Annotated in this window: 34 protein-coding genes (1 of these 34 running past the window's edge); 17 read left to right on the top strand and 17 right to left on the bottom strand. The window is 65.8% G+C overall.

The features are described from left to right. Positions 1-1,109: the 5' portion of a flagellar hook-basal body complex protein gene (locus PXJ20_RS23955; protein WP_421031879.1), read on the bottom strand. The gene continues 391 nt to the left of window position 1, outside the view; 1,109 of the gene's 1,500 nt are visible here — the first part of the coding sequence; it begins with the start codon at positions 1,107-1,109; the stop codon falls past the left edge of the window. Between the two features lie 282 nt (positions 1,110-1,391). Here PXJ20_RS23955 and fliD point away from each other — a divergent pair, with 282 nt between their 5' ends. Further along, positions 1,392-2,807, top strand: a complete 1,416-nt coding sequence (gene fliD, locus PXJ20_RS23950) for a flagellar filament capping protein FliD (RefSeq protein WP_421031880.1) — start codon at positions 1,392-1,394, stop codon at positions 2,805-2,807. A 96-nt stretch (positions 2,808-2,903) separates the two neighbouring features. Here fliD and PXJ20_RS23945 read toward each other — a convergent pair whose 3' ends face one another. Further along, positions 2,904-3,722 carry a flagellin domain-containing protein gene (locus PXJ20_RS23945; RefSeq protein WP_017775057.1) on the bottom strand — a complete coding sequence of 273 codons (819 nt, stop codon included), beginning with the start codon at positions 3,720-3,722 and terminating at the stop codon, positions 2,904-2,906. A gap of 569 nt (positions 3,723-4,291) precedes the next feature. On the opposite strand from PXJ20_RS23945, the gene PXJ20_RS23940 reads away from it, so the two are divergent. From PXJ20_RS23940 to PXJ20_RS23925, 4 genes are read left to right on the top strand one after another with little or no spacing between them, the layout of a single operon-like run. Continuing rightward, positions 4,292-5,551, top strand: a complete 1,260-nt coding sequence (locus PXJ20_RS23940) for an efflux RND transporter periplasmic adaptor subunit (protein ID WP_421032640.1) — start codon at positions 4,292-4,294, stop codon at positions 5,549-5,551. Positions 5,552-5,558: 7 nt separating this feature from the next. Next, complete coding sequence (locus tag PXJ20_RS23935; RefSeq protein ID WP_421031881.1) at positions 5,559-8,708, top strand: efflux RND transporter permease subunit; 3,150 nt, start codon at positions 5,559-5,561, stop codon at positions 8,706-8,708. Continuing rightward, entirely contained in the window at positions 8,705-10,276 is a 1,572-nt protein-coding gene (locus PXJ20_RS23930) for an efflux transporter outer membrane subunit (RefSeq protein WP_421031882.1), read from the top strand. The genes PXJ20_RS23935 and PXJ20_RS23930 overlap by 4 nt, the downstream gene beginning before the upstream one ends. A 22-nt stretch (positions 10,277-10,298) precedes the next feature. Then, complete coding sequence (locus PXJ20_RS23925; RefSeq protein ID WP_421031883.1) at positions 10,299-11,255, top strand: DUF535 family protein; 957 nt, start codon at positions 10,299-10,301, stop codon at positions 11,253-11,255. A 74-nt stretch (positions 11,256-11,329) separates the two neighbouring features. On the opposite strand, the gene PXJ20_RS23920 is transcribed toward PXJ20_RS23925, so the two are convergent. The 7 genes from PXJ20_RS23920 to PXJ20_RS23890 form a co-directional block, all read right to left on the bottom strand. Next, entirely contained in the window at positions 11,330-12,331 is a 1,002-nt protein-coding gene (locus PXJ20_RS23920; RefSeq protein ID WP_421031884.1) for a WD40/YVTN/BNR-like repeat-containing protein, read from the bottom strand. An 8-nt stretch (positions 12,332-12,339) separates the two neighbouring features. Further along, a complete protein-coding gene (locus PXJ20_RS23915; RefSeq protein ID WP_199540873.1) occupies positions 12,340-14,727 on the bottom strand; it encodes an efflux RND transporter permease subunit in 2,388 nt (795 codons plus the stop codon). A 38-nt stretch (positions 14,728-14,765) separates the two neighbouring features. After that, positions 14,766-16,394, bottom strand: a complete 1,629-nt coding sequence (locus PXJ20_RS23910) for a DUF1302 domain-containing protein (RefSeq protein ID WP_421032641.1) — start codon at positions 16,392-16,394, stop codon at positions 14,766-14,768. A gap of 80 nt (positions 16,395-16,474) precedes the next feature. Then, entirely contained in the window at positions 16,475-17,890 is a 1,416-nt protein-coding gene (locus PXJ20_RS23905) for a DUF1329 domain-containing protein (RefSeq protein ID WP_126877023.1), read from the bottom strand. 204 nt (positions 17,891-18,094) lie between these two features. Next, positions 18,095-18,769 carry a cytochrome b gene (locus PXJ20_RS23900; protein ID WP_017775066.1) on the bottom strand — a complete coding sequence of 225 codons (675 nt, stop codon included), beginning with the start codon at positions 18,767-18,769 and terminating at the stop codon, positions 18,095-18,097. A gap of 32 nt (positions 18,770-18,801) precedes the next feature. Further along, on the bottom strand, positions 18,802-20,256 hold the full coding sequence (locus PXJ20_RS23895) for an aldehyde dehydrogenase family protein (RefSeq protein ID WP_421031885.1): 1,455 nt from the start codon (positions 20,254-20,256) through the stop codon (positions 18,802-18,804). A gap of 38 nt (positions 20,257-20,294) precedes the next feature. Then, positions 20,295-21,638, bottom strand: coding sequence for an aspartate aminotransferase family protein (locus PXJ20_RS23890; protein WP_017775068.1), 1,344 nt, complete (start codon positions 21,636-21,638; stop codon positions 20,295-20,297). A 426-nt stretch (positions 21,639-22,064) separates the two neighbouring features. Here PXJ20_RS23890 and PXJ20_RS23885 point away from each other — a divergent pair, with 426 nt between their 5' ends. The 5 genes from PXJ20_RS23885 to PXJ20_RS23865 all read left to right on the top strand — a co-directional run bounded on the left by PXJ20_RS23885 (position 22,065) and on the right by PXJ20_RS23865 (position 26,394). Next, entirely contained in the window at positions 22,065-23,057 is a 993-nt protein-coding gene (locus tag PXJ20_RS23885) for a helix-turn-helix domain-containing protein (RefSeq protein ID WP_017775069.1), read from the top strand. A gap of 280 nt (positions 23,058-23,337) precedes the next feature. Continuing rightward, complete coding sequence (locus PXJ20_RS23880) at positions 23,338-23,658, top strand: DUF4148 domain-containing protein (protein WP_421031886.1); 321 nt, start codon at positions 23,338-23,340, stop codon at positions 23,656-23,658. A gap of 290 nt (positions 23,659-23,948) precedes the next feature. Further along, positions 23,949-24,992: an alpha/beta fold hydrolase gene (locus PXJ20_RS23875; protein ID WP_421031887.1), complete on the top strand. Its 1,044-nt coding sequence runs from the start codon at positions 23,949-23,951 to the stop codon at positions 24,990-24,992. A 14-nt stretch (positions 24,993-25,006) separates the two neighbouring features. After that, positions 25,007-25,531: a cytochrome P460 family protein gene (locus PXJ20_RS23870; RefSeq protein WP_421031888.1), complete on the top strand. Its 525-nt coding sequence runs from the start codon at positions 25,007-25,009 to the stop codon at positions 25,529-25,531. 116 nt (positions 25,532-25,647) lie between these two features. Then, positions 25,648-26,394: an alpha/beta fold hydrolase gene (locus PXJ20_RS23865; protein ID WP_421032642.1), complete on the top strand. Its 747-nt coding sequence runs from the start codon at positions 25,648-25,650 to the stop codon at positions 26,392-26,394. 140 nt (positions 26,395-26,534) lie between these two features. Here the strand turns inward: PXJ20_RS23865 and PXJ20_RS23860 are convergent, their stop codons facing one another. From PXJ20_RS23860 to PXJ20_RS23830, 7 genes are read right to left on the bottom strand one after another with little or no spacing between them, the layout of a single operon-like run. After that, entirely contained in the window at positions 26,535-27,581 is a 1,047-nt protein-coding gene (locus PXJ20_RS23860; RefSeq protein WP_421031889.1) for an ABC transporter substrate-binding protein, read from the bottom strand. 12 nt (positions 27,582-27,593) lie between these two features. After that, positions 27,594-28,730, bottom strand: coding sequence for an NAD(P)/FAD-dependent oxidoreductase (locus PXJ20_RS23855; protein WP_421031890.1), 1,137 nt, complete (start codon positions 28,728-28,730; stop codon positions 27,594-27,596). Then, complete coding sequence (locus PXJ20_RS23850) at positions 28,723-30,153, bottom strand: FAD-dependent oxidoreductase (RefSeq protein WP_421031891.1); 1,431 nt, start codon at positions 30,151-30,153, stop codon at positions 28,723-28,725. The genes PXJ20_RS23855 and PXJ20_RS23850 overlap by 8 nt, the downstream gene beginning before the upstream one ends. Then, the gene (locus PXJ20_RS23845; RefSeq protein WP_421031892.1) at positions 30,150-30,551 is read right to left on the bottom strand and encodes a (2Fe-2S)-binding protein; all 402 of its coding nucleotides are present in this window, start codon (positions 30,549-30,551) and stop codon (positions 30,150-30,152) included. The genes PXJ20_RS23850 and PXJ20_RS23845 overlap by 4 nt, the downstream gene beginning before the upstream one ends. 50 nt (positions 30,552-30,601) lie before the next feature. Beyond that, complete coding sequence (locus PXJ20_RS23840) at positions 30,602-31,396, bottom strand: ABC transporter permease (protein ID WP_017775078.1); 795 nt, start codon at positions 31,394-31,396, stop codon at positions 30,602-30,604. A gap of 26 nt (positions 31,397-31,422) precedes the next feature. Beyond that, complete coding sequence (locus PXJ20_RS23835; protein WP_421031893.1) at positions 31,423-32,352, bottom strand: ABC transporter permease; 930 nt, start codon at positions 32,350-32,352, stop codon at positions 31,423-31,425. Next, the gene (locus PXJ20_RS23830; RefSeq protein WP_421031894.1) at positions 32,345-33,436 is read right to left on the bottom strand and encodes an ABC transporter ATP-binding protein; all 1,092 of its coding nucleotides are present in this window, start codon (positions 33,434-33,436) and stop codon (positions 32,345-32,347) included. Before PXJ20_RS23830 ends, PXJ20_RS23835 begins: the two co-directional genes overlap by 8 nt. 352 nt (positions 33,437-33,788) lie before the next feature. On the opposite strand from PXJ20_RS23830, the gene PXJ20_RS23825 reads away from it, so the two are divergent. The 7 genes from PXJ20_RS23825 (at position 33,789) to PXJ20_RS23795 (ending at position 55,990) form a co-directional block, all read left to right on the top strand. Next, positions 33,789-34,625 carry an IclR family transcriptional regulator gene (locus PXJ20_RS23825; protein WP_413215316.1) on the top strand — a complete coding sequence of 279 codons (837 nt, stop codon included), beginning with the start codon at positions 33,789-33,791 and terminating at the stop codon, positions 34,623-34,625. A 262-nt stretch (positions 34,626-34,887) separates the two neighbouring features. Continuing rightward, positions 34,888-35,289: a type II secretion system minor pseudopilin GspI gene (gene gspI / locus PXJ20_RS23820; RefSeq protein ID WP_421031895.1), complete on the top strand. Its 402-nt coding sequence runs from the start codon at positions 34,888-34,890 to the stop codon at positions 35,287-35,289. Between the two features lie 10 nt (positions 35,290-35,299). Next, positions 35,300-35,989 (top strand): PulJ/GspJ family protein, encoded by a 690-nt coding sequence (locus PXJ20_RS23815; protein ID WP_421031896.1) that lies wholly within the window; start codon positions 35,300-35,302, stop codon positions 35,987-35,989. A gap of 255 nt (positions 35,990-36,244) precedes the next feature. After that, positions 36,245-38,524: a tetratricopeptide repeat protein gene (locus PXJ20_RS23810; protein ID WP_413215314.1), complete on the top strand. Its 2,280-nt coding sequence runs from the start codon at positions 36,245-36,247 to the stop codon at positions 38,522-38,524. An 85-nt stretch (positions 38,525-38,609) separates the two neighbouring features. After that, positions 38,610-40,856, top strand: coding sequence for a tetratricopeptide repeat protein (locus PXJ20_RS23805; protein ID WP_421031897.1), 2,247 nt, complete (start codon positions 38,610-38,612; stop codon positions 40,854-40,856). Continuing rightward, entirely contained in the window at positions 40,853-43,150 is a 2,298-nt protein-coding gene (locus PXJ20_RS23800) for a tetratricopeptide repeat protein (RefSeq protein ID WP_421031898.1), read from the top strand. The genes PXJ20_RS23805 and PXJ20_RS23800 overlap by 4 nt, the downstream gene beginning before the upstream one ends. 243 nt (positions 43,151-43,393) lie before the next feature. Then, the gene (locus PXJ20_RS23795; RefSeq protein WP_421031899.1) at positions 43,394-55,990 is read left to right on the top strand and encodes a filamentous haemagglutinin family protein; all 12,597 of its coding nucleotides are present in this window, start codon (positions 43,394-43,396) and stop codon (positions 55,988-55,990) included. A gap of 148 nt (positions 55,991-56,138) precedes the next feature. On the opposite strand, the gene PXJ20_RS23790 is transcribed toward PXJ20_RS23795, so the two are convergent. Next, complete coding sequence (locus tag PXJ20_RS23790; protein WP_421031900.1) at positions 56,139-57,455, bottom strand: substrate-binding domain-containing protein; 1,317 nt, start codon at positions 57,453-57,455, stop codon at positions 56,139-56,141. Positions 57,456-57,671 lie beyond the last annotated feature (216 nt).

The raw sequence follows: 57,671 nt of genomic DNA, 5'->3' as shown, positions 1-57,671 counted from the left end.
TTGCTGCCGAACTGCGTTGTGCCGCCAAGCTTCAGCAGCAACGGTTGCGGCGTGGCGGAACCGTTGCCGTTCGTCACGGAGAAGTTGAACGCAAGCGCCGTGGTGGTCGGTTTTCCAGAAGCGTCTACCGTACCGGTCAGATTGCCCGACGTATCGAACTTCGCGCTGCCGATGGGCGTGCTGGGCACGTTGCCCGGCTGGCCTGCGTACACGTCCCACATGCCGGCGCTTTTCCTCACGAAATACATCGACACCTGTTGCTGGCCGCCGAGCGAGTCGTATACGGGCACCGATGTCGAGAAGTTGTACGTGGTGCTGTCCGCGGCGTTGAAGGCAATCGGGTTGGGCGTCACGGTGACCTTGTCGCCCGCTGCCGCGACGCCGGTGAGCGTGACGGTTTCACCCATGCCGAGTTTGATCGGCGCATTGGCGGCGTAGCTCAGTCCCGTTTGCGATGCGCCGGCGCTGGAGGTCAGGTTATAGGTGGTGGGGCTCGTGAACGTCAGGGTCCACGTGTCCGCGTTGGTGCCTTGCGTGCCGTCCGTGATCGTTGCGCCTTTGCTCGCGAGCGCGCCCGAGGCGGTGACGGTGGGCGTGCCGAGCTTGAGCGCATCGTGCGCGTTCAGGTTGAGGCTCGCCGTGATGGTGCTCGTGGCGGTGGGCGCAATGTTCGTCGTCGGCACCTTCAGCGCAACCGTGTTCGCGGTTTCCACGATGCCGTTCGCGTTGGCCGCATAACCCATCAGCTTCAGGCCGTCCGCGTTCGTGACGAAGCCGTTGCGGTCGAGTTGGAACACGCCGTCGCGCGAGTAGGTGAGCGCGCCGTTGTTCGACATCTGGAAGAAGCCGTTACCGTTGATGGCAACGTGCAGCGCGACGTTGTCCGTGGTGATGGTGCCTTGCGAGAAATTCTGTTCGACGCCGGCGAGCCGCGAACCGAGTCCGATCTGGTTGTGCACCGCCGTGGCAACCGAGTTTGCATAGATGTCGGCGAACTGCGCCTGGCCGTGCTTGAAGCCGGTTGTGTGCGCGTTCGCAATGTTGTGGCCGATCACGTCGAGGTCTTTCGATGCACCTGCCAGTCCGCTCAGTCCTTGCTGGTAACCCATGATGGTCTCCGTTTCCAGTTGAAGCCGCCCGCGTTGGGATGATGCTGGCGACCATCGAAGGCCGGCCGCCCGGCTGCGAACATGCTGAGGTGGAACGCAGCGGCGCACAACGGCGTTCATGGAATCTCGACGGTATCTCGACGCGCAGGCGTCGCGCGTTGCATGAGAGGCGGGTCAGAAGGCGAAATTCATCAGATATCCATAGAAACTCGACGGAGCCTCAACTGAAGCATGCGTCACTAGCGGGAGCAGGAACACACACCGCCTGACAGGAGCATGCGCATGACGACGACCGCCCCTTCCTCGAGCGATACCGGCGCATTGATCCGGCAAGCAACGCAGTCTGTGATCAGCGGCGCGACCCGCTCGTCCATCGACGTCGATACGCTGGTGGCCGCGCTCGTCACCGCGAAGACCGCGGGCCAAGCGGGCATGCTCAGCCGGAAGCAGACCGCGGACAACGTGGAGCTTTCGGCAGTGGGGAAGCTTCAGGCTGCGCTTGCCTCGCTGCAATCCGCGTTGCGCGGCTTCACAGACGGCACGGCGCTCAACGCGCTCACGGTGGCCGTGAGCGGAAGCGGTCTGAAGGCGACGGTCAAGACGGGCGCGGCGACCGGCACATACAGCGTGGCGGTGACCAACATTGCAACCGCCAACAAGATTTCGTCGCAGGCGTTCGCGCGCGATGCGAGCCCTGGCAGCGGCACGCTGACGGTCGGCGTGGGCAGCCGCACGATGCAGATCAACGTTGCCACGGGCAGTTCGCTCGCGAGCGTCGCGAAAGCGATCAATGCGGCCGCAGACAACCCGGGTGTTTCGGCTGCTATCGTCACCGCGACGGACGGCCAGCATCTCGTGCTCACGGCAAGGCAGACCGGCGCTGCAAGCACGATTTCGATATCGGCGGGCAGCGGTCTCAGCGCGAAGCTCAATACGTCGGCCTTTACGCAAATCACTGCGGGAAAAGACGCGAAATTTTCCATCGACGGCAATACCGTAACCAGCGCAAGCAACACCGTCGAGGGAGCGCTGACCGGCATCACGCTCGCACTGACCGCAGAGGCCGTGGGCACCACGCAAACCGTTTCGGTCGAGCGGGATACGACAGCGTCAACGAAGGCCATTACCGATTTCGTCGCCGCCTACAACCACTACATTGCAACGGAGAAGAGCCTGACCTGGGATGCGTCGCAGCCTTTGGCTTCGCGCGCGGGGCCGCTGCTGGGCGATGCGATGACCAACGCCATCACCAATCGGTTTGGCAGCCTGATCAGCGGCGGTGTCGCCGTTGGAGGGCGAACGTACAGCCTCTCGTCCATCGGCATCGACCTGCAACATGACGGTACGCTTGCCGTGAACGCCACAACGCTGCAAAAGGCGCTGGCGGGCGCGGGCTCCGCGGTGTCGGCGTTGTTCAACTCGACGAACGGCATCGGGGTGAAGCTGAATACGTTCATCGATACGTACACGAGGCCGAGCGGCACGTTCGATCAACGCACGCGCACATTGAACGCCGACCTGGGCAAGCTGACGGACCATATGACGCAGCTCAAGCGCTACCAGGACACGCTGAAAGCGCAGTACAACGCGCAGTTTCAGGCGCTCAACGTGCTCATGACCACCATGCAGAACAACACCCGCTATCTGAACCAGCTGTTCGGCGGGGCCGGCATGCCGGGGACGCTGCATCGCCGGTAAGGCGATGCGGGTTCAATAGAAGCGGAGCAAGAAAAAAACGACGCTCGCAGCACGTGGGCGGCGCGCGGTGTCCCCGCGTGCCGCCGTTTTTTGTGCTTACTGCAAGAGCTTCAACACCTGCTGCGGCAGCGAGTTCGCTTGCGCAAGCACCGAGATACCGGCTTGCTGAAGCACTTGCGCCTTCGAGAGGTTCGCCGTTTCCGAAGCAAAGTCCGCGTCCACAATTTGCGCCCGCGCGGAGTTCAGGTTGGTCGATTGCGTCTGCGTGTTGCTGATGGCCGACTGGAACGTGTTCTGCGTTGCGCCCAGCGTTGCCTGGAAGTTGTTGACTTGCGAGAGCGCTGCGTCGATTGCAGTAATGGCGTTCTGCGCGCCCGAGGTGGTCGAGATATCGACACCTGAGACACCGAGGCCTGCCGCGTTCCACGTGGTCGAGCCGAAACTGGCGGTGATCGTCTGGTTCGCCGATGCGCCGATCTGGAAGTTCACGCTGCCCAGACCGCCGAGCACGGCCTGACCGTTGAACGTGGTCTGCGTCTGCACCCGGTTGATTTCCGTGAGACGCGTGGCCACTTCGGTTTGCAGGTTCGCTTGCGCTGCCGAGCCGAGCGAGCCGTCGCCCGATTCCACGGCCAGCTGGCGAATGCGCTGCAGGTTGGCCACGGTCGACGAGATGGCACCGGAGGCCGTTTGCACCATCGAGATGCCGTTGTTCGCGTTCATCACGCCTTGATTCAGTGCGTTGATGGCAGCGGTCTGGCTGGTGGCGATGGCGAGACCGGCGGCGTCGTCCGCGGCGGTGTTCACACGCTTGCCCGACGACAGGCGGTTGATCGCTTGCGACAGGGCGCTTTGTGAACCGGAGAGGTTTGTCTGCGTCGTCAGCGACAGGATGTTGGTATTGATATTGAGCATCGGTGACCTCTTGAAAGTAAGAGATGGATAACGTGCGGTCAGGGTTGCCGGCGATGGAAATTGCATCGTTATCGGGCAACCTTTCTCCGTTATCGGCCGATGGTTGTTTTTATTTAGGACCGTTAACCAAAAAATGCCGAAAAAAATACCGGCCTGTGGCCGGTGAAAAAAAGAGCTGTTGCTCTTGAGGAAGCGGGCCAATTATTTCAGCCGATTATGGACGTTTAATCGAGATTCGATGGATGGCATTTGAATACGAAAAATCCGTGCAACGGCCCTGTCTCCATTGAATCTCAACAGTATCTCAACACGATATGGGCGCTGCGCTCCGATGATCTAGCCGTTCCTCGCGCATATGCGGCATCGCATCGAGATTGCGGATTTTGTGAAAGCACAGATGCAAACCCACATGCGAGCGCGAGAAATGAATTGAACGCTGTTTGCACAAGGCTCCGGCCAGACCCTCGGAGTGCCAGGAGCCATTTGGCCGACCGCTTTCCGGGTCGGCTTTTTTTCACGCGGATGAAGCGCCTGAAAACCTGTGAAGTACTGGAGAGAACGTGTTCTACATGAAAGGCAAGCACATCGCGAAGGGCGTGGCCGCTGCGGTGGTGCTGATGTCCCTCGCTGCATGCAAGGATCCCGGTGGCGCCGCGAATAGAGGCGCCGCACAGGAAAGTCCGCGCGCGCAGGTCAGTGTGGTGATGCTGCGTGCGCAGGCGGTGCCGCTTACCACCGAACTGTCGGGACGTGTGGTGGCCTCGCTCGAGGCCGAGGTTCGTCCGCAGGTCACGGGCATCATCCAGAAGCGTCTTTTCCGCGAAGGCGGCGAGGTGAAGGCCGGCGAGGCGCTGTACCAGATCGACCCGGCGACCTATCAGGCTGCGTACGACAGCGCACGTGCAGCGCTCGTGAAAGCCGAGGCCGCGGTGCCCGGCGCGCTGGCGAAGGCCGACCGCTATAGCGACCTCGTCAGGCGCAACGCCGTCAGCAAGCAGGAATACGAAGACGCGGCGGACGTGCTCGCGCAGGCCCGCGCCAACGTAGCCGTTGCCAAAGCCGCCGTGGAGACGGCGAGAATCGCGCTCGACTACACCACCATCCGCGCGCCGATCTCGGGCCGCATCGACCGGTCTTCGCTCACGCCAGGCGCGCTCGTCACGGCGGGTCAGGCCGTAGCGTTGACCACCATCCGCCAGATCGATCCGATCAACGTGGACCTCACGCAGTCCAGCGCGAGTCTGCTCGCGCTGCGCGAGGCAATCGAATCGGGACGTCTTCAGTCGGCGGGTTCCGGCGTGGGCGTGAGGCTGAAACTCGAGAACGGCACGCTTTATCCGTACGCCGGCAAACTCGAATTCGCCGAATCGAGCGTGAACCAGGCGACGGGCACTTACGTCCTGCGAGCCGTGCTGCGCAATCCCGCGCGTCTGCTGCTGCCCGGCATGTACGTGCGGGCATGGGTCGACGAGGGCACTGCGCCCCACGCGTTTCTGATCCCGCAGCGCGCAGTGAGCCGGGGCCTGCGCGGCGAGGCCACGGCGCTCTTCGTGCGCAACGGCAAGGTGGTGGAGCAGACCTTGACCGGTGCGCGGCAGGTCGGCAACGACTGGCTCGTGCGGACTGGCGTGGCCGATGGCGACCAGGTGATCGTGGAAGGCAGCCAGCTCGTAAGAGAAGGCGACGCCGTGACGGCGGTGCATGTCGAACTCGACAAGGCGACGGGCGCGGTTGGTCCCACGCGTGCCGTAGCTCGCGCGGATAACGCCGATTCGCCGGGCGCCCCACGCCCGGCGCTGATCCGCGACCGGCAGGCAAGCCGAAGCTGAGGGCGCGATGTCGGAGTTCTTCATCAGGCGCCCCGTATTCGCGTGGGTCATCGCCATTGCCGTCATGCTGGGCGGGCTGCTCGCATTGCGAACGCTGCCTGTCGCGCAGTATCCCGAGATTGCGCCCACCACCATATCGATCAGCGCGTCTTACCCCGGCGCCGATGCGCAGACGGTGGAGAACTCCGTCACACGCGTGATCGAGCAGGGCATGACGGGTCTCGACCATCTTCTGTACATGTCGGCCACCTCCAGCGCCACGGGCGAGGTGGAGATCCGGCTCACGTTCACGCAGGACGCCAACGCCGACGTGGCGCAGATGCAGGTGCAAAACAAGCTGCAACTCGTCGTCTCGCAGTTGCCGCAGATCGTTCAGAGCACAGGGCTTTCCGTGACGAAATCGTCGGCGGCCTTTCTGATGGTGATCGGCTTCGCGTCCGTGGGCGGCAAATTGTCGTCCGCCGATCTGGACGACTACGTGAGCAGCACGCTCAACGAGACCATCAAGCGCGTGCCCGGCGTCGGCAACACGCAGTTGTTCGGCTCGGGCTACGCGATGCGGATCTGGCTCGACGCCGACAAGCTGGCGCGCTATGCGCTGATCCCGAGCGACATCGAGACTGCACTTAGAGCGCAGAACACGCAGGTATCGGCGGGGCAGCTCGGCGCCCAGCCGGCGCGCGCCGGGCAGCAGCTCAACGCCACCGTCACGGCGCGCAGCCGCCTGCAAACGCCGGCGGAATTCGGCGACGTCATCGTGAAGAGCGCGGCAGACGGTGCGATCGTGCGCCTGCGAGACGTGGCGCGCGTCGAGATCGGCGCGGAGAACTACACCTATGTCTCGCGCTACAACGGCATGCCGGCGTCGGGCCTTGGCATCAACCTCGCCACGGGCGCCAATGCCGTCGATACCGCGAGAGCGGTCAAGGCTGCCATCCACGCGCTTTCCGGCACGCTGCCCGCAGGCGTCAAGGTGTTCTATCCGTACGACACCACGCCGTTCGTGACGCGCTCCATCGACGAAGTGCTGAAGACCCTGGCCGAAGCCGTGGTGCTCGTGTTCATCGTCATGCTCGTGTTCCTGCAGAACGTGCGCGCCACGCTGATCCCGGCGCTCGCCATTCCCGTGGTGCTGCTCGGCACGCTCGGCGTGCTCGCCGTCTCCGGCTATTCGATCAACACGCTGACGATGTTCGCGATGGTGCTCGCCATCGGCCTGCTGGTGGACGACGCCATCGTCGTGGTGGAGAACGTGGAGCGCGTGATGGCGGAGCAGGGGCTTTCCGCACGCGAGGCCACGCGCAAGTCGATGGGCGAGATTACGGGCGCGCTGATCGGCATTGCCACGGTGCTCTCCGCCGTGTTCGTGCCGATGGCGTTTTTCTCCGGCGCAACCGGCGTGATCTATCGCCAGTTCTCTATCACCATCGTCACGGCCATGCTGCTTTCCGTGCTCGTGGCGCTCGTGTTCACGCCGGCGTTGTGCGCAACCCTGCTCAAACGCCGCGATGCAAACCACAAGGGCAATCACAACGGACGCGGCTTTGGCGCCTGGTTCATGCGTACCTTCGAACACGGCTCGCTCAAGTATCGCGAGGGCGTGCGGGGCGTCATGGCGCGCGGCACCCGGTTCCTGCTTCTGTTCGTGGCGCTTCTCGTTGCGCTCGCGTGGCTCTTCACGCGGCTGCCCGGGTCGTTTCTGCCCGTGGAAGACCAGGGCATGGTGATGACGTCCGTCCAGTTGCCGGTGGGTGCCATGAGCGACCGCACCGCCCGCGTGCTCGACGAGGTCACGCACTACTACCTGCACAACGAGCGCGACGCAGTGGAAGGCGTCATGACGATCGAGGGCTTCGGCTTTGGCGGCTCGGGGCAGAACGTGGGGCTCGCCTTCGTGCGGCTCAAGGACTTCGACCAGCGGGGCTCGAAGCGGCTTTCGGCCGAGGCTGTCGTGCAGCGTGCCACCGAAGCGTTCGCGCGTATCAAGGACGCGCAGGTGTATGCGCTGCTGCCGCCCACCATCGAAGGCATGGGTACCTCGAACGGGTTCGATCTCTATCTGGAAGACAGCAACGGCGCCGGGCGCGACCGCTTGATGGGCGTGCGCGACCAGTTGTTGAGCGCGGCGGCCCGCAGCCCGCTGCTCGCGAATACGCGCCCGGCCGGCCAGGAGAACGCCCCGCAATTCGCCGTGGACATCGACGAGGAACAGGCGAGCGCGCTGGGCGTGAACCTGCACGACATCAACACGACGCTCTCCATCGCGTGGGGTAGCGACTACGTGAACGACTTCATCGACCGGGGCCGGGTCAAGAAGGTCTATCTGCAGGCCGACGCCGATTTCCGCATGCAGCCGTCCGACCTCGGCAGCTGGTTCGTGCGCAACGCGAGTGGCGCGATGGTGCCGTTCTCGTCGTTCGCGAGCGGCCGGTGGACGTCCGGTCCCCTGCAACTGGAGCGCTACAACGGCAGCGCCGCCGTGGAAATTCAGGGCGAAGCGGCGCCGGGCGTCAGTTCCGGCACGGCGATGAAGGAGATGGACCGCATTGCCGCGCAACTGCCCTCAGGCTACCGCCACGAGTGGACCGGGCTGTCCTGGCAGGAGCGCCTCTCGCGCAATCAGGCGGCCGCGCTTTACGCGATGTCGGTGCTCGTGGTGTTCCTCTGCCTCGCCGCGCTCTATGAAAGCTGGACCATTCCGCTTGCCGTCATGCTGGCCGCGCCCATCGGCATTGCGGGGGCCGTGGTGGCCGCGCTCGCCTTCGGTCAGACCAACGACGTCTATTTCAAGGTGGGGCTCTTGACCACCATCGGGCTTGCGGCGAAGAACGCCATTTTGATCGTGGAGTTCGCGCTGGATCGCGAGGCCCGCGGCGCCAGCGCCGCTCATGCCGTGCTCGAAGCGGCCACGCAACGGCTGCGGCCCATTCTGATGACCTCGTTCGCCTTCATTCTTGGCGTCGCGCCGCTCGCGTTTGCCACAGGCGCAGGCTCCGGCGCGCAGAACGCGATCGGCGTGGGCGTGATGGGCGGCATGGTTGCCTCCACGGTGTTGGGCGCGTTCTTCGTACCGCTGCTGTTCGTGGCGGTGCGCATGGCGTTCCCGGCCGCGCGAATGGACGACAACAAGGAAGACGACAGGGATGGTCCGCGATGAACGCCATCACATCGATCGTCATGAGCGTGACCGCGACATGCCATGCGCGCACGGCGGTGACGCTTGCAAGCGGTCTCATGCTCGCCGGGTGCGCCGTGGGCCCCGACTATCGGCAACCCGAGATGGCTGTGCCCGATAAATGGGCCAGCGTCGGCGCCATGACGCCCGCCAGCCGGCCCGAACTCGCGCAGTGGTGGACGCGGCTCAACGATCCTTTGCTCGATGCGCTGATCGACGAAGCGGTTGCCGGCAATCTCGACGTGGCCACGGCGCGGGCGAAGGTGCGCGAAGCGCGTGCGCTCTATCGGCAGGCGGCGGGCACTGCGTGGCCGTCTTTGCGGGCAAGCGTTTCCGGAACGCGCTCCGGGGGACCGGGCCGCATGTCGCCGGGCGCTTCTTCCACCACTTCTTCCACCACTTCGTCCACCACTTCTTCCACCACCAACATCAACTCAGGCACGGGTAACGCAGGCGACCTGTTCCAGGCAGGCTTCGACGCAAGCTGGGAACTCGACCTGTTCGGTGCGAACCGGCGGGCCCAGGAGGCCGCGAAGTACGGCGTCGACGCGGCGCAGTGGGGGCTCAGTGCAGCGCTCCTCACGCTGATCGGCGATGTGACGTCGTCGTATGTGCAGGCCCGCGGTTATCAGGCGCGGCTCGCATTGGCGCGCGACACGGCTGCATCGCAGGAGGAAACAGCGCGCATCACGCGCCTCAAGTTCGAGGCAGGGGCTTCCTCGGGGCTCGATGCAGCCAACGCGGCGGGGCAGGCGCAAAGCACGCGGGCCGCCATTCCTGCCTTCGAGGCCGCTTATGCGCAGACCGTGCATGGCCTTTCCGTACTGACAGGCCAGCCGCCGGAGGCGTTGCTCGACCGCATGGAACAGCCGGAGCCGCTGCCCACGCCGACGCTGCCCGTCTCGCTCGGCGTGCCCGCAGACGTGCTGCTTGCGCGTCCCGATGTGCGTCTTGCGGAGCGTCGGTACGCGCAGTCCACGGCCAAAGTGGGGCAAGCCGAGGCCGCGCGTTACCCGAGCGTGAGCCTCACGGGAAGTCTCATAACCTCGGCCACGCGGCCGGGCGACCTGGGCCAGCGCTCCTCGATCGGCTGGGCGTTCGGACCGTCTCTTACGGTGCCGCTCTTCAACGGCGGGCGGCTCAAGGCCGGTGTCGAAGTGGCGCAGGCCGAGCGGGACCAATCCTTCATCGCGTGGCGCGCGGCCGTGTTGAACGCACTGAAGGACGTGGAAGGCGCGAGCGTCGCGCTGTACCAGGAGAACGAACGCATCGCGGCGCTGCGCGCCTCCGCTGCCTCGTACCGCACCGCCGCGGATCTGGCTCGCCTGCTGTATCGCGCCGGCTCCACGAGCTTTCTCGACGTGCTCACGGCAGAGCGCTCGCTCTATCTGGCCGAGGACGCGCTGATCCAGAGCCGGGTGCTCTTCGCGACGCACTACGTCGCGTTGAACAAGGCGCTGGGCGGCGGCTGGAACGGACACATCGATACGTCGACGCCGGAAGTCGTCGACGCCCACACCGGCCCGCATCTCGACACGACGCGGGACTGACCTCACTACGCGAGACACCAACATGCTCGTCGCACACGCATTGCGTTTTCTCCCCGAGTTCGTTCCAGGCAGCGATCTGAAATCGCGGTTCAGAAGAGTGCGCATCTGGATGTATGCGGCGCTTCACCCGCGCGCTGCCTGTTGCTGGTTCAACGCGCTCGCGGAGCACCGGGTGCTTGCCGATATCGCGCGGCACGACCGGCGCTTTGCGGAGCGGCCGTTTCATGGGCTCGCGCAGTTGCACCTGGGCGCGCTTGAGCGTGTAGCGATGATTCGGGACCACCACGTTCTGATGGAACGCCTGCTGGGCGACGCGCTCACGCGGCGTATCTATCTGATGGGCGAGCACGTCGTGCTGGCCGCGTGTCCGCCGTTCTTGATCGTGCTGAAGAGCGTGACGCGCTGCCGGCGCGAGGGACTGTTGACCGTCGCATGCACCGACGCCGAAACCGGCGTCGATCTCGCATGGGCCACGCTCACGCTCGAAATGCGATATGACACGCGCACGCCGGGGCTCTTCATCGGTGGCCTGCAGGGGCCGGGCGGTGAGCACCGCGAGCGCGTGCGCATCGCCACGCGGGCGAGCCATGGGCTGCGCCCGAAGGCGGCGGTCATGGAGGCGATCGGCGCGTTGTGCGAGCTACTGGATATCCGCTCGCTCACAGCGGTGGCGCGCTCGGCCCATGTATCGAGTGCAGGCGCCGACGCGTTTCGTTCCGACTACGACGCGTTCTGGCAAGAGTTGGGCGGAACGCGAGCGGGGGACCGTTTCGCGTTGCCGCTGGTGCCGCCGCATCGCTCGATCGACCAGGTGCCGTCGAACAAGCGGGCGGCGTTCCGGCGCCGGCAGACATTGATCGCGCAGATGAAGGAACAGCTTCGGTACTGCGTGGAGCGCGTGAGGCACGAGAGCTCGCCGCGCAGCGATCCGCCCGCACGGAAGGAGACGGCGCCGACACTGGCGTATGCGGTGCAGTGAGCGACGCGAAAGCGCTGTCTGCGCGACGTAGGCGCAGGCGCTTCTTTCGCTTCCGCCGTTGCGCCTGATGTGCCTTATTTTGCGCGTGCCTGGATGGGTGCGTCGGCCACTACACCTTCTCGCGAATACAGCACGGCATGACAGGACGCATCGAAGGCCACGGCCGTCAACGGCAAGCGGTCCTGGCGCACGTTGGAGGCAAACGACGCTCCGCCATCGTCGCTGTGCACGACGAGACCATCCAGACCCACGCCGACGATAGTCGAGCCGCACAGCACGAGCGAGGTGATGGACGACTTGCTCTGCGTTTCCACGCGTTGCCACGTTTCGCCGTGATCGGCGCTCTTGTACAGCGAGCCGCGCAGGCCGCCGACAAACAGCGTGCCGTCGGCAGCGGCTGCGCCGGTCCAGAACGATCCCTTGTAGCCGGTGCTGAGGTAGCGCCAGTGCGCGCCGCGATCGTCGGAACGCAGCACCATGCCGCGTTCGGCCGGCGCGTAGAGCCGGTTCTGTGCATCCACGAAGAGGCCTTGCAGATTCAGGTCCGCGCGTTGCCCCTCGCCGGGGGAGGGCAACGTGACTGCTCGCCAGTGCGCTCCGCCATCCGACGTTTCCAGCGTCAGCGACCACAGGCCGACGGCCACACCGTGATCCGCGTCGAAGAAGTGGACCGCGAACAGCGGACGGTCGGTCTTCGTGTCGCTGCGTTGCAGTTGCCAGGTTTCGCCGCCGTCCGTGGTGCGTAGCACGACGCCCCAGTGGCCCACGGCCCAGCCCTGCCGCGCATCGACGAACGAGACGGAGGTCAACGTGACGTCCACCGGCACGCGTTTCGCCTGCCGGTGGGTCTTGCCGCCGTCATCGGAGAGCAGGACGACACCATGGTCGCCCACCGCGACGATGCGCGAGCCGGCTGTGGCAGTGCCCAGCATCGTGGCCGAAGCCGCATACGGCACGGAGACGGCCGGTGCGGCCAACGGTGCAGGTGGCGCGTTGTCCGTCGTCACGGCGGCCAGGGCGACGAGCGGCAAAGACAGAAGCGCCGCGCAGGCGAGAGCAGAGAGGCGAGAAGTCATGGCGGCGTTCAATGATGTTGGAGTCCGGTTGCGTGCACGGGGCGGCGGCGCGGGAAGAGCTTTTCGAGCCAGACGACCATGGCGGGCAGCGCGGTCATCGCCATCACCATGTTCACCATGAACATGAAGGCGAGCAGCTTGCCCATGTCGGCCTGAAATTTCAGCTGCGAGAACGACCACGTCGCCACGCCGATGGCGAGCGTGATGGCCGTGAAAATGGTGGCCGTGCCCACTTCGAGAATTGCGTGCTCGATGGCCTTCACGGTGGGCTGGCCGTTGGCCACGTGCAGCAACAGGCGGTTGTAGATATAGAACGCGTAGTCCACGCCGATGCCCACCGCGAGCACCATCACAGGCAGCGTGGCTACCGTGAGGCCGATCTGTAGTTCCTTCATGAACCAGTAGCCCACGAAGGTGCCCACCGTCAGCGGCAGACAGCACGCGATAACAGCGCGCAGATCGCGATAGACCAGGAACACCAGAATCACGATGGCCGCGTACACGTAAAGCATCATCGGCAGTTCGCTTCTGGCCACTTCGTCGTTGATGGCGGCCAGCACGCCGGCATTGCCCGAGGCGAGCCGCATGCTCACGCCCGGCGGCGCGCTGGTGGTGCGGAACGCTTTCACCGCGTCGATGACGCGCTGGATCGTGGTGGCCTTGTGGTCGGTGAGGAAGAGGTTCACGGCGGTCATGCTGCAGTCTTTGCGCATCGTGCCGCGCACGCGGGCAATTTCCGTGGAGAGCGCGGCGTAATTGGCAGGGTCGATGGGCACCACGCTCATCTTCGGATTGCCTTCGTTATAGCCTTCGTTGTAGAGCCTCAATTGTGCGGAGTAAGACGCTGCGGAAAGCACGCCGTCCACGTGCTGCATGGCCCACGTAAAGCGGTCCTGGTAGAGGCCGATGTTGACGTTGTTGCAACTCTCCGGCGGCGCTTCGAAGATCACCGTCAGCCAGTCGAGGCCCGTATCGAAGTTGCTGGAGATAGCTACGGCGTCGCGGTTAAAACGTGCATCGGCGCGTAGTTCGGGAGCGCCTGGCTGCAACGTGCCCACCACGCGATCGCGGCCTTGCCATACCGCCACCGCGAAAACGCAGGCGGTGAGCGCCAGCACGACGAGCGCATTGCGCGGTTCCGCCACGCGAGCCACCACGCGCAGCCAGGACGCCTGGTGTTCGCGGCGAACCAGCGCCTTGTCCGCGTAGGCTTTGCTCACGTTGAAGAAGGAGGCCGCCACGGGCAGCATCACGAGGTTCGTGACGATCTTGTACGCCACGCCGAGCGAAGCCGCGATGGCCAGCTCCCGCACCATCGGAATGGGGATCAAGAGCAGCGTGATGAACGAGACGAACGCCGTGACGAGCGCGAGCGTGCCGGGAATCAGCAGTCCGCTGAAGCTGTCGCGGCACGCGTCGAAGTTGGAATGCCCATGCGAAATGCCGCGCACGATGTAGTTGATCTGCTGCACGCCATGCGACACGCCGATGGCGAACACAAGAAACGGCACGAGCACCGCGAGCGGATCGAGCCCGAAGCCGAGCAGGCGCAGCGTGCCGAACTGCCAGACCAGCGACGTGAGCGAACACAGAACGGGGAGCAGGGTAAAGCGCAGCGAGCGGCAGTACCAGTACACGGCGGCGGCCGTGAGCAGCAACGCAATGGCGCAGAACTTGAGCACGGAACGCGCGCCGTCGGCGATGTCGCCTATCTGCTTGGCGAAACCGATGATCTGGATTTCGAAGTCGCCGTCTTCGAACTTCGAACGAATGCGCTGTTCGAGCAGATGGTTGTAATCCACGTAGTCGAGCTTGGCGCCGTGGGCGTCGTATTCGAGCAGCTCGGCGGTGATCATCGCGCTCGTTTCGTCGCGCGAGACCAGCGTGCCGACGAAGCCCCCTTGTCTTGCCGCGCGCCGGATATTGCCGATGGTTTCGCTATCGAGTTGCGCGGGCGTGATCGTGCTGTCGATCAGCGGGTCCGCGCGAAAGCCGTCCTCGGTAATTTCATTCACGAAGCTGTTGGGCGTCCACAGCGACTGCACGCCCAGTCGTTCGATGTTGGGCAGGAAGATGACCGCCTGCGTCACGTCGTAAAGCCGCTTGAGCGCCGCGGCATTCCAGATGTTGCCGTGGCGTGCTTTGACGACGATGTTCAGGCGGTTCGCTCCCAAGGTGTCGTTGCGATATTTCTCGAACGTCTGGATGTACTCGTGCCCGACGGGCATCTGCTTGTCGAAGCCCGCATCCATGCGCAACTGCGTGGCGAACCACGCCATGACGAGCGTGAACACGGCGAGGGCGGCAAGAATGAGGCGCCGGTGAGAAAAGACGAATGCTTCGAAGCGGAGCACGGCGCGTTGCAGCGCCGTGGTGGTGTCGGGCGGAGTGGGCATGGCGCGGGAACGGTTTGCTTGAGAGGGGACGGCTTCGGTCAGAAGTTGCGCGACAGCGTGAGGCCGACGAAATTGCGGTCGCGATATGGCTGGTCGAATACGCTCTTGCCGCCGAAGAATGCGGAGTAGTTGATGGCGGCCTGCCAGTTCGCCGGGTTCTGGATGAACGTCACGACGAGATTGACCGACTTCGCGCCTTCCATGAACTGGCCCACGGCATTCGGCGTTCTACCGCTCACGGCCTGGAAGTAATAGACCTCGGGAATCACCTGCCAGCCCGGAATCAGTTTGCCGTCGTACACCCAGCTGAAGTCCAGGTTATAGCCCCACGACGTTTTCGTGCCCACGGGCCTGGGCGTGCCGTTGGCGCTGTACTCCTGGCCCCATCCCCATGCGCCTGCGGAAATCGGGTCGTTGCCGTAGTACTGCTTGAGGCCCGGGTAGCTCACCACCACGGCTTCGGCCATGAGCGTGGCGGTGTCCGCCCCCAGCAGATTCAGGATGGTGTGGGCGTTGCTGGGCGTGAGGCTCAGCATGCCCGTAAGGTGCCACTGAAACTTCTTTTCGTTGGCCCAGCAGTTGCCGTTGTTCGACGCGCAGCCGCTCACGGCCGGGTTGAGCGCGACGGCATCGCGCGGGCGATACGACAGTTCGGTGCCGATGGCCCAGTCGCCTATCGGCATGTTCGCGCTGATGCCGAAGAGGCGCCGGTCTTCGGCATACGCCCAGCCCGAATGGCCCGTGCCGCCCGCGTTCGTGCTGAAATTCGGCGACTTGTCGTTGTAGCTCATCACGTAGAAGCCGAGATTCACCGGCGTGCCCGCGGGCTGCCAGCGCAGCGCGGTGCCCCATTGCCCGCCATTCTTCGGCTTGACCTCGATGAGCCCGTAGGCGTCGTGGCCCCGGCCCATGCCGTTGGCGAACGACCAATAGCTGCCCGAAGGCGGCAGGTAGTTGCCGTTCCAGTTGCTCTGGATATAGGTCTCCAGATTGAGCCCGTGGCCGAGGCCCGTTGCGAAGCTCGCGATAGGTGCGGGAAGCACCGCTTCTTTCAGCTGCGTGCCCGGCTGCGAGAGGCGCATCACGTCGATGGCATTGGTGGCGTTGATGCCGCCCGGCAGGAACAGGCTTTCGCCCCAGCTGATGACCTGATTACCCACGCGCACGCGCGCCGTTTCGCCGAACAGCTGAAACGACTTGCTGACCCAGAGGTCGAGCAGGCGAGCCTTGAAACGCAGGTCCGAACTCGCATCGGACGCCTGGCCGCTCGTGAGATACGACGGTGTGGCCGGGCTCAGGTAGCCGGTGGTGTGCGTGGCGGTGAAGTCGCGTATCCAGTTCACGCGGCCGAGGAAGGTGAAGTCGTCCGGCATCTTGAGCAGCAGTTCGTGACTGCCTTTCAGGTACGTCGTGAACGCATCGCCTTTGGCGTAGTTCAGGTTGCCCTGATCGCCCATGGAAGACGTGGGCGCGAGGCAGCCGGCCGGGGCGCCTGCTCCGGTCGCGCCCGCCGTAATGAGATCGCAGGCGGGCGACTTGGCGCGTATGCCGGTACCTACCGAGATGGTCGAATCGAAACTGCCTCTTACGTCGCTGAACTCGAAGTCGGCGGCTTGCGCGCCGACTGCTGAAAGCAGACCGCAGACGGATGCGGCGGCCGTGCGCATGCGAATCCCCTGGACACCGGACATGGTTGATCTCCTTGGCTTGTCTGTTTGTTGTGGGCGCTGGAACGATTTGGAACGACTCAGCGCTCGCTGATGGCGCGCAGGTTTTCAGCGGTGTAGAAGTCGGCGCGCATGCGCGGCCCCGTGGGTTCCGTGAAATAGCGGACGTCCTTGCCGACGCCGGCCGCATGCGTATCGAACACGTAGCGGCCTTCGGCCAGGTTGTTCTGCACCATGGCCATCACGTCGCAGGTGCCGGTTTCGTAGACGGGAATGAGGAAGCCTTCGCGCATCTTGGCAAGCTTGTCCTGACCGTCGAAGTCGTCCATCAGCACGGGGGCCCAGCTGTCTTCGTCCAGGTACACCACGCGCCGCGGGGCCGAGTGCCGCATGCCGGCCTTCACCGTGGCTTCGACCACCCACACGCGATGCAACTCGTAGCGGCGATGGCTCGGCGCGATGAAGTTGTTCTGGGCGATGTCTTCGAACTTCGACTGGAAGTCGAAGGCGCCGAAGTCGTTGTAGGGCACGTAGATTTCCTTCTTGCCCACGAGCTTCCAGTTGAAGCGGTCCAGCGCGCCGTTGAACACGTTCGGTTCGTCCAGCGTGTACTGGTTTTCCATGCCGATCTGCGGCGCGTCATGCGAGTAGGCCGGCATGCGGCGCACGCGGCGCTGGCCCGGGAAGTAATAGAACGTCTCGTTTTCCGGCTGGTTCAGATACTGCGTGATGGCGAGTGCCTGGCCCGCGAGCGCCGTGGGCGAGAGATAGGCGAAGTACACATAGAACTCGACGGGCGGGTAGGACGAGAGCGCGTGCGATCCTTTCTCGCCCCACGGAATGAAGAGCGTCTGCTCGGACTCGGCACGAATCCATTCGCTGCCGCCGCGGCGTGGCGACACGGCGGTGATGGTCTTCTTGTAGTCGATGCCTACGCCGCGATAGCGCAGCTTCGCGTTCCACATGGCTTCCACGCCGGTGGATGGAATGGGGAACGGGTAGCCCGGTACGGTGGCGTCCTTGATGCTCCAGCCGTCGTCGTTGAGTTTGGCCGTGCCCACGTTCTTGCGCGTGTTGGCCGCAACGAAGTCGGGCACGCCGCAGGTGCGGTGCGAAGGGTAGACGTCCATGCGATAGCCCTTCGTTTGCCGGATCATGGCGGCCTCGCCGGCGGAAAGGTGGTCCGCGTATTTATCGACGTTCGAGGCATCGATGGAAAAGAGCGGCTTTTCGTCCTTGTGCTTCCAGTACGCGAGGCGCAGCTTGCCCCATTCCCAGCCGGGCAACGGCGCTTCGGCGCCCTGCCACGCGGGAATGGTGCCGTCCTTGTTGGCTTCTTTTTCCGCGCCCGATGGCGTGAGCCGGTCCAGTGCAGCCGGGTCCGCGCCCACGGCCATGCCGGTGCCGAAAAGGAGGCTGGCGGCGAGCGTGGCGCTCAGTGTGGTTTTCAGGGTGGTGCTTGCACAGGCGGTGCGCCGGAATCGTTTTGTCTTCATGTCGTTTCCTCGAGTGAGTTGAATCGCTTTCAATGCTTGCGGATGGAGTGGGCGCGATCTGCACATGCGTGGGAACGACCGGCATTTCGCGGACGAACGCATCCCTCACGAAGCCGGCCTCAAGGCGGAGAGACTCCAGCCTTGAGCGCGGTGCTTCGTGATTTCGGGATCGCTTCGGAAGTACGGGAACGGCTTGCGGCGGGACTAACGGTGGTTGGGCTGAGTGGCGGCAGTGGGCGCCCCGGTGGCGGGTTCGTCGTGCTGCGCGAGCGGCAGCATGCGTTTGAGCACCGCGTCTTTACGCACGAAGTGATGCACGAGCGCCGCGCCCGCATGAATCACGACGAGCGGCCAGGCCACCCATTGGCCGATGAAGCTGTGCACGGCCCACATCACGTCTTCCAGACCCGTTACGGAGAGACCGAAGATCGACCGGATCCACGCCGCGAACGCCGTGTTCCGGCATGCGGGAATGACGAAGAAGCCGAAGTTCGTGGGGTCGTAGGTGGTCATGTAGCCTGAAACGGGCATCAGAATCAGCAGGGCGTAGAGCGCCCAGTGCGCCACGTCTGCTGCGCGGTTCTCGATGCGCGAATGCGAAAGGTGACGCGGCACGATGCCGAAGATCCGCCATAGCAGGCGGGGCAGCGTGAGAAACGCGATCGTGATGCCCAGAATCCAGTGGATGTTGAGAATGGGCACCACGCGCGCTGCGTTCGGCGTGGTGCCGAAGAGGGCGGGCTTGATGCTCGTCTCCGGGTCGACGAACCAGATGACGTAGTAGACGACCACATACGCGGTAATGAACGCCGCGGCGGTCAGCCAGTGGAACAGCATCGAGACATTGCCGTAGGACTCCAGCGTGTTTCTCCAGCGCATGGCGGTCTCCTTTGTCGAGGGTGGCGAAAAGCTCAGGAGGGCAGTAGAACCGTGATCACTTTCTCTTCGGTGTAGGCGAGCGCGCCGGTGATGCCGCCTTCGCGGCCTATGCCGCTGCTTTTGAGGCCGCCCCACGGAAGATTCGCATCCAGCGGGCTCCAGCAGTTCACGCCGACCGCGCCCACCTTCACCTGATGCGCGACGCGGTGCGCGCGCGTGAGATCGTTGGTCCAGAGCGTGGCCGCCAGTCCGTAGTCCGAATCGTTGGCGATGGCCACGGCTTCTTCTTCGGTATCGAACGCGATGATCGTGCCGACCGGGCCGAAGATTTCCTCTCGTGCGATGGTCATGCCGTTGTTCGCGCCGGCGAAGACAGTCGGTTTCACGAACCATCCCTTCTCAGGCTGGGAGACGCCGCCCACGAGCAGCTCAGCCCCTTCGTCGAGGCCGGCCTGAATGTAGCGGTTCACGCGTTCGAATTGCTGCTGCTTCGCGAGCGGTCCCATCTGCACGCCGGGCTCGCGCGGGTCGCCCACCTTGATGGTGGCCGCGGCTTCGGCCATCGCTGCGGCGAAGCGCTGGACGAGGCTGCGCTGCACGAGAATGCGCGAGCCCGCGGCGCAGACCTGCCCCTGGTTCACGAAGATGCCGAGGGCGCAGCCGCGCACGGCTTCGTCGAACGGCGCGTCTTCGAATACGATCTGCGGGCTCTTGCCGCCCAGCTCCAGCGTCACGCGTTTGAACTGCGCGCCGGCAATGCGCTGAATGGTGCGGCCGGCTTCGGGGCTGCCCGTGAAGCTGATCTTCGCGACGTCCGGGTGCTCGCATAGCGCCCGACCCACTACGTCGCCGCGCCCCGTGACCACGTTCACGACGCCATCGGGAAAGCCGGCTTCCTTGCACAGCGCGGCGAGATGCAGCGCGGACTGCGGCGTTTCTTCTGCCGGCTTGATGACCACCGTGCAGCCCGCGGCGAGCAAGGCCGCAAGCTTCCAGGTGGTAATCATGAGCGGCGCGTTCCACGGCACGATGGCGCCCACCACGCCGACGGGCTCGCGCACGGTGTACGAAAGCGTCCTGTTTCCCATGTAGCCCGCGGTGGGAATGGTCCGGCCTTCCAGCTGGTTTGCCCAACCCGCCGCGGCACGCAGGTTGGCGACAGCGTTCGGCACGTCCATCATGCGCGGCTCGATGGGCGAGCGGCCAATCGCGCGGGCGTCCATGTCGGCGAGCAGCGTCGTGTCGCGTTCGACCAGATCGGCGAGCCGGATCAGCAGACGCGCGCGCTGTGCGCCGTCCAGCGTGCGCCATGCACCACCGGACAATTGCGCGCTGGCCGCGGCGACGGCGCGTTGCACGTCTTCGGCGGTGCCTTCTGCGGCGCTCGCGTATTCGCGTTCGTCAACCGGATTCAGGAGGCGCATGCGGCCGCCGTCGGAGGCATCGGCCGGTGCGCCGTTAATGAAGTGCTTCAGGTTCTGGCTCATGCTCATGAATTCATTGGGCGTAGAGAACGTTGGCCGCTTTAGCGGACGAACGGCACTTCCTTGAAGGCGGCATCGAGCGCGGACACGATGCGGTCGATCTCGGGCCGCTGGATCACGAGCGGCGGCGACAGGATGATCTTCGTGCCCACCGGACGCACGATCGCGCCGTTGCGGCGCGCCACTTCCGCGACGTTGTAGGCGTAGCCCGACATCGGGCTGATGGGCTCGTGCGTGGCCTTGTCGTTGACGAGGTCGATGGCGAGCATGAGACCTTTGCCGCGCACTTCGCCAATGGCTTCGAAGCGATCGGCGAACGGCTGCAATGCTTCGAGCAGATAGGCGCCCTGCTTGCCGGCGTTGCCGGGCAGATCTTCGCCCACCACGATGTCGAGGCTCGCGAGTGCGGCGGCGCAACCCACGGGATGGCCCGCGTACGTGTAGCCGTGCATGAGTTGCCCGGAGAAGTCCTGATTGGTTTCGAAGGCCTGCGCCACGCGGTCGTTGAATACCGTGGCGCCCAGCGGCACGTATCCGGAAGACAGACCCTTGGCGAAGCACATGAAGTCCGGCTTGACGCCCCAGCCGCGCACGCCAAAGAGGCTGCCGGAACGTCCGAATCCCGTGACCACTTCGTCGGCGATCAGCAGGACGCCGTACTTGTCGCATACGGCGCGCACTTTGGGCCAGAAGCTTGCGGGCGGCACGATCACGCCGCCCGCGCCCTGAACCGGCTCGGCGATGAAGGCGGCGACGGTGTCCGGGCCCTGGAACTGGATCTCGCGGTCCAGCAGATCTGCACACAACGTCGACAGTTCTTCCGGGTCGCTCGTGAACGGATTGCGATACACCCAGGGGTTCTGCACCTGGAAGCAGCCGGGGATGAGCGGCTCGTAGTTGCGGCGGAAAACGGCGTTGCCATTGACCGATGCGCTCAGGAAGTGACTGCCGTGGTAGCCCTCTTTGAGCGAGATGAATTTCGTGCGGTCTTTCTGACCCAGGATTTTCCAGTACTGGCGCGCCAGCTTCAGCGCGGTTTCGGTGGAGTCCGAACCGTTGGAGCTGAACACCACGCGCTTCATTTCTTCGGGCGCGAGCACTTCCATCAGACGTGCGGAAAGCGCTTCGGCGGGCGGGTTCGACACGCCGTCGAACAGCTGGAAATACTCGAGCTGATCGAGCTGCTTCACGATGGCCGCCTTGACCTCGGGGCGGTTGTGCCCCACGTTGACGTTCCACAGTCCGCCCACGCCGTCGACGAAGCGGTTGCCGGATTCGTCGAAGACGTAGCAGCCGTCGCCGCGAACAATGCGCAAAGGCTTGCGTTCCTTCATCGCAGCGGGGTGCATCATGGGGTGCCAGAAGCGGGCGTTTTCGTAAGTCATCGTGTCTCCGTGCAGTGCATTGAAGCGCCACGAGGCGCAACGGGTGTGCTCGAGCGGGCGTGAGGCGGGTGCTATGCCCGACGCTCGCCGTGTGAACGAAGTTTCATTGCGAACACCGGCACGGCGGTATCCCAAATGAGCAAGTTCGAAGGTCGCTTCGTGTGTCGAGGTCGCCTCAACGGCTGCGAAGTGAAGTGCCGTTGTCACCGCGCTGGTGCCTGTGCACTCTTTTGCGCCAAGGTGGCCCGGCGTGCACGCGCGCAAGGCGTGCAGCGCGACGGGTTATCCCTGGTAGAACGTCGCGAATGCAGGTGGGCACAATCACGGCATCCCCGATGTTGGCTGGCACGGTCTGTGCATCGACGTTTAGGAATGCGTCGGAGTGATTCTTTGGGAACCCGTTCATACAACAGGTAATTCAACGTCATGAATCAAAGCATCAACCGATTCCAGGACGTGCATATGCATGCCTGTGCCGTGCGGGACTGGAATCAGACTTATAGCCAGATATCGGCGGGGCCGCTGGAAAGCTCGTTGATGCAACTGAAAAGCACGCGCACTCATGTGTTTCGCGAGCGGATCAGCCAGCGTGTCGTGCAGCACGGTGAAGCGCCGAAGGGCAAGATGTGTTTCGCGATTCCTACAGCCGTGTCGGGCGCAATCCGCATGCAGGGCCGCGAGGCTGACGAGAACAGCATCTTCGTGCTGCGTGGCGGTGAAGAATTCATGTTCCATATGCCGATGGGTATGGACATGCTCTCCATCACGTTCGACGGCGAACTGTTCGAAAGCGCGCTGGAAGCTACGCCTTCGCCGGGCGACATCCGCACGCTGTTACGGCAGCCTGTCATCAAGGTGCCGTCAAAACGGCTCGCACAATGCCGTGACCAACTGCTGGCGCTCTTTTTGAGCGCGCTCGCGATGGACCCGTTGGAGTCATCGGGCGCATCAGGCGCATCAGGCGCAGCGGATTCATCGAACGACGGGCCGGACCTCGAACGAAGTCTCGAGCAGGAGATGCTCGACGGTCTGCTCCAACTGTTGACGGACCCGACATGTGACCGCAACCAGCGCCCGGGGAGTTCGACGCAAAGCTTCATCGTGGATAAGTGCCATCGGTTGACCGTATCGGACGCCGCGAACGCACCGAGCGTGATCGAACTGTGTCAGCGGTTGCAGATCAGCAGGCGCACCGTGCAGAACAGTTTTCGCACCGTGGCGGAAACGACGCCGGTGAAGTATCTGCGCTCTGTGCGGCTCAACGGCGTGCGCCGCGAGTTGATGGCAACGCGCGCCAGTGACCTCGCCATTGGCGACGCCGCCGCCAACTGGGGCTTCTTCCATATGAGCCATTTCGCCGCCGACTATCAGGAACTGTTCGGCGAATTGCCTTCGCAGACGAGACGGGGCGGCCGCTAGTCGTAGCCGTTTGTCTGTCGCGCGCCAGGCCGCGCAACCCTTTCCTCACATCCCGATGCACGGCGCCGCCCGGCGCCGCTTTGTATCGTTGTGTATCCGCGGCAAAAAAAGACAAGAACGCATACATAAACGCCGCTTCGCGGAAACAAGCCGGATACGTCGAGCGATTCAAATACACCCATGCCAGTTGGCGATGCCGCAAAGCGGCCCTCACGCCAACCGGATACCGGGCGCCACGCGGGTGTGGCGTGAATCAACTCGATACTCACAGGTGAAAACCATGAAGCTCGTCCAGTCGCTGATCGTTGCCGCTGTTGTCGCCGTTCCCGCCGTTTCGTTTGCTCAATCCAGCCAGCCGATCACGCGTGCGCAGGTTCGGGCGGAACTCGTTCAACTCGAGAAGGCCGGCTACAACCCGGCGGATGACTACACCCAGTACCCCGCGAACATCCAGGCCGCCGAAGCGCGCGTGAGTGCCCAGAACCGCGACGCGGCCTCGGCTTATGGTCCCGTTATCACCGGTTCCTCGTCGTCGGGCTCGCGTGCGACCTCTGCGCAAGACACGATTCCGGGATTCGAGCCGATCTACGCGCACTCCTGAATCGTGCGTGTCGGGCTCAGAGCGATGCGGTCCATGGCGTGAGGGATGCCCGATCGCCGGACAACATGCCTATGTACGGTCCGGTGTTCGAGGCGAGCGCTCTAATACCGAGGTATAGGCGCCTCATGACAAGGCGTGCGCCGCTTCTCCCCTCGATGAACATCGTGCATTAGATCTTCTCCTTGAGCTTCGACCATCAACGGCGATCGCGTTTGAGAAGAACGCAGATCGGCAGACTTGCCGCGGCTCGCGGCATGACGAACTAACTCATCTTTTTTGGGGATACGACTATGTCTGATCAGATCGACGCGCGGCGTCGCCGCGTATTGGGTACCACCATCGCCGGCCTTGCCGTGCTGGGTTCGGGACTGAGCGAAATGGCGCGCGCCCAATCGGCCCCGGCCGCAGCGGGTTTGACGCCCGCCGGAGGGGGCGCGCTATTCGGCACGCTGCGCCAGGTGGATGCCAACCGGCTCAGCATCGGATACGTAGAGGCAGGGCCGGCGAACGGTCCGGTCGTCATCCTGCTGCATGGGTGGCCCTACGATGTTTTCAGCTTTGCCGAAGTGACACCCATACTCGTCTCGGCCGGTTATCGCGTGCTCGTGCCGTACCTTCGCGGCTACGGGCCGACGCGATTCCTGTCGGCAGATACGCCGCGCAACGGTCAGCAAGCCGTCGTCGCGGTCGACGTCATCGCGTTCATGGACGCCTTGAAAATCAGGCAGGCGGTGATTGGCGGGTTCGACTGGGGCGGCCGTACCGCCGACATCGTTGCGGCGCTTTGGCCCGAGCGGTGCAAGGCGCTGGTTTCCGTGAGCGGCTATCTGATCGGCAGCCAGGAGGCAAACAGGAAGCCGCTGCCGCCGCAGGCCGAACTGGCCTGGTGGTATCAGTTCTATTTCGCGACCGACCGCGGCGAAGCAGGCTATGCAGCCAACCGCTTCGAATTCAACAAGCTGATCTGGCGCCTTGCCTCGCCGCAATGGCATTTCGACGACGCAACGTACGCGCGCTCGGCCGAGTCGTTCAACAACCCCGACCACGTCGCCATCGTCATCCACAACTATCGCTGGCGTCTGGGTCTCGCGCAGGGCGAATCGCAATACGACGAAGTCGAGAAAAAGCTCGCTACGTCGCCCGATATATCGGTGCCCACCATCACGATGGAAGGCGACGCCAATGGCGCACCGCATCCGCAGCCTTCGGCGTACGCGAAGAAGTTCACGGGCAAGTACCAGCATCGGAACATCAGCGGCGGCATTGGGCACAACTTGCCGCAGGAAGCGCCCAGGGCATTCGCCGACGCGATTCTCCAGGTCCAGCATCTGTAATGCGGGAGCGCAGGATGAAATCGAAATGGCGCAGCATCGGCGCGTTGCTGGCGGGCGGCCTGCTCGGGCTCACGGCATTGACGAGTGATGGCGCGACTGCTGACGACGCGCAAACGACAGCAGCCGCGTCGCCCATTTACGGCGTGACGATTCCAAAGGGCTATCGCGAATGGCAGATGATCGCGCCCGCCGCGGAAGCGGCACCGCTCGACGAGTTGCGCGTGGTGCTCGGCAACGAGACAGCGATCAAGGCCATCAGGAATGCCACGTTGCCGTTTCCGGACGGGACGATTCTGGTCAAGCTCGCTTACCGGAAAAAGCAGTCCGATGCGTTCGCGCCCGCCACGGTGCCGGGCCAGCCCACGACGGTGCAGGTCATGGTGAAAGACGCGAAGCGCTACGCGTCCACCGGCGGATGGGGGTTTGGGCGTTTCATCAACGGCGTGCCGGTCGATCAAGCCCAGCATGAGACGTGCTTCGCGTGTCATGCCGCCCGCGTGAAGGACCACGATTACGTGTTCACGCGTTTTGCGCCGTGATGGCCGGACAGGGCACGACCTGGCGCGATAACCGTTGTAGCGCGCCCACCCGTTTTTCCAACCTGAAACGAGAGATGAAAATGATGTCCAAACTTTTTGGCGGCTTTCTAAAGTCCATGCTGATCATTGGCGCCGTTGCCACGGGAACGATGGCGCACGCCGAAGACACGAAGGACCTGAGCAACACCACGATCGTGCTGACGCACGGCGCGTTCGCCGACGGCTCCAGCTGGAGCCGCGTGATTCCTGTCCTCGAGGCAAAGGGGCTGCACGTGGTGGCCGTGCAGAATCCATTGAGTTCTTTAAACGACGACGTCGCGGCAACGAAACGTGTCGTGGATGAGCAGCCGGGCCGGGTCGTTCTCGTGGGGCATTCGTGGGCCGGCGTGGTCATCAGCGAGGCTGGCAACGACGACAAGGTCAAGGCGCTCGTCTACGTTTCGGCCTTTGCGCCGGACGCCAATCAATCGATTGCCGATATCACGAAGGACTTGCCCGCGCCGCCCTGGTCGAAAGAGCTGCACAAGGATTCCGCAGGCTATCTGACGCTCTCGGACAAGGCGATCCACCAGTTCTTCGCGCCGGACCTGCCGCTTGCCGGGCAGCGCATCGTGGCCGCCACGCAGGGGCCCTGGTACGCGGGCTGCCTCGACGAGAAGGTCACGCATCCGGCCTGGCGCGACCGGCCGTCCTACTTCGTGGTGAGCACCGAAGACCAGATGATTGCTCCCGCGCTGCAGGAGCGCATGGCGAAGGCCATTGGCGCTACCGTCACGCGTGTGCATGGCAGCCATGTTTCGCTCGTGAGCCATCCGCAAGCGGTTGCAAACGCGATTATCGAAGCAGCCGAACGTGCGGAGTAGCAGGTGAAGTCACACGCGTAACAGGCGCGTACGGCCTTGATGTGCGCGTGGCGAGTTGCGCGTGGGACTCGCCACTCGCCACGCGCAACTCGCCACGCGCGCTTTGACGGCACTGGGGCCGACCGGCCCGCCGTCGCTGCTTACTGCTCGATTTGCCGGTTCCAGCGCGAATCCCACTGCGCGCGGTGCGCGTTGATCACGTCCCAGTCCACCACTGTCACCTTCTTCACGAGCTGGTCCAGGTCGCCGAGGCTCCTTTGCATGTCGGGCGGCATGGTGGCGTTGCGGTTGGTGGGGATCTGCTTGCCGGCCACCGCGGCTTTGCTTTGCGCGGGCGCGGAAAGCAGGAACTGCGCGAGCTTCTGGGCAAGCTGCGGGTCAGGGTTGTTCTTCACGACGCACAGATCCACGAGCAGCAGCACCGCGCCTTCCTTCGGGTTCACGTAGGCCACGGGCAAGCCCTTGTCCTTCAGGTCGCCCACGGCGGTGGGCGTGAGCGGAAAGAGTCCTGCTTCGCCGGTCTGAATCATCTCCGAGAGCTTTGCCGAGTTCGGAATGTATTCGACAACGTTCGGCCCTACCGTGCTCGGCCACTTCGTGAAGGCTGGCTCCACGTTGCTTTCGCTGCCGCCCATCAGGCGATTGATGGCGAGAAAGCCATGCAGCCCGAACGTGCTGCTGGAAGCCGACTGGAACACCACTTTGCCCTTGTATTTCGGGTTCGCGAAGTCGAGCCACGAAGTGGGCGGCGCCCAGCCTTTGTCGGCGAACACTTTGGTGTTGTAGCCAATGCCGGTCATGCCGAGCTGCACGCCCGCGCCCATGTCGCCCTTCATGCGCGCGAAGGGATAAAGCTCCTTGAGCACGGGCGAATCGTCCAGCTTCTCGCACACGCCCATGCTGACCGCGCGCGCCATGACGCCGTCGTCGAGGAACGCCACGTGAATCTGCGGGCTGTTGCGGTTGGCGAGCAGCTTGGCGAGCACATCCGACGACGTGCCGGGCACGACCACCACCTTGGCGTTGTTGGCCTTCTCGAAGTCGGGCAGCACCTGGCTCGTATAGGCCTTCTCCATCGGACCGCCGTTCATGCCGATGTAGATCGTTTTCGTCTGCGCCGAGGCGAAAGTGGAACAGCCGAGCGCAACGAGTGCGGCCAGCGAGGCGAGCGTGCGTGTGAATTTCATCGTGTGAACTCCTTATTTGACGGGGAGAGCGGCATGAACAGAAGACTGCGTGAAGCGGCCGATGGCGAATGCTTCGATGGGCGTGCTCGTCGCGCCTTCGGTGACGAGTTCGGCCAGCACCTCGCCCACGCCCGGCGCGAGCAGGAAGCCGCCGCCCGAAAAGCCGAAGGCGTGCAACAGGCGCGGCGTGGTGTGGCTGGGTCCGATGATGGGGTTGCTGTCCGGCGTTTCGCCTTCCACGCCGCTCCACGTGCGGATGAGGAGCGCATTACGCAGCCCCGGCAGCAGCGCGCAGGCGTCGCGCATGACGGCGCGCGTGGTGTCGGTGGAGGGCTGGGCGTATTCGCCGTCGCCGTGTCCGCGCCCGCCGCCGATCACGCAGTTGCCGCGCTCCACCTGGCGCGCGTAGACGCCGCCGCCGTAGACGCCGAGGTTGTGCCGGATGAAACGCGGCAGCGGCTCGGTCACCCACATGTTCGGATAGATGGGCTTCATCGGCACGGTCTCGCCGAAACTGCCCGCCACCGTATTGGCCCAGGCGCCCGCGCAGTTGATGAGCCAGTCGGCGCTGACGCGTGCGTCGCCCGCTCGCATCTGGAAGCGGCGTCCGTCGAAGCCGAGGTCGGTTAGCGCGGTTTGCTCCTGCACGTGCGCTCCGGCACGGCGCGCCGCCGCCGCGAAGCCCGGCGAAACGAGCCGCGGATTCGCGTGGCCGTCGCTTGCGCAGAGCGAGCCGCCAATGGCGGCGCGGCCGAGCCACGGGTAACGGCGGCGAAACGCGTCGCCATGCATGACCTGCGACTCCACGCCGTATTCGCGCGCCATCGCGGCCCACGCGTGAAGCGCGTCGAGGTCGCTGTCGCGCCGCGCGAGCCGCAGGTGCCCCGACACCACGAATTCCCCGTCTATGCCGATCAGCTCCGGCAAGCGGTTCCACACGCGCCGCGCGCGCGCCGCGAGCGGCAACTGCTCGGCGGTGCGGCCCTGGGTGCGCACGCCGCCGTAGTTCACGCCGCTTGCCTGCGCGCCGCAAAAGCGGCGCTCGAAGAGCCCGACGCTCACGCCCTTGCGTGCCAGCGCGAGCGCAGCCGATGCGCCCACGAGCCCGCCGCCCGCAATCACGACCTGGAAGTGGCGCGTGTCACTCATCGTGTGCTTCCTCTTCCACGACCTGGACGCCGTCTTCGAACAGCATCGGCGAAATCGGAATGGGTTTGATGGGCGCCTGGCTGCGCAGGCGGCCCACTTCGTGCAACGGTTTGCCCGTTTCCGCGGCGAGGAGCGCCATGGCCGATTCGCCGCACATGCGCCCCTGGCAACGCCCCATGCCGATGCGCGTGAGCGCCTTCAGGCGATTCACTTCGGTGGTCGCGCCGCTGCGAATGCAGCTACGCAACGTGCCGGCCGTCACTTCCTCGCAGCGGCAGATGGTCAGGTCGTCGGGCCAGTTCGCGGCGCAGTGGCTGGGCGGCGCGAACGCGTGTTCGATGCCGGCGCGAAAGCGCGAGATGCGCGCGAGGCGCTTTTCCAGCGCCGCGGCAGTGGGCCATGGCGCGCCCTGCGGCGCGGCCATGCCGAGGTCTTCGAGCACCGCGAGCGCGGCGCGGCGGCCGCCGAGTTCGGCGGCGTCGGCGCCCGCAATGCCCGCACCGTCGCCGGCCAGGTAGACGCCTTTGACGGAACTGCGTCCGGCGACGTCGCGCTCGGGCAGCCAGCAGCGGTTGAGCGAGTCGAACACGAAGCGGCAGCCCGCGAGATCGGCAAGCTGCGTTTCGGGACGCAAGCCGTAGCCGAGGCCCACGGCGTCGCACGCGATTGCATGCGCTGTGCCGTCCGCTGCGTGCCAACGGATGGACTGCGCGGCGTGCTCGCCGTCGATCGCATCGAGCGACACACCGTGTTCGACGCGTATTCCGTGTGCCTTGAGCCAACCCAGGTAATACAGGCCTTTCGCGAACGTGCCGGGTTGGCTGAGCAGCTTCGGCGCGGCGGCAACCTCACGTGCGAACGGGCTCGTATCGAGCACCGCAGCCACCTGCGCGCCCGCTTTCGCGTACTGGTAAGCGACGAGATAGAGCAGCGGCCCGGTGCCAGCGAACACGGTGCGCCGGCCGATCGCGCAGCCCTGCGATTTCAGCGCCACCTGCGCGCCGCCGAGCGTGTAGACGCCGGGCAGGGTCCAGCCCGGCAGGGGCACGATGCGATCGGTCGCGCCGCTCGCGATGATCAGATGCGACCACGGCACGCTCGCTTCCCGGCCCTCGCGCAAGGTGTCGAGCCGCCCCGGCTCGCATGACCAGGCGAGCGTGTCGGGCCGATAGTCGATCTTCTGCAGCAGGTCGGCCATGGCGCGATGGAGCGCGTCGGCCTTCTTTGCTTCGAAGCCGTAGAGCGCGGATTTCGGGCGCGAGAAGCCTGCGTTCGCTGCGGGCTGGCGATAGATCTGCCCGCCCCAGCGGGCGTTTTCGTCGATCACGACGGGACGCAGCCCCGCGGCCGCGAGCGTTTGCGCGGCGCGCACGCCCGCAGGCCCCGCGCCGACAATCACGATGCGCGCCGACGCCGTGCTCATTGCGCCTCCGCTTCGTTTGATGCGTCGGTAGTTGCGTCGGTAGTTGCGTTGTTTGCCGCTTCGTTGTCCACGTCGCTGTGCGCGTCGCTGTGCACGTCGATGCGCGTCAGCACACGCATGCCTTCACGCAGCGGTGTCGAGCACGCGCGCAGCCGCGTGCCGTCTTCGCTGCGCACCCAGCAGTCCTGGCAAGCGCCGATCAGGCAGAAGCCCGCACGCGGCGCGTCGCTGAATTCGCTGCGGCGCACGTGCCGCTGCTGCGTGAGGATCGCGGTGAGCAGCGTGTCGCCCGCAAGCGCCTGCACTGGCACGCCGTCGAGAAAAAAAGTGACGCTCGCGCGCGCCGTTTCGGCGACGCGAACGAACTGCGGTAAGTGAAGCGGCGTGACGATGCTCATGAGAAGTCGGCGTGTAGCAGCGCGTAGGCGAAGGAAAAACCGGTCGGCGTTCAGTGCTGCCCGATCAGGATGCGGTTGAGCCCGTAGACGCGGTCGAGCAGCAGCATCGCGCCCGCCGTGATGCCGATCACGAGCGCGGAAACGGAGGCCATCATCGGGTCGATGGATTCCGTCGCGTACATGTACATGCGCACGGGCAGCGTGACGGTTTGCGGCGACGTCACGAAGATCGACATCGTTAGTTCGTCGAAGCTGTTGATGAACGCGAGCAGCCAGCCGCCGGTGATGCCGGGCACGATCATGGGCAACGTGATGCGGCGAAACGTGGTCCAGGCGTTCGCGCCGAGCGAGGAGGCCGCGTGTTCGATGCTGCGGTCGAGGCCGCTCACCGACGCCAGCACGAGCCGCATCACGAACGGCGTGATGACGATCATGTGCGCGAGAATCAGCCACGCGAACGAACCGGTCGCGCCAATCAACGCGAAGAAACGCAGCAGCGCAATGCCGAGCACGAGCCCAGGAATCACGAGCGGCGAAAGCAGCAGCGCGTTCAGGAAGCTGCGCCCCGGAAAACGCGCACGGCCGATGGCGAGCCCCGCAGGCAGCGCGATGACGAGCGAAAGCGTGGCCGACGCGAAGGCGAGCTTGATGCTGTTGAAGAACGCGGTAATGAAATCCGGGTAGTCGAGAATGGCGCGGAACCAGCGCAGCGAGAGCCCGTGCGTCGGCAGCGTCAGCGTTTCGTCGGGCGTGAAGGCCACCAGCACCACGATGACGAGCGGCGCCAGCACGAACAGAATGACGAGGCTGTGGAACGTAAGGGCGAGCGGTCCGTTTTTGCGCATGATGTGTGTCCTGGCAACGCGCGGCCTCAGCCCATGCTGCGGGCGTAGCGGCGTTCGAGCACGCGGTAGTAGGTGAGCATGACCACGAGATTGGCGACCAGCAGCAGCACGGCGATCGTCGCGCCGAGCGGCCAGTTCATCGAACTCAGAAACTGGTCGTAGACGGCGGTGGCCGCCACCTTGAGTCGACGGCCGCCCAGCAGGCCCGGAATCGCGAACGCGCTGGCGGAGAGCCCGAACACCATGAGGCTGCCCGAGAGAATGCCCGGCATCAGTTGCGGCAACACGATGCGGCGTAGCGTCGTGGCGGGCGACGCCATCAGCGAGAGCGCGGCGTTTTCCGTTTGCGGGTCGAGCCGCTGCAGCGCGGTCCAGACCGGAATCACCATGAACGGCAGCATGACGTGCACGAGCGCGATGACGATGGCGAAGGTCGTGTATTCGAGCTTGAACGGCCCCGCGCCGAAGAGCCCGAAGAACTGGTTCACGATGCCGTTTGTGTTGAGCAGCATGCTCCAGCCGAACGCGCGCACCACCACGGAAACCAGCAGCGGCGCGAGGATCACGAGCAGGAAGACCGAGCGCCAGGGGTCGCGCATGCGCGACAGGATGTAGGCCTCGGGCGTACCGATCACGACGCACAGCAGTGTGGTGAGCGCCGCGATGCCGAAGGTGCGCAGAAAGATCGTGTGGAAGTACGACGAGCCGAGCACTTCCCCGTAGTTGTGCAGATCGAACGCGGCAATCGGGCCGACGGACGGATCGAAGCGATAGAACGTGAGCGCGAAGGTCATGGCGAGCGGCACGAGCACAAGCGCGGCGAACAGCAGCAGTGCCGGCGCGCTCATGAGCCAGAGCGGCACGAACGCGTGCCAGCCGGCGCGCACGTTGGCGCGCGGTGCGGGCTGGCCGGCGGGCTCCTGGGTCGGCCGGGAAGCCGGCAGCGTGCTAGACACGGGCGCTCTCCCGCTGGATGAAGCGGATAGCGTCGCTGTGCCAGTCGATGCCCACCTGGTCGCCTTCGGCGAGCGGCTCCTTGCCTTCGTTCTGGCAGCACACGAGCATTTCGCCCGCGCGGCTGTCGAGCCGGTAGAGCCATTGGCTGCCGAGGAAGAAGCGGCTCGTCACGCGGCCCGCAAGACGGCCCGAGCCCGTTGCGCACAGCCGCAGCTTTTCGGGGCGGATGCAGAGCGTGATGGCGTCGCCTACGCCCACGGCACGGCCGCGCTCGGGCAACTGCGCCGTCGATCCCGTTTCCGCCAGATCGTTGCCGAGGTCCACGCGTATCGTGTCGCCTTCGCGCGCCACCACGCGCCCCGCCAGCATGTTGGCCTTGCCGATGAACTGCGAGACGAAGTCGTTCTCGGGGCGTTCATAGGCGCGATAGGGCGTATCCACCTGGGTGATGCGGCCGTTCTCCATCACCACCACGCGGTCGCTGATCGAAAGCGCTTCGGACTGGTCGTGCGTGACCATCAGCGTGGTTGTGCCGATCTTGCGCTGGATGGCGCGCAGCTCGAACTGCATGTCTTCGCGCAGCTTGGCGTCGAGGTTCGACATCGGTTCGTCCAGCAGCAGCACGGGCGGCGCGATCACGATGGCGCGCGCAATCGCGACGCGCTGGCGCTGACCGCCCGAAAGCTCGCGCGGAAAGCGGTGCGCGTACGCGTCGAGCCGCACGAGCGAGAGCGCTTCGCGAATGCGTTCCTTGCGCTCGGCCCTGGCTACGCCGCGCATCTCGAGGCCGAAGCTCACGTTCTCTTCCACGCTCATGTGCGGAAAGAGCGCGTAGCTCTGGAACACGATGCCGAGGCCGCGCTTGTTCGGCGGCGTGTGCGTGATGTCGCGGCCGTCCAGCGTGATGCGCCCGCGCGTGGCTTCCACGAAGCCGGCAATCATCTGCAACGTGGTGGTCTTGCCGCAGCCCGAGGGGCCGAGCAGCGAGACGAACTCGCCTTGTTCCACCGCGAGGTTGATGCCGGCGACCGCGTGCAGGTCGCCGAACGATTTCGAAACATCGGTCAGGGTGAGGAACGACATGGTCTCGCCTTCCAGTGCAGTGAATGCATGGGTGCGCTCGCACCCGCTGAACCAGTTTGCATTGCGTTGGGGCGACTGTAGCCAGCCAAATTTCCCGCCGTCAATTTTGAATTCCATTCGGCGAGAGAAATTTGGCATATATTCCATTCAACGGAACAGACAATGCTGACTCGCGAGTTGAGATTCCGGCCAGTGATCTCCGGGAAACCCCTAGGGGCATTCGTATGACTGCACGGATGCACGTCTGTGAATCGATTCCTGGCGAGATGCACCGCTCTCTGCCCGCGCCAGCAGGTATTCCGCAGAGTGGAATATCAAGCGCAATGTGGCGGCAACAGAAAGGAAAAATGGAATGCAGGCAGACGAAGCAAAAAGCGCCGGCGTATTGCAGCGCGCATTCGCGGTGATCCGGGCGCTGGGCGAGAGCCAGGCGGAAGGCAGCCGCGTGACCACGCTCGCGAAAGCCGTGGGGCTGACCCAGGCGACGGTCCATCGCCTGCTGCAAGGGCTGATTGCCGAGGGCGTGGTCGAGCAGGACGAAAGCACGAAGCGGTATCGGCTGAGCGTGGACTTTTTTGCCCTCGCGGCGCAGGCGAGCAACCCGAGCGGCATGCGTACGCTGTGCCGGCCCGCGTTGCTGCGGCTGTGCGCAAGCCTCGGCGACACCATCTTCCTGCTCGTGCGGAGCAGCTTCGACGCCGTCTGTCTCGACATGTGCGAAGGGCCGTTTCCCATCCGCTCGTTTACCGGAGACATTGGCGGACGTGTGGCGCTGGGCGTGGGCCAGGGCAGCCTCGCGATTCTCGCGTTCCAGCCCGAGGCGGAGCGCGAGGAGATCATCCGCTTCAACGTGCCGCGCCTGCGTGCCTATGGCGTGCTCGACGAGGTGTATCTGCGCACGGAGATCGAACGCGTGCGCAAGCTGGGTTACGCGGGCCGCAATACCGGCGTGCTCGAAGGCATGGCGGGCGTAGCGGTGCCCATCTTCGACCGCAACGGCTGCGCGGTCGCGGCGTTAAGCGTTGGTACGCTGGCCGCGCGTTTGACCGATGACCGGTTGCCCACGGTCGTCGAACTGCTCAAGCGTCAGGCCGAGCAGATCGGCCCGCAAACCAATCCGTTCGACGTGGCGATGCGCCGCCCCATGCATGGCCTCACGCGCGCCCTGACGACGCAGCCGCTGGCGTAGGCGTTCCAGGTCCGGGTCTAAGCTCAGGCCTAAGCCCAGGCTCGGGTCCAGAAACCCTGCACGAAATGGTCCGTAGCATCGGACACGGTTGTGCCACACGTTCTGTTTAAGGTCTCGCCGTCGGGCCGCGCGGGGAGACCTCATGAACGTGCATGCACCGGAACAGGCTGACGCGAAAACGGGCGGCGTCAGTACAGACGGGAAGAAAAAAGCGCCTCGCGTTGCGCACGCCGCGCGCGCTGCGTGCCATGCGTCACGCGTTTTGCAGAGCCCTCCGGCGAACCATCCGCCGCGCACTGCGGCTACCGGCTTCACCCTGATCGAGGTGCTGATCGCGCTCGCCATCGTGGCTGTGGCGCTGGGCGCGGTGACGCGTGCCATCGGCGCGCTCGCCGCGGACACCGACAGCGCCCGCGGCCACCTGCTCGCGCTCTGGAGTGCCGACAACGCGTTGAGCGCGATCCGCATCGCGGCCGCCTGGCCACCGCCTGGGCGTACCACCTTCGCGTGCCCGCAGGGGCGCTATGCGTTCGTGTGCCGGCAGACCGTGACGACGCTCGGCAGCCCGCTCGTGCGACAGGTGACGGTGAGCGTCTATGCATCGGCCGCGAGCGCGAACGTGCTGGCCGAAGTCGTCACCGTCGTGCAGAACGAGGCGCGCTAGCGCAACGCCGATGAGAACCGCGCGTGCCACGATCGCGACGACTGTGCCGCATACCTCAAAACCCCGACGCCGCGCGCGCGGCTTCACGCTAATCGAGATGCTGGTCGCCATCGCGCTGCTCGCCGTGATCGCGCTGCTCTCGTGGCGCGGCCTCGACGCGACCATCCGCGGCCGCGACGACATCGCGGCCAATCTCGGCAGCACGCGGCTGCTCGGCCGCTACTTCTCGCAACTGCAATACGACCTCATGAACCTCGTCACGCCCGACGAAGTGTTCGGCCCGCCGCTGCGCATGCGCCCTGGCGAACTCGTGCTCGTGCGTCACCTGGGCGTGGGCGGCGGCCCGACGTTCGTGCAGGTGGTGCGCTATCAGCTGAAGGGCCGGCAACTGATACGCAGCGCCTCGGCGCCGCTCGCGTCGCTAGCCGCACTCGCCGACGCGCTTCACCACATGGACGACTTCGCGCGTGTCGTGGTGAGCGACGACGCACGGTCGATGAAGCTGGCGGTGTGGGTCGCGCCTGCGGGATGGACGACGAGTCAGGCAGTGGTGGAAAAGACCTACGCCGAGTTTCTTGCGCAGCACGGCGTCAGCAACATCACCTCACGCGGCATGCCGTTGCCGCGCGGCGTGCAGTTTTCCGTGACGCTCGGTTCGCCGCCCGTCGAATATCTGCGGATGATCCCGATCGGGCAGTAAGCGCCCGGCTCATCGTGCATCTGCAATGGCGGATGACTGGCTGTAGAAACAGCTAAACCCCCGCGTCAATGATGCACGGCGCATCAATGATCGACTGCATCTGCCGCCACGCTGCCGGCCGGCAAAATGGTCCGTAACTTTCGTCACACGCCTGTTATTGCTCGTCCGCTAGTCTGCCGCTGGAAACGGGCGGGCGACACGCCGTTCCCGATGGTGCGGCAGCAACGCGACGCGTGACACGACGAGGGGGCGAACATGGAGGTCGAACACCCGCAAGACGCTGGAGCGGGCGCAGCGGTGGTCAATGCGGCCACGGCACCGCGCAGCGCGGCGAGCCTCGCCCGTGCACGCGACTGGCACGCAGCGGGCCGGTTCGACGACGCAGCGCGCGAATACGAAGCCGTGCTCGCGAGCAATGCCGGGAACGCCGAAGCGTTGCATCTGTACGGCGTGCTGCAGTACCAGCGCGGCGCGGTGGCCGAAGCCGAGTCGCTGATTCGCCGCGCGATTGCGCTCCGCGCCGACACGGGCACGGGCACGGCCACGGCCACACGCGCGCACTCGGACCTCGGCGCGATCCTCGCCGACACCGGACGCGCTGCCGAAGCGTTCGACCAGTTCGACGCCGCTCTGCGCGCCGACCCCGGCGACGTTCAGACGCTCGTGCGCAAGGGCAACACGCTGCTCGGCCAGCGGCGCTACGAACTCGCGCTCGCGGCGTTCGACCGCGCGCTCGAAGTCTCGCCGCTCACGCTCGACGCGCTTTGCAACCGCGGCAGCGCCCTGCGCGCGCTGGGCCGCCATGCCGAGGCCGTGGACACCTACGACCGCGCACTCATGGTGGACCCGCGCTCGTTCGAATCGTGGTTCAACCGCGGACTCGTGCTGCGCGACCTGCAACGTCCCGCCGATGCGCTGCACGCGTTCGATCGCGCCATCGCCATTCGTCCTGGCCTTGCGGTGATGCTCTCGGCGCGCGGCCAGACGCTCGTGGATCTCGGGCGCCTCGGCGAGGCGCTCGCGGCCTTCAACGAGGCCATCGCGATCCAGCCCGGCCTCGTGGACGCCCTCTACAACAGCGCGGTGGCGCTCGAACGTCTGAACCGTCCGGACGAAGCCATTGCCCGCTGCGAACGCGTGCTCGCGCTCGAACCCGGCAATGCGCAGGCGCACGCGTGCCGCGGCAACGCGTTGCTGCAACTGCGGCGTTACGACGAAGCGCTCGCCAGCTACGACGCCGCATTGCGCCTGCGTCCGGAGGCCGTCGAATTCCAGTGCAATCGCGGCACGGCATTGCGTTATCTGCGGCGCTATGAGGAAGCGCTGCAAAGCTATGACGCGGTGCTCGCGGTGGATAGCCGGTTCGGCGAGGCCTGGAGCAACCGTAGCAGTGTGTTGCAAGACCTGCACCGCTACGACGAAGCCATGGCCTCGCTCGACCACGCCATGGCGCTGCGGCCCGACCATGCGACGAACTGGTTCAACCGCGGCAACCTGTACTACGAGACAAACCAGCCCGACGAGGCACTGGCCGCCTACGGCCGCGCCATCGAATTGAATGCGGACTACGTGGATGCCCATTTCGCGCGCGCGTCGCTGTATCTGATCGAAGGCGACTTCGCGCGCGGCTGGGCCGAATACGAATGGCGCCTGCGCGATGCGCTGCTCGCGCACCACTACCGTCCGTTCGCGCAGCCGCTGTGGCGTGGCGACGAACCGCTCGAGGGCAAGACGATCCTCGTTCATGCGGAGCAAGGCTTCGGCGACACGTTGCAGTTCTGCCGCTACGCGCCCTTGCTGGCGGCGCGCGGTGCACGCGTGGTGCTCGAAGTGCAGCCGGCGCTGAAGGCGTTGATGGCCTCGCTGGAGGGGCCGGCGCAGGTGGTCGCGCGAGGCGAACTGCTGCCCGGATTCGATTACCAGTGTCCGCTGTTGAGTCTGCCGCACGCGTTCAACACGACGCTCGAAACGATTCCGCGGCACACGCCGTATCTGCGCGCCGACGCGCAGCGCGTCGAGCAATGGGCGAACTTGCTGGGCGCCCGCGCTGAAAAACGCCTGCGCGTGGGCCTCGCCTGGGCTGGCAATTCCGAGCACAAGAACGACCACAACCGCTCCATCGACTTCGCGCAGTTCGCTCCGTGGCTTGAACTCGACATCGAATGGGTGAGCCTGCAAAGAGCGGTTCGCGAGCGCGACGAGGCGTTGCTTGCGCACGCGCCGGTGCTGCGCTTCGACGACGAACTCGGCGACTTCGCCGACACGGCGGCGCTCATGGCATCGCTCGATCTCGTGATCTCCGTAGATAGCGCCGTGGCACATCTGGCCGGTGCGCTGGGCCGGCCGCTCTGGGTGCTGCTGCCCGAGCCGCCCGAGTGGCGCTGGATGCGTGCCCGCGACGACAGCCCCTGGTATCCGGGCGCACGGCTCTTTCGTCAGCCGGCGCCGGGGCAATGGGCGAGCGTGATCGACGCGGTCAAGGCCGCGCTCGTGGAAAAGACCGCGCAGGCTTTCGCGGATGGCGAGCGCGCCTGAACCGGTCGAGCCGTCACAGCAAAGCGCGGTAGAGGGAAACAGATGGGAAACCGCAGCACCGACAGGGGATAACAGGGGCCACACAATGACATCGAACGGGGAAGGGACGACGCTCGCGATGCTGGCCAGTTCACCGCACACTCGCAGGCCCGACGCCGCAAAGCTCGATCAATTGCTGCTGCGGGCCCGCAAGGCGCATCACGAGGGTGCGCTCGACCAGGCCGCGAGCGCCTATGGCGATCTGCTCGCGCTTGCGCCCGATCATCCGGAAGCGCTGCATCTGCTCGGCGCGCTGCGTTTTCAGCAAGGCCAGTTAAACGAGGCCGAAGACCTGATGCGGCGTTCCATCGCGCGCCAGCCGGTTCCGCTTGCGCTCGCGAATTACGCCGCGGTGCTCGTGGGGCTGGGCCGCGAGCAGGAAGCGTTGACGCGCCTCGACGAAGCGCTGGCCATTCATCCCGCGCATCAACGGTCGCTGTTTCAGCGCGCGGGTCTGCTCGCGCAGTTGGGTCGCTACGATGAAGCGCTCGCATCGTACGACCGTCTGCTGGAGTTGAGCCCCGCTTTCGCCGACGGCTTCGTGAAACGCAGCGCAACGCTGCGTGCATTGGGCCGGCTCGACGAGGCGCTCGCGGGCTGCAATCGCGCGCTCGCCATCGTGGGCCGCTCGTTCGACGCCTCGCGCGAACGCGGTCTCGTGCTGCGCGCGCTGGGCCGCTTTCGCGAAGCGGCCGAGAGCTACGGGCACGCGCTCGCCGTGATGCCCGGCAACGTCGAAGCGATGTTTCTGCGCGGCGTGTCGTTCCTCGATCTCGGCGAACCGGAGAACGCGCTCGCGGACTTCAATGCGGCCATTGCGGCAAACCCCGGTTTTGTCGATGCGATCTACAACAGCTCGGTGGCCCTCGAACAACTGGAACGCCACGAAGAAGCCATCGACCGATGCGACCGCGTGCTCGCCATGCAGCCCGATCACGCGAAGGCCCTCGCCAACCGCGGCAACGCGGCGTGCAGCGTGGGCCGCAACGGCGAGGCGGCGGCGAACTATCAGCGCTCGCTCGAACTGGAGCCGCAGAGCGTGGGCGTGCTCTGCAACTACGCGAGCGCGCTCATGCGCATCAACCGCTACGGTGACGCGAGAGACGCCTGCGACCGCGCGCTCGCACTCGAACCCGACTACGCGCATGCGTGGTTCACGCGCGGCCGGGTGGGGCTGGAAACGCACCGCTACGAGGACGCGCTCGAAGACTTCGACCGCGTGGTGTCGATCGACCCGGCCCACAAGATCGCGCACTTTCATCGCGGCAACGCGCTGCGTTCGCTGCGTCGCCACGACGAGGCGAACGAGGCGTACGTCAACGCCATCGCGATCGACCCCGACTACGCCGAGGCGCACTGCATGCGCGGCTTCCTGTGCCTGGCCATCGGCGACTTCGAGGCCGGCTGGCGCGAGTACGAATGGCGCTGGCGCGACACGCAGCTCGACGGCAGCCGGCGCGATTTCGTGCAGCCGCGCTGGACGCACGGCATGCCGCTGGAAGGCCGCACGATTCTGCTCTACGCGGAACAGGGACTCGGCGACACGTTGCAGTTCTGCCGCTACGCGCCGCTCGTGAAGGCGCTGGGCGCGAAGGTCGTGCTCGAAGTGCCCATCGAACTGAAGGGGCTGCTGGCGAGCCTCGACGGCGTGGACACCATCGTCGTGCGCGGCGGCCCGCTGCCGCCGTTCGATCTGCATTGCCCGCTGCTGAGCCTGCCGCTCGAATTCCGCACCGACCTCGCGACGATTCCCGCGAACGTGCCCTACCTGCGTGCCGAAACCGAGCGTGTCGAACTGTGGAAAACGCGGCTCGGGCCGCCGCAGCGGCCGCGCGTGGGCCTCGTGTGGTCAGGCAATCCGCTGCATCTGAACGACCGCAACCGGTCGATGGCGCTCGCGGAACTGCTGCCGATGCTGAGCGACGCATTCGAATGGGTGAGCCTGCAAAAGGTGGTGCGCGACGAAGACAAGCCGACGCTTGCCGCGAGCGCGATCCGCCACGTCGGCGATCAACTCGCCGATTTCGCGGACACGGCTGCGCTCACGCAACTGATGGACTACGTGGTGAGCGTGGATACGTCCGTGGCGCACCTGGCCGGCGCGCTGGGCCGCCCGCTCGCGGTGCTGCTGCCGCACACGCCGGACTTCCGCTGGCTGCTCGATCGCGACGACAACCCCTGGTATCCGAACGCGCGGCTCTTCCGGCAGGCCGAGGCGGGCAAATGGGCGCCCGTGGTGGAGGCCGTGCAGGCGGCCTTGCCGGATCTCGTGAACGGAGGAGGCACGCCATGACAGGCCCGCAGACGCAACAGCGCGACGCCACGTTCCAGCTCGCGCCCGACTCAGGCTTCTCCACGAACCAGCAGGCGATACGCGCCGCGCTTCAGGACGCGCTGCGCAACGCCCGCGCGCGGCTCGAAAAGAACGACCTCGCGAGCGCGCGGCGTCTCTACGAAGGCGTGCTCGCCATGGCGCCGGACAACGTCGAGGCACTGCATCTGCTCGGGCTCGTCTGTCTGCGCCAGGGCGATGCGGCGCGCGCCGAGCCGCTGATCGCGCGTTCCATGCGCTTCGGCCTGCGCCAGCCGTGGAACTTCGCGAATCACGCCGCGGCGCTCGTCGGCGTGGGGCGTCATCGCGAAGCGCTCGCCGTGATCGACGCCGCGTTGAAGATCGACCCCACGCACGCGCCATGCAATGCCGCGCGCGGCGACGCGCTGCTCGGGCTCGAACGGTTCGAGGAAGCGATTGCGGCCTACGACGTATCGCTGCAACGCGCGCCCATCCAGCCCGCAGCCTGGTGCCGGCGCGGCGCCGCGTTGCGCGGCATCGGCCGGCCCGCCGACGCGCTCATCAGCCTCGACCGCGCGCTGAAGATCGATCCCAACGATCCGGCTACGCATCTGGAACGCGGCCACGTGTTGCGCGAACTGGGCCGCCGCGACGAGGCGCTTTATCACTACCAGCTCGCTATCGTCGTGTGCGGGAAGACGCCGGCACTCATGCATGCGGCGGGCGTTGTGCTCACTGAGATGGGCCGCGCGTCCGAGGCCATCGCCATGCTCGACGAAGGGCTGAAGCTCGCCCCGGACGACGAACCGTTGCTCTACGCAAGCTGCGTCGCGCTCGATCTGCTGCACGCGCGCGACGAGCTACTGCGACGCTGCGACCGTCTGCTCGCACGCAACCGCGACAACGCGCAGGCGTGGGTGGGCCGCGGCAATGCGCTGCTGGGTCTGGATCGCCATGCCGAGGCGGCACAGGCCTATGGCGAGGCAGTGCGGCGCGCGCCGCAACACGTCGACGCATTGCGCAATTGCGCGGCGGCGTTGCGCGCGCTGGGCCGTTATGAAGAAGCGCTCGGCTACTACGAGCGCGCGCATGCCGTGGCCGGGCCGCATCCCGAGTTGCTCTACAACCGCGCTGTCACGCTTCAACAGCTCGGCCGCTACGACGAAGCGATGGCGAGCCACGCCGAAGCCGCGCAAGCGCCCGCCGATACGGCCCAGGCGCTCTACACGAAAGCCGTCGCCCTGCAGCAACTGGGCGAGCACGAAGCGGCGCTGAAGCAATACGAGGTGGCCTGCGAACGTGATCCGCATCACGGCGCGGCGCGTCGTTCGCAAGCGTATTGCCGTCTCTTGATGGGCGACTTCGAAGCCGGCTGGCAGCAGCACGAGTCGCGCTGGCACGCCACGGACGTGCTGCTGCACCGACGCCACGCCGACCGTCCGCTGTGGCTCGGCGTGGAGCCCGTCGCGGGCAAGACCGTGCTGCTGCATGCGGAGCAGGGCTACGGCGACACGCTGCAGTTCTGCCGCTACGCGCCGCTCGTCGCAGAGAAAGGCGCGACGGTGCTGCTCGAAGTGCCGAAGGCGCTGGCGAGCCTGCTGGGTTCGCTGCCCGGCGTGAGCCGCATCGTTACCGAAGACGACGCGATGCCTGCGTTCGATCTGCAGTGTCCGCTGATGAGCCTGCCGCTCGCGTTTCGCACCACGCTCGGCACGGTGCCCGCCGCCACGCCGTATCTGCGTGCCGATGCGCAGCGGCGCGCGGCGTGGGCACAGCGCGTGGAAGCGCTCGCGGTCACCGGGAAGCCGCAGCGTCTGAAGGTGGGCCTCGCGTGGTCGGGCAATCCGCGGCACAACAACGACGAGAACCGGTCGCTGCCGTTCGATGCGCTGCGTCCGCTGCTCGCGCTCGATGCCACCTTCGTGTGCCTTCAGCCCCAGGTGCGCGAGCGCGACGGCGAGGCACTGGCGGCGAGCGGCATCGTGAACTTCGGCGACGCGCTGGCGGACTTCGCCGATACGGCTGCGCTCGTCGAAGCGCTCGACGTGGTGGTGACCGTGGATACGTCCGTCGCCCACGTGGCCGGTGCCGTGGGCCGGCCCGTGTGGATTCTGTTGCCGCGCTCGCCGGATTGGCGGTGGCTGCTCGAACGCGAAGACAGCCCGTGGTACCCGACGGCGCGGCTCTTCCGTCAGACGCGGCCCGGCGACTGGCCGGAGGTGATCGCGCGCGCGCAGCAGGCGTTGATGGAAGCCGGGCAGGCGGGCGGCCAGGCGGCGAACCTCAGCCTATGACCGGCCATTGTCAAAAAAGCTACGAACCTTTTCGGGCGGCGCGAATGCTCCGTAACACCCGCCATCGCGCTGCCATCGCGACTTCGTATTTTCTGTTGATTCAGGTGGCGCGATGCCCAACGCATGCGCGGCCTGTCATCGGGGAACAGGGTAAATCGCAGGTGCGGCTTCGCGTGGCGCCGGAATGGGCGTGAAGGGACGCGACGGGCGGGGCCGCCCACTTCTTAGGCTTCGGGGTGAAGAATGGCAGCACGCGCACGCGTCGTACGAGAACATAACCCGCAGGGTTCGCAGACGGTCCTGAAGTCCGACGTGCGGCCGCTGTGCCGCGCGGTGGCGCTGATGCTGGCCGCAGGCTTCACGGCGCATGCGCATGCCGCGGGCATCGTGAACCTCGGGCAGGCCACGGTGCGCAACGCCGCGGGCGGTGTGGGTGGCACGGGGGCAGGCGTGCCGAACCTGGGCGTTTCGGCGCAGCAGGCATTGCAGGCGAGCCAGCCGTCCATTCGCAATCTTGGTCATGCGGCCCAGGCCATCGCGGCGCAGATCGCCGCGCAGCAGAGCGCCGCGGCAGCGGCCGCGGCGACAACCTCCACCGTGCCGAACGGTCTCACGCCGGGCGGCCTTCAGGTGGCGGCGGGCGTGAGCAGCGACCCGAACAACGCGCTGCTCTGGTACAACGCCAACGCGCCGACGCAAACCGTGGACAGCAGCGGCCACGTCAACGTGGACGTGAAGCAGACCGGCCAGAACGCCGTGCTGACCTGGCAGACCATGAACGTGGGCCGGCAGACCACGCTCAACTTCGATCAGTCGTCGGGCACGCAGACCAACGGCGCGAACAACTGGGCGGTGCTGAACCGCATCGAAGACCCGAGCGGGCGGCCCAGCCAGATTCTCGGCAACATCACCGCGCAGGGCTCGGTGTACGTCATCAACCGCAACGGCATTCTGTTCGGAGCGGGCTCGCAGGTGAACGTGCATTCGCTGGTGGCGTCGTCGCTGAACCTGCTCGATACGAAAGACGAACTGGTGCAAAGCGCCGCTGGCATCGTCGCCAGCAACAAGCAGTTCCTGAGTCTCTCGGCGGGGACGACGGGCGGGCTCGCTTATCCCGAGTCGGGCAATTCGACGGGCGTGCAGGGTTCGACCGGAACGCCCAACGAGATTCTGGGTTTGGGCAATCAGGTCACGACGGGGCAGGCGTACCAGGCGCCGGGCGACGTGACGATCGAGCCCGGTGCGTCCATCACGACGCACACGAACGGCACCGTCACCGACGGTGGCTTCGTGATCGTGGCGGCGCCCAACGTGACGAACGGGGGCAGCATCACGGCGACGGCCGGGCAAGTGGTGCTGGCTGCGGGCGTGGGCGTGAGCGTCAAACCGAACAAGTCGGGCGTCACGGCTAATCCGCAGATCCTGCTGCCCGAGCTGAGCGGCCAGATCTTCACCGTCCAGAATGGCTCGACGATCGACATCACGCCCGCCGGCACGCTGACGAACACGGGCATCGTTCAGGCCGCGCGCGGCAATGTGAACCTGCTGGGCAGCAGCGTGCAGCAGAACGGCGTGGTGGGCGTGACCACGAGCGTCAACACGCCGGGCAGCATCACGATCTCGACCATCGACGAGTTCGAGTCCAACGACCCGACGGGCAAGCCCTACTCTGGCAGCTCGGCGGCTCCCACGGGCGACGGGGTGTTCACGGGCGCGCACCGCGCCGGCTTTCTGAGCTTCGGCCCCGATGCGGTCACCGCCGTGATGCCCGACAACGACGGCCAGACCGCCACCTCCACGCCGGGCACGGTGTTCACGGCCGGTAACGTCTCGCTGACGTCGGGCTCGGTCTGGTTCCAGGGCGGCTCGCTGATCGAGGCGCCGGGCTCGAGCGTCTCCGTCAACGCGCTCACGCAGTCCGCGGTGGGCTATGCCACGCCGCCGGGGCAGACCGCGGTGCCGGGCCGCATCTATCTGGACAGCGGCGCGATCATCGACGTCTCGGGGCTCGCCAACGTCGAGCTGCCCATCGCGCAGACGCTCGTTACGGTTCCGCGTCTTGGCCAGAACGAACTGGCCGACTCGCCGCTTCTGCGCGACGGCTTTCTGTTCGGCCTCAAGAACGTGGTGGTGGACAGCACGCTCACGGGCACGCGCAGCGACGGCGTGCAGTGGGTGGGCAGCCCCATCCTGAATCTCTCGGGGTACGTGAACCTGATTCCGCGCACGGTGGACCAGTTGCTCACCAACGGCGGCACCGTCACGCTCACGGGCAACGAGGTGATGACGGCCACGGGTTCGTCCATCAACCTCAACGGCGGCTACGTCCACTACGACGGCGGCATGGTCAACACGACACGGCTCGTGGACGCGAACGGCGCCATCGTGCCCATCGGCGAGGCCAATCCCTACGACACGTATCTGGGCATTGCCGGCGCGTTCACGGAAACGCACCCGCGCTGGCAGGTCACGAAGACCTGGTACAACCCGCTGCAAAGCGGCACGGGTTACTACGAGCCCGACTTCATCGTGGGCGGCAACGCCGGCACGCTGGACGTCTACGCCGCGCAGTCGCTCGTGCTCGACGGCGATATTTCCGCGCAGGCGTTCGGCGGGTCCAAACAGACGCAGGGCAACAGCTTGCCAACCGGCGGCACGTTCAACCTGGCCGTCGATCCGAAGCTCACCACGAGCGGGCAAGTCATCGCGCTCACACTGAACAATTCGGCGGCCGCGCCCTCGGGCGAAACAAGCCTTGTGATCCTGCAAAACACGGCGCCGCAACTGAACGGTCTCGTGCCCGGCTTCTCCATCGACACGCCGATCACTGCCGCAACGCTCGGCACGACGTCGGCCACCGACCCGAACAACCTGCTCGCCACGATGGTGCTGCCGGCCGATACGCTCAGCGCGGGCGGCTTCGCCAACGTCAACATCGCGAGCGACAAGCTGAACGGCAAGGGTTTTGTCGTGGCCAAAGGCACGACGCTCGCGTTGCAGCCGGGCGGCTCGCTCTCGTTTTCGGGCACGCATCCGGGCAGCACGACGATTGCCGGCGAGGTCTCTATTCCGTCGGGCAAGGTCACTGTTTCGAACGGCGGCAGCATCACGGTCACGTCTACCGGCACCATCGATGTGGCCGGGCAGTGGGTGAACAACGACGTGCAGACCGCGCCGGACACGACGCCCGGCAACAGCGAGTTCATCAACGGCGGCAGCATCAGCCTGACGGCGGGCGGCCGGCTCGATCTGCAGCCGGGCAGCGTGCTCGACGTCTCGGGCGGCGGCGAGATGCAGGCCAACGGCCAGTTGCTCATGAACAACGGCATTGCCGCGGGCAAGGGCGGCAGCGTGTCGCTCGTCACGTTCGACAACTACCTGGCCCAGGTGCCGGCCGACCCGTACCTCGCCATGGACGGCACCATCAAGAGCTTCGGCTTTTCGGGCGGCGGCACGCTCACGCTGGGCGCGGCCGGGTTCCAGGTGGGCGGCGACACCTCCGCGGCGCATCCGTGGGACGTGGTGCTGCCCGCGGACTTCTTCGCGAACCAGGGTTTCGGCAACTACGTGCTCAATGCGCTGTACGACAGCACCGTGGCCGCCGGCGCCACCGTGCGGCTCACGCAGCAGAACACCGTGCCCGATGCCGTCGCGCTGCAAGGCGCCGCGAGCGGCACGAACCTGTCGAGCGCCGGCCTCACGACCGTCGGCACCTTGGACGCGTACCACCGGCAGGCCACGAGCCTCGTGATGACGGGCGGCGGCTACCTGCCCGTCTTCGACAACCTGTTCAATCAAGGCACCCCGGTTCCACCGGTCCAGATTCCCACGACGGACGGTTCGGTCGGCACCGTGAGCGTGGGCCAGGGTGCCTCGATCGTGGCGGATGCGGGCGCGAGCATCGGGCTTGGGTCGCCGGTGCAGGTCACCGTGCTCGGCTCGCTGATCGCGCCGGGCGGTTCGATCACGTTGAGCGCGGAGTCGAAGGTGGGCGCGCTCCATACCGTGACGGGACAGGCCGCGCCGCCAAACGGCTACACGAGCCCGAGCCAGTCGGTATGGCTCGGCCCCGACGCATTGCTCGACGTGTCGGGCGTCGCGCTCACCAATCCGCTCGCCGCGCCGGTCAAGAACGGACAGACCACGGTCACGCCGAACACGGGCAAGGTGCTGCCGGGCGGCTCCGTGATGATTGCCGACGACTCGGGATACATCGTGGCCCAGGCGGGTTCAAAGATCGACGTGTCGGGCACGGCCGCCAGCTTCGACCAGTTGCAGGCGAACGGCACGTATGCTTCGCAGCCGGTCTGGAGCGACGCGGGTTCCATCACGCTGGCCGCATCGAGCGGCCTTATGTTCGACGGCACGCTGAAGGCCCAGCCGGGCGCGAGCCAGGCGCAAGGCGGCACGCTCACGCTGCTGCCCGAAGGCAACACGGCCAGCGCCCTGGTGTTGCAGCAGAGCGGCACCTTCGTTCCTGCGGGGCTCGCGCCGGGCCAGAGCATTGTGGACGTGGCGGGCGTGTTGCAGGGAGGCGGCAACGGCACCGCAGCCGCCAAGGGGCCCACCGGCGTGATTCAGTTCGCCACGGACCGCCTGACCGGCTCGGGCCTCTCGACCTTCATCGTGGGCGACAGCACGTCGCCTTCGCCCGTGCCCGTCGCGTTCGTGGGCGACGTGGGCATTTCCGTGTCGAAGGCGGTGCAGATCTATACCAACCAGATCGTCGCGCTCAGCAACAGCCAGCTTGGCCAGTTGCAGTCGAGTACCGCGGATTCGTCGGGCAACTACACGTTGCCTACGGTCGCTTCGGTGTTGGGCAATCAGAGCGGGACGGCTTCGCTCGGCTCGACCGTGACGATCGACGCGCCGTATGTGGCGCTGGTGGGGCCCACGCTCATCAACCCCGCAACGGCACCTGCGGCCGGCGCGCTGTCGGACGCGACGCTCAACGTGAACGCGTCGTTCATCGACCTCGAGAACCAGGTTCAGCTCAACAACGTCGGGCAGGCCAACTTCACGAGCAGCGGCGACATCCGGCTCAGTTCGACCAGTTCCGTTAACACCGCCCTGCAAGCGGGCCAGCTTTATACCACCGGCAATCTCACGTTCAAGGCCGCGGACGTCTATCCGGCGACGGGCACCACCTTCATTCTCGACGCGGTGGGTCCGGCGCCCACCACCATCACGTTCGAATCGAACGGCACCTCTGGTGTGCCGCTCTCGGCAGGCGGCACGCTGCTCGTGGACGCAACGGACATCGTGCAGGGCGGCACGGTGCGTGCGCCGTCGGGCACGCTCGTGTTCGGCGTGGGCGACCCTTCGAACAGCGCGACGAAGACGCAGTTCAACGGCCTGACGCTCGTCGCGACGGATTCGGTGACGTTCGCGGGCGGCAGCGTCACCTCGGTATCGAACGGCAACACGGTGATTCCGTACGGTGCGACGGTGGACGGCGTGGAGTGGCAGTTCAGCCCGGTGGCCAACAGCACGACGGCCGACGTCACGGCGCCGCCCGCGAAATACATCGGCGTGAACGGCGGCAGCATTGCGTTGAACAAAGGCGCGACTATCGACCTCTCGGGCGGCGGCGATCTGCAGGCCGCCGAGTGGGTGCCGGGCACGGGCGGTACGCGCGACGTGCTCTCGCAATACAACCTCAGCTACGCGAACAGTGCGGCGGGTACGGCGGTGCCCGTGAACGTGGGCGCGACGAACGTGTACGCCATCGTGCCGGGCGCCCAGTCGCCGGTCGCGGCTTACGACCCGGTGTTCGCGCAGACGCTTCAGCCTCTCACTAACGCGAACGGCACGGCCGGCACCACGACGACGAGCCTCGGCGTGGGCCAGGCCGGCACGGGCAGCGCCGTGGGTCAGGCCGTGTACCTCTCCGGCGTGCCGGGCCTCGCGGCCGGCGTCTATACGCTGCTGCCGGGCAAGTACGCCACGCTGCCGGGCGCCTATCGCGTCACGGTATCGAGCAGTGCCGGCAACGTCGCGCCGGGCGCGAGCAAGGTGCTGGCCGACGGAACCGTGGTGACCGCGGGCTACTTCGCCGACGCGCTCTCAGGCAGCCGCAGCGCCACGCCTACGGTGTTCAACGTGCAATCGGGCGCGGTGTGGCAGCAGTATTCGCAGTACACGTTCACGGGCGCCAACACGTTCTTCCCGGCGCTTGCCGCGAGCAAGGGCAACGTCACGCCGCCGCTGCCCGTGGACGGCGGGCAGCTCGTGCTCGCCGCGACCAACGCGCTCGCGCTCGGTGCCACGCTCAACACGGCCGCGGGCCGGGGCGGCGCGCCGGCCGAAGTGGACATCGCTTCGCAGGACATTCAGATCACCGGCAACGGGGCTGCCGCGTTGCCAGGCTACCTGCAGATCAGCGCGGCCGATCTCGATTCGCTCGACGCAGGCAGCCTCCTGATCGGCGGCACGCGCACCGCGACGACGAGCGGCATCACGATCAACCCCATCGCGAACAGCGTGGTGGTGTCGGACAACGGCAGCAACGCGCTTTCCGGTCCCGAAATTCTGCTCGTCACGAAAACGGATGCCACGGGCACGGACGCGAACGCCGCGAACGGCCTGCGCATCGATGCCGGCAGCGCGATCACGGCGTCGGGCAGCTATCCCGCCGCGAAGGATGCGCCAATCACGATTGCGGGCGATGGCGCGTTGCTGCGCGTCTCCAACGGTGCGATGACGACGGTCACGCGCACCGGCGCAACGGGCACCGGCAGCCTCACGATAGGCGCAGGCGCGACGCTGACGGGCGGCGCGGCGCTCACGCTCGATTCGTCCGGCGACCTCAAGGTGGACCCCACGGCCGTGCTTTCGGCGAAGGCCATCATGGCCGATGGTTCGGCCATCACGTTCACGGACCGCACGGGCGCCGCCGCAGCCAATCTGCCGGGCTTCGTGCTAGACCCGGCCGGCATCGCGCAGCTCGCCAACGCGGACCAGGTCATTCTGCGCAGCGCGGGCGCGATCAGCTTCATCGGCAACGTGAACGCGACGTTCGGCAACAGCGTGGACTTGAGCGCAGGCACGTTCGCGAGCGACGGCGGCAACGCTGTGCTCAACGGCCAGCAGGTTGCCTTCACGAACGAAACCGGCGCGACTTCCGCCGCGGCCACAGCCGGCACCGGCACGCTGACCGTGAACGCGAAGGAAATCGACTTCGGCACCGGCGACAAGAACGTGAGCGGCTTCGGCGCCGTCACGATGAACGCGACGGCCGGCATCGCGGGCCAGAACACGGGCACGTTCGATTTCGGCGCGCTGCCCGTTACGCTCAACGCGCCCGTGTATCTCGCGGATACGAGTTCGGCCGCCACCATCAAAACCACCGGCGTGTTGAGCCTCAACAACGCGGCGGGCACGGCCTTGACGCGCACGCCCGTCGGCGGCGCGTGGAGCTTCGTGGGCGGCACGGTGCTGGACAACGGCGCGACCATTGCCGCGCCCGCGGGCAACGTGAGCCTTGAAGCGACGAGCGGCAACCTCACCATCGGCAGCGGTTCGACCGTGAGTTCCGCAGGCGTTTCGAAGCAGTTCTTCGACGTGACTGAATACGCACCGGCCGGCACCATCACGCTCACGGCCGACGCGGGCACGGTGGACGTGCAACCCGGCGCGACGCTCGACTTCTCCGGCGCGAAGGGCGGCGGCGCGGCGGGCAGCCTCACGCTCTCCGCGCCGCAGCAGGTGGTGAACCTGAACGGCGCGCTCAGGGGCGGCGCGGCAAGCGGCTTCGCGGGCGGATCGTTCTCGCTCAACACCGGCGGCGCCGCGAACCTGGACAGCCTCGCGCAGACGCTCGCTTCGAGCGGCGTGAACAGCGCCATCGCGATACGCACGAAGGCCGGCAACCTCACGCTCTCACCGGGCAATACGCTGACGGCGCAGACGGTCTCGCTCACGGCCGATGGCGGCGCGGGCAACGCGAGCGATACGGCCAACGGCAACGTGAACATTCTTGGCACGATCAACGCGTCAGGGAAGGCGGGCGGCGAGATCGACCTGTATGGGCGTAGCGGGGTGGATGTGGAGGGGGCGTTGATTGCGCGCGGGTCGGATGCGAACCAGCGCGGCGGTAAGGTCAATATCGACACGAGCGCGGTATTCGATCCGGCTGCGGCGAACCCGTACAACACGACCTACGGCTACGAGAACATCGACCCGGCGAACGCCGGCCTCATCAAGGTGGGAGCCGGCGCGTTGATCGACGTGTCGGGCGGCACGGCGGGCGGGCTGTCGGGCGGCACCGTGAACTTCCGCGCGCCGCTGCTCGTGAACGGCACGGTCAATGTGCAGTTGCCTTCGGCGTTCAATAGCGGCGCCGGCATCGTAGGCTCGCGCGCCACCACGCTCGAAGCGTATGCCGTGTGGAGCACGACCGACGCGACAACGGGCGCGCAACACTTCGACAGCGTAGTGGACCCGGCGGGATGGTTCGACAGCCAGGGCCATCTGCTTGCGGGCACGTTCACGGCACAGGGCTCGAATGGCGCAAGCTTCACGTTCACGCCCGATTCGAACGGCGACGGCCTGGGCACGCTCACGAACACATCCACAGGCGCGCAATATCAGTTGACGGACGCCGGCCAGCTTTACACGGGCGTGAAGTCGGACACGTTCACGGGTTTCGGTGGGCTGGACAGCATGTACTTCGCGCCGGGCACCGCGAATACCACCCACCAGACGTTCTACGGCTATGCCAACGGCGATGCGACCGCTGCCGTGCCAGGCACGCTGATGGGCTTCGTCGAGCACGGGTTGGACGGGCTGGCCAATCCGTTTGCAGGCACGAGCATCCAGAACACGCGTGTGGTGCCGGGTATCGAACTGGACAACCCGAGTCCGGCCATCAACGGCGGCGACATTCTGGTGCTGACGAACTGGAACCTGGGGGCGGGCTCGTCGGCGAGCAATCTGGCGTTCCGGTTCAATGGTCAGGCGCCCATCATCACGTTCCGTGCGGATAACGACGTCAAGGTCAAGGCGAGCCTCACGGACGGGTTCTTCCAGATTGCTAATCCGATTGCGGCAGGCGGGAGCATTACCGTGCTGCCTATCGATCAGTACGGCACGTACGCGGCAGCGAAGTACCAGTACAACGCGGCGGGTGGCTCGTTCCCCGGAACCGGCGCGGCGGGGTCAGGGCTGGCCTACTACGCTATCTCGGGGTTTGTCTCGGGGCCTGCCGATATCACGGCAGCCGACCCGCAGGCGTTGCAGGAGTATTACGCGCTGTATTCGGCGTATGCGAAGTTTCTGGATCAGACGCTTCCTGCCAACGTTGCGAGCCCCTTTAACGTAGATCCGCACTTTAGCTACCTCCAACTCTTCTATGCAGAAAGGAACTGGGCTGTTGCGTTGCCAGCCCCCCCCGCGCCACCTTTGCCGTCGACTCAATCGGGCCTCGACAGTTATGCGGTGCAGTACGTCCAGTATCTAGCGCAATACACTTCCTATATTTCGAACCTGGCGGCGAAGTTGGGCCCGAACAAATTGTCGTTGGGAGTTCGCTTGCCTGCTACTCCAGCTGCCGTGCTGGGCATAACGCCGATCACGGCATCGAGCATCCCTCAGCCGGTACCGACCGACAACACCCCGTCGCCTACCGCCACGCCAGCGAACCCCGTTCCGCTTCTGTCCGCATCGCTGACGGGGGGGGCGAGTACCTCGTTCCGGCTTGTGGCAGGCGCCAACACGGCGAGCGCCGACCCGCTCGCCGTTCAAGCGGCCTCCGTATTCGGCAACACCACTGGCGGCAGCGTGACGCTCGACGCACACAGCGAGTACGTGGACACGAACGGCCGCACGTTGGTGACGCCCACCATGATCCGCACAGGCACCGGGTCGATCGACGTGGTCGCGGCCAACAACGTGTCGCTGTTCGATACGAACGCGCCTGCCTCTACACCGGCCGATACGAACGCCCTCGTCATTCCGGGAGCGATCTACACCGCCGGGGCGCCGACAAGCAACAATTCCAGCGTGGGGTCCACTGTGACGGTCGTGCAGGGCGGCGGGGGCACACAGGACATCCTGGTCTCACCCACCGTCACGCCGGATTCGGCAGGCGACATCACGATCCACGCACAGGGCAACGTCAACGGCATGGAGTACGTGACCGACACGAACGGCTCGGTCACTGGCCAGGCGGGCAACAACATCAGCCAGTTCTGGTGGCAATGGATGGAGGTGTCCGCGAACCCGACGGCAGATGCTACAGGCGCGCCGAGCACGCTCCTGCGTAGCACTTCCATCAATTTCGGCGCGTTCGACCAGGGCGTGATGAGCGTAGGCGGCAACGTATCCGTCCATGCGGGTGGCAACGTCTCGGACCTCGCTGTGTCGTCGCCCACCACCTGGTATCTCGACCAGACCGGGACGCCCGTTACCGTGGGCGGCGGCAACCTGAGCGTGAGCGCGGGCGGCAATATTCTGAGCGGCGACTACTTCGTGGCGAAGGGCACGGGAACGATCACGGCCGGTGGGCGCATCGGATCGGACTTCAGCGTGAACGCGCGGCAGAGCAACCAGGCAGCTGTCGCAGTATCGACAATATTGGCGGCCCAGGACGGTGTGTTCAACGTGACGGCGCGCCAGGGTGCCGATATCGGCGCGGTCCTCGATCCTTCATACGCGAGTACCTTCAATCAACCGGGAGGATCCCCCACCGCTTCCATCACCCTGCTGGGCTACAAGCAGTACGCGGATGGCCAGGGCTACTCGGCGACTTCCGCCGTCAACGTGCTCTCGACAACAGGCGACGTCCAGTTCGGCACGCTTGGCGGTCTGCTGACGGGCGCGGAGGGTACGTTGCCCGCCAGCGTGAACCTCACCGCGTTCGACGGCGGCATCGACGTGGCGTCAGGCGGCACGCTGTACCCGTCCGCGGTGGGTCAGTTGAATCTGATCGGCAACCAGTCGGTGAACATTTCCAATGCAGCCGCTTTGACGGGAGCCGCCCTTTCCGCCAATTTCGTGATGTCGGACGCCGACCCGTCGCAGATGCCTTCGCCCACGCAGCCGCAGGCAAAGCCGGGTGCGCACGCCGTGAGTCCGTTGCATGCCTCGGACACGGAGCCCTCCCGCATCTATAGCCTGAACGGCAGCATCGTAAATGGCGTTTTAGGTACGTCGGGCTTCTATACGCAACTGGTGTCGCTTTCGGTCGACAAGCCCGCGCTGATCCAGGCGGGGCAGGACATCGTCAATCTCGCGTTCCAGGGGCAGAACCTGCGCAGCTCCGACGTGACGCGCATCGTCGCCGGACGCGACATTTTCGATACGCCGATTCCGGCGAACGGGGGCGGAGCCGTCCCAGCGCTGGTGTTGGGCGGCCCTGGCACGTTTGACGTCGAGGCTGGACGCAACATCGGTCCACTGACGAGCCAGGCGCAGGAGTACGCTGCTCTCGGGACGCAGTATCCGCGTGGAACCGGACTGGTTACCGGCATCGACGCCGTAGGCAACACGAACAACCCGAACCTTCCGCACGAAAGCGCGAACATCAACGTGCTGTTCGGCGTGGGACCCGGTGTGGCGCTGGCGAATTTCGTTTCGACCTATATCGATCCGGCCAGCTCCGTTGCCGGGGTGCCTGGCGCGACGCCGGCGCTCATCGCGTTCATGGAACAGTACGATGCCGGGCTGGGCATCGATACGGGCCTCCAGAAAGACCGTCAGGCTGCTCAGGCCGCAGTGGGCACGCTCACCGCCGGCGAGGCCTGGAAGCAGTTCCAGGCGCTGCCCTCGTATGTCCAGCAGTTATTTGCCGAACAGGTGTTGTTCAACGTGCTGACCCAGGTGGGGCAGGACTACAACAATCCGTCGAGCCCGTACGCCGGGAAATACGCGCGCGGCTATCAGGCCATCAACACGCTGTTCCCCGCGTCGTTCGGCTACACGGCAAACAACCTGGAGGGCGGCAGTAACGGCGCCAACAAGCTCGCGAGCACGGGCGATCTGGATATACGGAACACCACCATCCAGACGCAGCAGGGCGGCAACGTCTCGATACTCGGTCCCGGCGGGCAAGCGCTTGTGGGAAGCACATCGGCGCCGCCGCAGATCGTCTCTAACGGCACGGTTGTGGTTGGTCCCGGCATGATGGGCATTCTGACGCTCGAGCAGGGCAACATCGATATCTTCACAGACCGCAGCGTGCTGCTCGCCCAGAGCCGGATCTTCACGGAGCAGGGCGGCGACCTGACCATCTGGAGTTCGAACGGCGACATCAACGCGGGCAAGGGCGCGAAGACCTCGGCCGACACGCCCGCGCCGCAATACGCGTGCGACCCGAACCATTACTGCATCGTGGATGCGCGCGGCGAGGTGACGGGCGCGGGCATCGCGACGTTGCAGTCGGTGCCGGGCGCGCCGCCGGGCAACGCGAACCTCATCGCGCCGCGCGGCACGGTGGATGCGGGCGACGCCGGCATTCGCGTGTCGGGCAACCTCAACGTGGCGGCGCTGCACGTGGCGAACGTGGACAACATCCAGGTGCAGGGCACGTCGCTCGGCGTGCCGGTGACGCAGGCCGTGAATACGGGCGCACTGACGGCGGCCAGTTCGGCGGCATCCGCGGCGAGCCAGATGGCGCAGGACCTCGTGAAGAACAACGCGTCCGGCGTGGGCCAGCGGCGCTGGGCCATCTCGGTGCAGGTGGAAGGCTTCGGCGACGCCGGCGACGACAGGAAGCGCAAGCGCGAGCAGGTGGGGTATGACGCGTCGAGCGCGGTGTCCGTTGTCGGATTCGGGCCAGTGGCGCCGGCTCAACGCTCGGGCTTGACGCAGGAAGAGCGGGAGCGGTTGGGGAAGATCTGATTGCGAGGGATGGGCCACGCCGTTGTTGCGGTATGGCTTGCGCGGTATGGGTCCGTTCCGGCATTGAGACAAAGAATGGCGCGCCCCACGGAGCTTCCGTGGGGCGCTGTGCTGGTTGCCTGCGGGAGTCGCTGAAAATGCCGCGGGCCTAGCGACCCTTGCCACTGCAGACCGTTGGGTTGCCGATGTTTAGCTTGTTGCGATTAGCCGTCAGGAAGTCGCCGACGATCGCGGTCTGGAAGTTCGCCGGCACCGTATCGAAGCCGTTTCCATGAACGACTGACGCGAATGTAGCGTTCGTGTAGTGGTCGTACAGGAAGTCCAGGACGGCCTTCGTCACGTTGGCATCCGCATAGCACTGGCTCAGGATGATCTGGCTCATTCCCGAAACGGGGTAACCCGAAGCCGGGTTGGCCAGGGCCGTGTAGTTGGCGCCAGAGACGGGCGCCCACTGCGTCGGATCAGCCGCGGCAGGGCCCGTCGGGGCCGCGATGCTACCCAGCGCCATCGTCGCATTGGCTGCCGTCGGCGCGTAGTACGTCGAGTTCCTCGCATTGCGAAGGCTCGCGACCTGAAGCTGCGACGACGCCGACGAACTGGACGGAGCCAGGAACGTATTCGTATAAGCCGGGCTCAGGTAAGCCACGGCGGCCGGCGAACCCGACGAGCTTTGGATCGTCAGCAGCGCGGAACGCACGCCGCCGTTACCCGTGGCCGCGACGAAGTTCGACGGCACGCCGCTCGGGAAGGCGGAGATGTTGGCGAACGTGAGAGAATCGACGAACGTGACGCCGCCGGCCGTGTTGGCGGTCGTGCAGACCGCGGCCAGGTGGCGCGTCAGCAGTTCGGTCGTGCCGCTGCCGACCGCATCGTAGACCACCCTGATCGGCAAGTTCAGGCTGTACGTGGCGTCCGTCTCGGGGTTCGTCACCTGGTTCCAGTTCGTGAGCTTGCCCGAGAAGATGCCGCACAGGTCGTCGTCGTTCAGCGCAATGCTGTGCGCCTGGTTCGGAGTAGTCTGCGGCGTCGTCGTGCTGGTCACGGCCGGCGCGTTGACGAGGGGGATCGTGATCGGCGTGACGACGTACGGAATCTGGATTAGCGGGCCGCTGGCCATGCCGACCGTGCTGCTCTTGTAGTTCGTGACCTGCGCCGTGGAGAGGGCTGCGTCGCTGTCCGCGAAATCCACCGTGCCCGTCACGGTGGAGCCGAAGAACGACGGCGCGTTGCTCAGGAACGCGTTCTGGCCGGCAGCCGAGCCGACCGCGTAGTACGTGAAGGTGGCTTCGCTGGTGCCGAAGAGGCCGATTTCCGTGTTGGGCTGGCTGACGCTGCCCATCAGCGGCGCGACGAGCGACGAGCCGCCGCCTAGCACGATGGGGCCGGCAGCCATAGCGGCCGTGGCGCTCACGCTGGAGAGAGCAAGTGCCATGACCTGGCAGATCTTGCGTTTGCTGGGGTTCATTTAATTTCCTTGAACGAAGACAGATTGGAGCGCCTGTTGCCGGGACTTCTTCCGGCAAGGGGATGCGATGCGGGGTGTGGATGGCTCGTGCCGGAAGCCGAGAGTCTTGCGAACCGGTCACGCCTTTGAAGCGTTACTGGCACGCAGCGGCATCAGTTGGAGAGAGTTGTGACGCGCACTCCGGCCGGCACATCGACACGCTCGTGAGCTGCGACC

It is taken from the genome of Paraburkholderia sp. A1RI_3L (assembly GCF_048957895.1).
Lineage (GTDB): Bacteria > Pseudomonadota > Gammaproteobacteria > Burkholderiales > Burkholderiaceae > Paraburkholderia > Paraburkholderia kururiensis.
Note: the sequence above shows the minus strand (reverse complement) of the source record. Positions and strands in the feature narration are given on the sequence as shown.

Bases quoted from the DNA above. Each gene is read 5' to 3' on its own strand.
- fliD (WP_421031880.1), top strand. From the start codon at position 1,392: ATGACGACGACCGCCCCTTCCTCGAGCGATACCGGCGCATTGATCCGG.
- PXJ20_RS23945 (WP_017775057.1), bottom strand. From the start codon at position 3,722: ATGCTCAATATCAATACCAACATCCTGTCGCTGACGACGCAGACAAAC.
- PXJ20_RS23940 (WP_421032640.1), top strand. From the start codon at position 4,292: ATGAAAGGCAAGCACATCGCGAAGGGCGTGGCCGCTGCGGTGGTGCTG.
- PXJ20_RS23935 (WP_421031881.1), top strand. From the start codon at position 5,559: ATGTCGGAGTTCTTCATCAGGCGCCCCGTATTCGCGTGGGTCATCGCC.
- PXJ20_RS23930 (WP_421031882.1), top strand. From the start codon at position 8,705: ATGAACGCCATCACATCGATCGTCATGAGCGTGACCGCGACATGCCAT.
- PXJ20_RS23925 (WP_421031883.1), top strand. From the start codon at position 10,299: ATGCTCGTCGCACACGCATTGCGTTTTCTCCCCGAGTTCGTTCCAGGC.
- PXJ20_RS23920 (WP_421031884.1), bottom strand. From the start codon at position 12,331: ATGACTTCTCGCCTCTCTGCTCTCGCCTGCGCGGCGCTTCTGTCTTTG.
- PXJ20_RS23915 (WP_199540873.1), bottom strand. From the start codon at position 14,727: ATGCCCACTCCGCCCGACACCACCACGGCGCTGCAACGCGCCGTGCTC.
- PXJ20_RS23910 (WP_421032641.1), bottom strand. From the start codon at position 16,394: ATGCGCACGGCCGCCGCATCCGTCTGCGGTCTGCTTTCAGCAGTCGGC.
- PXJ20_RS23905 (WP_126877023.1), bottom strand. From the start codon at position 17,890: ATGAAGACAAAACGATTCCGGCGCACCGCCTGTGCAAGCACCACCCTG.
- PXJ20_RS23900 (WP_017775066.1), bottom strand. From the start codon at position 18,769: ATGCGCTGGAGAAACACGCTGGAGTCCTACGGCAATGTCTCGATGCTG.
- PXJ20_RS23895 (WP_421031885.1), bottom strand. From the start codon at position 20,256: ATGAGCCAGAACCTGAAGCACTTCATTAACGGCGCACCGGCCGATGCC.
- PXJ20_RS23890 (WP_017775068.1), bottom strand. From the start codon at position 21,638: ATGACTTACGAAAACGCCCGCTTCTGGCACCCCATGATGCACCCCGCT.
- PXJ20_RS23885 (WP_017775069.1), top strand. From the start codon at position 22,065: ATGAATCAAAGCATCAACCGATTCCAGGACGTGCATATGCATGCCTGT.
- PXJ20_RS23880 (WP_421031886.1), top strand. From the start codon at position 23,338: ATGAAGCTCGTCCAGTCGCTGATCGTTGCCGCTGTTGTCGCCGTTCCC.
- PXJ20_RS23875 (WP_421031887.1), top strand. From the start codon at position 23,949: ATGTCTGATCAGATCGACGCGCGGCGTCGCCGCGTATTGGGTACCACC.
- PXJ20_RS23870 (WP_421031888.1), top strand. From the start codon at position 25,007: ATGAAATCGAAATGGCGCAGCATCGGCGCGTTGCTGGCGGGCGGCCTG.
- PXJ20_RS23865 (WP_421032642.1), top strand. From the start codon at position 25,648: ATGCTGATCATTGGCGCCGTTGCCACGGGAACGATGGCGCACGCCGAA.
- PXJ20_RS23860 (WP_421031889.1), bottom strand. From the start codon at position 27,581: ATGAAATTCACACGCACGCTCGCCTCGCTGGCCGCACTCGTTGCGCTC.
- PXJ20_RS23855 (WP_421031890.1), bottom strand. From the start codon at position 28,730: ATGAGTGACACGCGCCACTTCCAGGTCGTGATTGCGGGCGGCGGGCTC.
- PXJ20_RS23850 (WP_421031891.1), bottom strand. From the start codon at position 30,153: ATGAGCACGGCGTCGGCGCGCATCGTGATTGTCGGCGCGGGGCCTGCG.
- PXJ20_RS23845 (WP_421031892.1), bottom strand. From the start codon at position 30,551: ATGAGCATCGTCACGCCGCTTCACTTACCGCAGTTCGTTCGCGTCGCC.
- PXJ20_RS23840 (WP_017775078.1), bottom strand. From the start codon at position 31,396: ATGCGCAAAAACGGACCGCTCGCCCTTACGTTCCACAGCCTCGTCATT.
- PXJ20_RS23830 (WP_421031894.1), bottom strand. From the start codon at position 33,436: ATGTCGTTCCTCACCCTGACCGATGTTTCGAAATCGTTCGGCGACCTG.
- PXJ20_RS23825 (WP_413215316.1), top strand. From the start codon at position 33,789: ATGCAGGCAGACGAAGCAAAAAGCGCCGGCGTATTGCAGCGCGCATTC.
- PXJ20_RS23815 (WP_421031896.1), top strand. From the start codon at position 35,300: ATGAGAACCGCGCGTGCCACGATCGCGACGACTGTGCCGCATACCTCA.
- PXJ20_RS23810 (WP_413215314.1), top strand. From the start codon at position 36,245: ATGGAGGTCGAACACCCGCAAGACGCTGGAGCGGGCGCAGCGGTGGTC.
- PXJ20_RS23805 (WP_421031897.1), top strand. From the start codon at position 38,610: ATGACATCGAACGGGGAAGGGACGACGCTCGCGATGCTGGCCAGTTCA.
- PXJ20_RS23800 (WP_421031898.1), top strand. From the start codon at position 40,853: ATGACAGGCCCGCAGACGCAACAGCGCGACGCCACGTTCCAGCTCGCG.
- PXJ20_RS23795 (WP_421031899.1), top strand. From the start codon at position 43,394: ATGGCAGCACGCGCACGCGTCGTACGAGAACATAACCCGCAGGGTTCG.
- PXJ20_RS23790 (WP_421031900.1), bottom strand. From the start codon at position 57,455: ATGAACCCCAGCAAACGCAAGATCTGCCAGGTCATGGCACTTGCTCTC.